Here is a 57,465-nt window from a genome sequence, read left to right as displayed (position 1 = left end):
AGCGGAAGTCGAGCGTTTGTCCGCCTGATCGATGACATCGCCGCCCCTACGCATCCCATGCGGATGTGCTAGTTTCGTTCTCCTTAGCGAATCGAACTGCGAAAGCGTGCGTCATGTCCTCTGTTTCCCTTTCCCAGCAGGCGGCCCCGCGGGCGCCGCGCGCCGACGCTGCGTATCTGGACGGGCTCAACCCCGAACAGCGCGCCGCGGTCGAAGCCATTGACGGCGCGGTGCTGGTGCTGGCGGGCGCGGGCACGGGCAAAACGCGGGTGCTGACCACACGGCTGGCGCACATTCTCGCCACCGGCAAGGCGCAACCGTGGAACATCCTGTCGGTGACCTTTACCAACAAGGCCGCCCGCGAAATGAAGGATCGGGTGGGCAAGATCATCGGCGAACAGGTCGAGGGCCTGCCCTGGCTGGGGACCTTCCACTCGATCGCGGCTCAGATCCTGCGTCGCCATGCCGAGCTGGTGGGCCTGAAATCAAGCTTCACCATTCTCGACACCGACGATCAGCTTCGCCTGCTCAAGCAGATCCTCGAAGCCGAGGGCATTGATACGAAACGCTGGACGCCGCGCCATCTCGCGAGCCTCATTGACGGCTGGAAGAACCGCGCCCAGACGCCCGAGCGCATCCCAGAAGAGGACAAGTGGAGCTTCGCCGACGGCAAGGCGCAAAAGCTCTACCAGCTCTATCAGGACCGGTTGAGCGTTCTGAACGCGTGCGATTTCGGCGATCTCTTGCTGCACAACATCACCATCTTTCAGACCCATGACGATGTGCTGGCGGAGTATCACAAGAAGTTCCGCTATCTTCTGGTCGACGAATACCAGGACACCAATGTCGCCCAGTATCTGTGGCTGCGCCTCTTGGCGCGCGGCTCGGGCAATGTGTGCTGTGTGGGTGATGATGATCAGTCGATCTATGGCTGGCGCGGCGCGGAAGTGGACAACATCCTGCGTTTTGAACAGGACTTTCCCGGCGCGACCGTGATCCGCCTGGAGCGCAATTACCGCTCTACAGGGCATATTCTGGGCGCGGCGGCGGGGCTGATCACCGCCAACAAGGCGCGCCTTGGAAAGACGCTCTGGACCGAGGATGACCCCGGACAGAAAGTTCAGGTGTCCGGTCTGTGGGACGGCGAAGCCGAAGCGCGCTTTGTCGCCGATGAGATCGAAAGCCATGTGCGGGGCGGCGGCCAGCATTCAGACATCGCCGTTCTGGTGCGGGCGTCGTGGCAGATGCGGGCGTTTGAAGACCGCTTCATCATGCTGGGCCTGCCTTACAAGGTGATCGGCGGGCCGCGCTTTTTCGAACGCGCCGAGATCCGCGACGCCCTCGCCTATCTGCGGCTGGTGCGCAGCCTCGATGATGACCTGGCGTTCGAGCGCGTGGTGAACACCCCCAAGCGCGGAGTGGGCGACACCTCGGTTCAGAAGATCGCCATGGCTGCGCGCGGCGCTGAAGTGTCCATGGCCGCCGCCGCGCGCCTGATGACCCAGACCGACGAGATCAGGGGCAAGGGCCGCACCGGGCTCATCGCCTTCTTGCGGGATCTTGATCGCTGGGCCGAGCAGTCAGAGACCATGCGTCATGACGAGCTGGCGGAAATCATCCTGGATGAAAGCGGCTATACCGCCATGTGGCGCGAGGACAAGAGCCCGCAAGCCGCTGGCCGCCTCGACAATCTCAAGGAACTCGTCCGCTCCATGGGCGAGTTTGACAGCCTCGAAGCCTTCCTTGAGCACATCGCCCTCGTCTCTGACGCCGACCGCAGCGAGGATGGCGACGAGGTTTCCATCATGACGCTGCACGCGGCCAAGGGCCTCGAATTTCCACTCGTCTTCCTGCCGGGCTGGGAAGAAACCGTGTTCCCCTCCCAACGTTCCATGGATGAAGGCGGCACGGCGGCCCTCGAGGAAGAACGCCGGCTCGCCTATGTGGGCATTACCCGTGCGCGCCAGCGCGCGGTCATCAGTTTTACCGCCAACCGGATGATTTTTGGCCGCTGGCAATCTGTGCTGCCCTCGCGCTTCATCGACGAACTGCCCCCCAATCACTGCGAGGCGCAATCTGAGACCGGCTATTATGACGCCGGGCCGGGCTTTGAAGGCGTGGCGGAAGCCGCCGATCCCTTCAAATCAAGCTATGAAAGCCCCGGCTGGAAACGCTTTCAGGCCAGCAAGGCCTCGGGCCGCCGCCCGGACCCCGGCGTCATCGAAGGCCAGGCCACCTTGATTGACTCAAGCTCGGTGGGCGGAAGCTCGAAATGGAAGCCCGGCGACCGCGTCTTCCACCAGAAATTCGGCTATGGCACGGTGAAAACCGCCGACGGGGCTAAACTCAGCGTAGCGTTCGACAAGGCCGGCGTGAAGAAGGTGGTGGCGAGCTTTGTGGAAGAGGCGCCTTAGGCGTTTGATTCTGAAGGAGGCCCCGGGTCTTCGCTACGCTCACCCGGGGTTTCACTCTTTATAAGCGCTTGAAACCCCGGCCTTGTGCCGGGGCCTCCCTCAGAACAAAGCACCTAGTTCTTCAACCCAATATGGCGGGATACAGATCTCTCCATTCCGGGTTGGCCTGTTCAATAAGCTTAACCTTCCAGTCGCGTTTCCAGCGCTTCATCCGTCGCTCTTGTTCAGCCGCTGCGGTCACATCCGCAAACCCCGAAAACCAGACCAGACGCTTGCAATTGTATTTGTGCGTAAAGGATGAGCCGCCGCCTTCGCGATGTTCCCATATCCGGCGTCGCAAATCGGCATTGCACATGCCTGTGTAGAGCACGCCACCCGGCCGGTTGCTCAGCATGTAGACCCAGGCGCGTGTCATCAGTTCTCTCAGCTTTCCCGGCTAACCAGAGGGAGACGGGGTCTAAGTCAGAGTATAGCGCCCTATTCTGAAGGAGGCCCCGGGTCTTCGCTACGCTTGCCCGGGGTTTCAGTTGGTTGAAATGTTTATGGGCGCTAGTTTGATCCGAAATCAGAACCGGATACGTTCATGCGCCTCGCCCTCAGCCTCACCGCCGCCCTCCTCCTCACCGCGCCCACGCTGGCGCAAGACCCGCACGCCGACGCCCGCCCGATCAGCTGGCGCGATCTGCTCGACCGCGAACGCCAACCCGCCGACGCCCGCATCGCATACGGACAGGGCGAGGAGCAGTATGGCGAGCTGTGGCTTCCAGAATCCGAGAGTGCGGGCGACGGCCCCTTCCCGCTGGTGATCATGATCCATGGCGGCTGCTGGCAGGCGGCCATTCCGGGCACCATCCTGCAGGACCAGCTCAATGCCGATCTGAAGGCGCGCGGGATCGCGGTGTGGAATCTCACCTATCCGCGCCTCGGCCATGAGACGGGCGGCTATCCCGGCACGTTTGAAAGCGTGGCGATGGCGACCGATTATGTGCGAACGCTGGCAGAGACCTATCCCATCGATCTTGAGCGCACCGTGCTGATGGGCCATTCCGCGGGCGGACATCTGGCGTTGTGGGCCGCCGCACGCGGCCAGCTTTCAGACAGTCCTCTGGCCGTGGACGATCCGTTCCTGCCAAGCGGCGTCATTACCCTCGCGGGCATCAATGATCTGGAGCTCTACCGCAGCGAAGGCCCGGGCCGCTGCGGTGAGCCGGACACGGTCGACGCCCTGATCGCCGGTCATCCCGGCGCCGCGCCCTATGCCGACACCTCACCGGATCAGCTGTTGCCGATGCAGGTGGAGCAGGTGATCATTTCGGGGGAACTCGACCCGATTGTGCCGCCGCAGTTTGGGGCAACCTATGCCGCTGAGGCGCAAGAGGCGGGCGATCCGGTCACTGAAGTGACGCTGGAGGCTGCCGGCCATTTCGAGCTGATCGACCCGACGGCCCCGGCGTGGGCGGTGATACTCGGTGAAGTGGAAAGGCTGCTGGGGGAGTAGGCGCTTCGCTCCCTTTGGTCTGCCCTCTTTTCTCTTTCCCGGCGCAGGCCGGGACCCAGAGATCATCAAACACCGCGCATCCGGCTCTGGGTCCCCGCCTTCGCGGGGAAAGAGGGTGAAAAGAACAGCTCTCTCAATCCTGTCATCCCCCGCTTCATGCGGGGGATCCATGCCGGTGGGTTTAATCACAGGTCACGGCATGGATTCACCGGATAAACCGGTGAATGACAAATATAAAAGCTGAAACCCCGGCCAAGCACAGCGCAGAGCCGGGGCCTCGTGAAAGATATGGCGCTATTCGCGGAGGGAGGTCCCGGGACTTCGCTGCGCTTGCCCGGGAATTCAGGTTTTCACCCGCCAATCAGAGCCAGCCATTCATCCTCGGTCAGGGTCTGAACGCCCAGCTCCTGCGCTTTTTTCAGCTTGGAGCCGGCGCCGGGTCCGGCGACCAGGATGTCGGTCTTGCCCGAGACCGAGCCTGACACTTTCGCCCCCAAAGACTGCGCCCGCGCTTTCGCTTCATCGCGGGTGAAACGTTCCAGCGATCCGGTGAACACCACGGTCTTGCCTGCGACGGGGCTTTCAGCGGCGACCTGTTCGGCGTCCTCCACCGTCACATGCTCCAGAAGCTTATCGAGCGCGTCCTGATTATGGCTTTCGGCGAAAAACTCAGCGAGGGCTTTGACAGCTGTCTCGCCAATGCCGTCAATGTCCATGAAGGCGGCGAAGGCTTCGCCGGGCTCATGGGCGGCCTCAGCCGTTTCGCGCACCGCCGTCCAACTCGTAAAGCTGCGCGCGATCAAACGGGACGTCTCCTCCCCCACATGGCGGATGCCGAGCGCAAAGAGAAAGCGGGCGAGGCCGATCGTGCGACGCTGATCAATCGAGCCGAAAAGGTTCGCCGCCGAGCGCTCGCCCCAGCCCTCGCGGGTCTGTATTGGCGGGGTGATCGCCCCCGCCTCATTGCGCGCCCTCAGTGTGAAGATATCGGCGGGCTGTTTGACGAGGCCCTCGTGAAAGAAGACTTCGATCTGTTTCGCGCCCAGCCCTTCAATGTCGAAGGCTTTCCTTGAGACGAAATGCTTGAGGCGCTCGACCGCCTGGGCGTCACAGATCAGCCCGCCCGTACAGCGACGCACCACCTCGCCCTCCTCGCGCACGGCATGGCTGCCGCAGACGGGACAACTGGTCGGAAACTCAAACGGCTCAGCGCCCTCAGGGCGTTTGCCCGGCACCACCTCGACCACTTGCGGGATCACATCGCCGGCGCGCTGGATCACCACCGTATCGCCCACCCGCACATCCTTGCGCTCGATTTCGTCCTGATTGTGCAAGGTGGCGTTGGACACCACCACGCCGCCCACGGTGACCGGTTCCAGCTTGGCGACGGGCGTCAAAGCGCCTGTGCGCCCCACCTGAATCTCGATGGCGTTGAGCCGCGTCACCGCTTTTTCGGGCGAGAATTTATGCGCAATGGCCCAGCGCGGCGCGCGGGCGACAAAGCCCAGCCGCTCCTGCCAGTCGAGCCGGTCCACCTTGTAGACGACGCCGTCAATGTCATAGCCGAGATCGGCGCGTTTCTCTTCCAGCGCATGGTAATGGGCGATCACCGCCTCAACGCTGTCCACACGCACCATGTCGTCATTGATGACAAAACCCAATGCGTCCAGGCGCTTGACCGCGTCGTACTGGGTGTCGGCTAGCGGCTCGCTCAGCTCGCCCCAGGCATAGGCGAAAAAGCGCAAGGGGCGTTCAGCGGTGATGGTCGGGTCGATCTGGCGCAAAGAACCGGCGGCGGCGTTGCGCGGGTTTTTATAGGCGGGCTTGCCGCGCTCGTTCTGCATGGCGTTGAGCGCCGCGAAATCGGCATGGCTCATATAGACCTCGCCGCGCACTTCCAGCACGTCCGGCACATCGCCGGTCAGCCTGTGGGGAATGTCAGCTATGGTCTTGAGATTGGCGGTGACGTTCTCGCCCGACCGGCCGTCGCCGCGGGTGGCGCCGATGACCAGCTCGCCCTTTTCATAGCGCAGATTGGCGCTCAGCCCGTCAATCTTGGGCTCGGCGGTCAGGACGAGTGTATCGTCCTTGAGGTTCAGAAAGCGGCGGATGCGATCGGTGAAATCGCGCACATCCTGATCTTCAAACGCATTGCCCAGCGACAGCATGGGCACGGCGTGAACCACCTCGCCAAACTGCTCAGACGGTTTCGCGCCCACCCGATCAGACGGGCTATCCTTGCGTTTCAGCTCAGGAAAACGGTTTTCGATCGCTGTGTTGCGCGCGCGCAGAGCGTCATAGGCCGCATCCGAGATCTTCGGTGCGTCCTTTTCGTAATACGCCGCATCATGTTTGGCGATTTCGCGGGCGAGGCGTTCGAGTTCTGTGGCGGCGTCCTCGGAGGTCAGCGCCTCCACATCCTTCAGCGCAGCGTTCATGAGCCCATCAGCTGGTCGGCGGCGGCGCGAGCCGCGTCGGTGATTTCCGCGCCCGACAGCATGCGGGCGATCTCTTCGCGGCGGTCGGCGTCGGCGAGACGACGCACGGTCGTGCGCATGCCGCCTGACTGCTCCGCCTTCTCGATAGAATAGTGCGTACTGGCGCGCGCGGCCACTTGCGGGCTGTGGGTGACCACCAGCGCCTGCCCGGTTTCCGCAAGGCGTTTCAGGCGTGACCCGACCGCGTCGGCCACCGCGCCGCCCACGCCCTGATCCACCTCATCAAACACCATGGTGCGGGCGTCCTCACCCACCAAACACACCTTGAGCGCCAGAGCGAACCGCGACAGCTCGCCGCCCGAGGCGATCTTGTCGAGCGGTCCAAAGGGCGCGCCGGGGTTGGTGGCGACTTCAAAGGCGACTTTGTCCCAGCCCGAAGCGCCCGGCTTGGCTTCATCGGTCTCAACGCGCACACGGAACCGCGCCTTGTCCATTTTCAGCGGCGCGAGTTCAGCTTCGACAGCCTTGGCCAACGCCTCACCCGCACTCAGGCGTTTCGCCGTCAACGCCTTGGCCGCACGGGCATAGTCCGCCTGCGCGGCGTTGAGCGCGCCTTCCGCTTCTTTGAGGCGGTCGTCGGCGTGGTCGATCATGTCGAGCCGACTGACGAGGCGATCGCGCAGATCCGCCAGCGCATCCACTTCGACTGAATGCTTTCTTGCGGCGGCGCGCAGGGCGAACAGACGCTCCTCGACCTCGTTCAAACGTCCCGGCTCCACATCAAAGCGGGCGGCGGCGTCTGACAGCGCGTCCTCGGCCTCGTTAAATTCGATCAAAGCGCGGTCAAGCGCTCCGGCGGCGCGCTCAACAGACGCCTGCGCCTCCGCCGCCGCGCCTTCAGCGCCATCAGCGTCCCCAAGCGCCCCCCGCACCCGCTCGAGTCCGCGCAGCGCGGTGTTCAGGCGGTTGGACAGACCATCGCCCCCCGCCACGGCTTCCATGGCGTCATTGAGCTCGCTCAGTGCGGATTCAGCTTGCTGCAGGAATTTGCGCTCGGCGGCGAGGCTCGCCTCTTCGCCAGCCTGGGGATCCAGCGCCTCCAGCTCTTCAACGCTGCCGCGCAGAAAGGCTTCCTCGCTCGCGGCCTTGTCACGGGCGTCCGTCAACTCCTCCAGGCGAGACCGGGCGTCACTGAGGCTCGTCCAGGCGCTTTTCACCGCCGCCAGTTCGGCGCTGGCGTCCGCATAGGCGTCCAGCAAACCGCGATGGCTTTTGGGATCCATCAAACCCCGACCATCGTGCTGGCCATGGATCTCCACCAGCACCTCGCCCAGGCGCGCCAGCAAGCCAACGCTGGCGGGTTGATCGTTCACATGCGCGCGCGAGCGTCCATCCGCCGTCAGGGTGCGGCGCAGGATCACCGCGTCGCCCGGCTCTACATCCACGCCCGCCTCGTCCAGCAGCGCGTAAACCGGATGGCTCACAGGCGGCTCGAACATGGCGATGGCGACCGCCTTTTCAGCGCCTGCGCGCACCTGGGCGCGTTCGGCGCGCTCGCCGCACGCCAGACCCAATGCGCCCAGAAGAATGGATTTACCCGCGCCGGTCTCACCGGTCAGAGCGGACAGACCGGCGTCAAACATCAGATCGAGCGAGTCGATCAGGACGATGTCACGGATGGAGAGCGAAGCCAGCATTCAGGTTCGCAGTGCTTTGAAATTAGCCGAAGACGCGGTTTAACGCGCGCCGCAGCAAGGACGGATCCCGTTCGAGATCCTCAGAGCCCGGCACAGCGATTCCGCGCGAGGTGAGAAGATCATAGCTGTCTTCATACCATTCAGAGCCGGAGAAGTTATAGCCCAGAACCGCGGCGACCTGCCGGGCCTCTTCATCCACGCCCAGGCTGACATAGGCTTCCACCAGACGGTGTAGCGCTTCAGGGGTGTGGCTGGTGGTCTCGTAGTCGCGAATCACATTCTGGAAGCGGTTGATCGCCGCCAGATGATAGCCATTGCGCAGATACCAGCGTCCGACGCTCATTTCCTTGCCGGCCAAATGGTCGCGCGTCATGTCAATTTTCAGGCGCGCATCCTGAGCGTAGGGCGTGTCAGGATAGCGGCGCACCACTTGCTCAAGCGCCTGCAAGGCCTGCTGGGTGGTGGACTGGTCACGGCCCACATCATAGATGCGTTCATAATAGCTCAGCGCGATCAGATAATACGCATAGGGCGCGCTGGCGTTGCCGGGATGCAGGGCGATAAAGCGCTGCGCGTCGGAGATCGCCTCATCGTATTTGGACTGACGGTAATTGGCGTAGGCCGCCATCAGCATCGAGCGACGCGCCCATTCCGAGAACGGGTGCTGACGCTCCACTTCATCGAAATAGGCCGCGGCTTCGTCATAACGACGGCGCTGCATCTTCTCAAAGGCTTCAGCGTAGAGCGTTTCGACCGGTTGCTCCACATAAGCCAGCTCTTCGCGGTCACGCCCCGCACACGCGGTGAGCGACAAGGCGACGGCGCCCAGAACAGCAATACGCAGAACAGTCTTCATGGACACACGCCCTCAAGCCGACGACCGCCTGCCCTGACCCTCAGGACGCAGCGGACTCTTAGGTATTGAGAATGGTTTAACCCATCGCGGGCGCGGGCAAAAGCGCCCTATCAGGCCTCGAGTGAATTAGGGCGAACTTTTCCGCGTCGATTACGAGTGAACCAGACGTTCGCTCTGCACGGCTGTGTCTGTCATCGACGTCCAGCGCCAGGCGCTTTCATCAGCCAGCAACGCCGCCAAGGCTTTGGCGTTCAGTCCGTGTCCGGGACGATGCGCCTTGTACAATCCGATGATCGGCGCGCCCAGAAGATACAGATCACCCAATGCATCCAGTGCTTTGTGACGCACGAACTCATCAGCAAAGCGCAGGCCTTCAGGGTTTGCGACGCCATCTTCGTCCACGACAACGGCGTTTTCCATGGAGCCGCCACGCGCCAGACCCGCTTTCAGAAGTGCGCTGAAATCGCGGCGGAAGCCAAACGTACGCGCCGGAGCGACCAGATCCTGAAAATTGCTGCGGCTGACTTCAAAGGCGAAGTGCTGACGACCGATGGCGGGATCATCAAAGTCGATCTCGACATCAATGGCCGGACGCAAAGCCGGCAGGAACACCGCATGGCGCGAGCCATCCTCGACCTCGACCGGCTTGAGCACCTGAAGCGCCTTGCGCGGCGCCGGCCGGTGTTTCAGGCCGGCTTGCAAAATCAGATCGACAAACGGCGCGGAAGACCCATCCATGGCCGGCACTTCAGGCCCATCGAGTTCGATCATCAGATCGTCCACGCCAAGCCCCGCCAAGGCCGCCATCAAATGCTCGACCGTCGCGACAGAGGCGCCGTCGTCATTAACCAAGGTCGTGCCCAGATCGGTGGAGCGCACAAACTCGCGGCGCGCCGGAATAAAGCAATCCTCGACATCCAGATCGGTGCGTTCAAAGACGATGCCTGAGCCGAGCGATGCGGGCTTCATGGCCATGCGGACACGGGCCCCGGTGTGCAAACCGATCCCGGCGCAAACCGCCGGCGCCGCCAAAGTTGCGCGTTCAATCATGAAGCAGGCCCAATTCAGTTTGTCGTCAATCCAATAGCCTGCCGCATCCAAGATGCTTAACAGGCTATACCCCTCGCCCTGCACACTACGGGCCGGAATGCATCCCGCAATTAAAGGATTGTTGCACCGTGTTACGAAACCGGGGCTGAAACGGAAAACGCGCCGCCCTGAGTGAACAGAACGGCGCGTTTTCAAGGTGTTGAAGGTTTCGCCTAGTTGGCTTGGCGACGCAGGAAGGCCGGGATTTCCAGCTCGTTCTCGTCGAGATCCTCACCAAACAGGTCGCCGCTGGGCTGGCTGGGACGCGGCGCAGCCTCGACCGGGCGCACCACGCTGGGACGCTCTGGCTGGCTCGGCGCCTTGTGCTCGGCAGGCGCGGACTTGCGGCGACCGAACAGAGACAGACCGCGGCGCGGCTCGCGCGATTTGGCTTCTTCAGCCGGCGCCTGTTGCGCCTGCGGCTGGACCGGAGCCGGAGCCTGATGCGGTTCGGCGGAGGCGGAGATTTCACGCTCCAACCGCTCGCGGGTTTCAACCACGGCGGGCTTGGCGACCGGGTGCACCGGCTCGCCGCCCGTAAAGGAATCCGGCGTATTCACAGCGTCTGACCCGCGCATGGTCACAGAGCCTTGCGCGGCCTGTCCGGCATGACCGGCATGAGCGGTATGCGAGGCCGGCGTCGCCTGCTGAGGGGTTTCGTTCACCGCCACCGCATCAGAGGCGCGACGCACCAGCGGTTCGGTTTGGCGCTGCGGACGGGTCTCGCGCCCCTTCCACATGGCGGAGACCGGCTCGGCGCCCTGGCGGCGGCGCGGGTCGGTCGCTTCGTTCATTTCAGCGTCAATGCCGGTGGCGACCACAGAGACGCGGATGATGCCGTCAAGCTCGGGATCGAAGGTGGAGCCGACAATGATGTTCGCGTCCGGATCGACCTCGTTGCGGATTTCGTTGGCCGCCTCGTCGACTTCGTAAAGCGTCATATCCATGCCGCCGGTGATGTTGATGAGCACGCCCTTGGCGCCTTTCATCGAGACATCGTCCAGCAGCGGGTTGTTGATGGCGTTGTTGGCGGCTTCCACGGCGCGCTTCTCGCCATTGGCTTCACCTGTGCCCATCATCGCCTTGCCCATCTCGTTCATCACGGTGCGCACGTCGGCGAAGTCAAGATTGATCAGGCCCGGCATGACCATCAGGTCGGTAATGCCGCGAACCCCTGAATGCAGCACCTGGTCCGCCATGCCGAACGCTTCCGCGAAGGTCGTCTTTTCGGTGGCGATCCGGAACAGGTTCTGGTTCGGGATGATGATCAGCGTGTCCACATGCTCTTGCAGCCGGTCAATGCCGGACTCCGCCAGACGCATGCGGCGCGTGCCTTCAAAATGGAACGGCTTGGTGACCACGCCGACCGTCAGAATGCCTTGCTCGCGGGCTGCACGCGCGATGACAGGCGCCGCGCCGGTGCCGGTGCCGCCGCCCATGCCGGCGGTGATGAACACCATGTGCGCGCCCTGCAGATGTTCCTGGATCTCGGCCAGGGAGTCTTCGGCCGCCTGCTCACCCACTTCCGGGCGCGCCCCAGCGCCCAGCCCCTCGGTGATCGCAGCGCCCATCTGGATGCGCCGATCGGTCCGCGCGCGCTGCAGCGCCTGCGCGTCGGTATTGGCGACCACAAAGTCCACGCCCTCAAGCTGGGCGTCGATCATGTTGTTAACGGCGTTGCCCCCGGCGCCGCCGACACCGCACACAAGGATGCGAGGTTTCAGTTCGGTGGTTTCCGGCGCGGAAAGGTTCAAGGGCATGGCAGGTCTCCGTGGGGCGGTAGAGTTAACGAATCACCCCGTGACACTGCGCGTTCTAGCTTAATCGAGCGTTAAACCGACCCTTGTCGAACAAACCTTTTTTCGCGAACAATAATAGAACCTTGAGTCTGGATAAGGAGTCTAGAAACTTTCCGCAAACCAGCGCCAGACCGCTTTCATCCCGCCATCGCCTTCGGGGCGTTCGCGAATGCGCACCGGGCCCTGGTCAAACCGTGGCGGCCCAGAGATGGCTTCGGAGGGCCCCTGCACGCAGCGCAGCAGCAATCCCGCCGCTGCCGAGAAGCCCGGACCGCTGACCGCATCCCCCAGCCCGGCCAATGTATCAGGTCGTCCCAGACGCACCTGTTTGCCCAAAACCCGGCCCGCAAGTTGCGCGGCTCCGGGCAATTGCGCCGCGCCGCCCGTGAGCACGACGGACCGCCCTGCCGCGCTGGCTGCGCCCGCGGCGTCGAGCCGGTCGCGCACCATCTCGAAGACTTCTTCCAGACGCGGGCGAATGATGGCGTTCAAAAGCGCCTTGGGTTGCTGGTTCATGGTCACGACGCCCGACCCGGCCACGGGCGGGGTCTCGATCATGATCTGATCGTCATCCGGACTGTCTAGGGCGCACCCATGCAGCGCCTTTATGCGTTCCGCGGCGTTTACGGGCGTGGACAGACCGCGTGCAATGTCGTTGGTCACATGGGCGCCGCCCACCGGCACCCCGTCCACATGCTGCAGCGCGCCTTCATTGAACACTGCGACGGTCGTGGTGTGCGCGCCCATATCAATCAGCATGGCGCCCAGATCACGCTCATCGGGCGCCAGCGCCGCAATCCCCGAAACATAAGGCGTCGCCGCAACGCCTGCGACTGTGAGCTGGCAGCGCTCGACGCAGGAAATCAGGTTCTGCAACGGATCAGCGGCGGCGCTGACCAGATGCAGATCCACCCCCAGGCTTTCGCCGAACATGCCGCGCGGATCCTTGACCCCGCGATGGCCGTCCACCCGCCAGGACAGAGGCAAAGCGTGCAGCAGCACGCGTTTTTGCTCATGATGACGGCGCAAGGCTTCCGCCAGAATGCGGCGCAGATCGCGATCGGTCACTTCACGAGCGGCGAGATCCATTTCAACCGAGATGCGCGCGCTCGACGGCGCGCCGGCGGAGGCGGCCAGATAGACTTCGCTGACGGTGTGGCCCGCCATGCGCTCAGCGTTTTCCACCGCGGCGCGAATGCTCTCCACCGCCAGAGTGACGTCCACCACCTGGCTGGCGCGCACGCCGCGGGTGGATTGATGACCGACCCCGATCACACGCGGGCGCAAACCCGCCAGCGTCTCTTCGGTCTTGGCGATGAAGCAGACAGTCTTGGACGCACCGATATCGAGCGCAGCGAACACGCCCGACTTGCGCGGCGGCGTTGCGGCGCTCGACGCGCCGCCCTGTTTGAAAAAGCCCATAGCCCCCAACGTCACGCCCCTCGCCCTGCACGTTCCGCCGCCCGATCAGGCCAGGGACGCATCACCATTTCACCGGCATTTCTAAGATCAAAAATCTGCGCTTCGTAATCGAGCACGCCGCGCTCCTCATGCATCGCCGCCAACAGCGTCAGGGCGCTCGCAGGATCATCTTCGGGCAGCAAGACATCGCCGCCGCTTTGAAGCCGCAGGCTCCAGCGCCGCTCGCCCACCCGAATGGCGTGGGTGACGCGGTCGCGAATGTCAGGGTGCATCTCAAGAAGCCCAATAACGCTGGGCGCCTCCACATTGGCGTCCTCACCCACGACACGTGGCAAATACGCAAAGTCCAGAGGATTGGCGGCGTTGATGATCGCACCCTCTTCATCAATCACATGATGGGTCTGGTTGATCTGCCACAGCGCAAAGGGCTGGCGTTCCTCGATCAGTACGGCGATCCGGTCCGGCCACAGACGCAGAACTTCAGCCGATTTCACCCAGGACAAGGACTGTATGGACTCCCGTGCGGCGTTCAGATCCACCCGGCTGAGCCCCAGCCCCGGCGCGGCGCCCACCGCCATGGCGATCTCTTCAACGCCGGTGCGATCCGCCCCCGCCACGTCCAGCCAATCCAGGGTGTAGCCCGCCTGTTCCAGCTCGGTCTCGGCCCGCCCCGCCACCATGCCGCCCACATCATCAAGCTGACCGAAGACCAGCAAAATGGCCGCAGTCCCCGCCAGCAAAACGCCAAAGACGGTGAAGATCAGCTTGAAGGCATAGCTCGCCCGGTTACGCGCCGCACGCCATTGCGCGGCCGCCCAGTTGGACAGCTTTCGACCGCCCGCCGCTTTGGGGGCCTGATTCGACTTGCGCCGGGCTTTCGATGAGTCTCGAGCGCCGGCGCCCTTCAGCTTGGACACGCCGCATTCTCCACCATCCACGCTACGAGGTCGGGGAAACCGACGCCGCAGTGCGCCGCCTGTTCGGGCGCAAGGGATGTAGGAGTCATGCCGGGTTGGGTGTTAATTTCGAGTAACCAAACCCCGCCTGTCACCGGATCATATCGGAAATCAGAGCGGGTCAGGCCTTCGCATCCCAGCGCCTGATGGGCGGTCAACGCATCGCGCATGCACTGCTCAAAGACAGCTTGCGGCACATCGGCGGGCAGCTGGTGAACCGAGCCGCCTTCGGCGTATTTCGCGTCGTAATCATAAAAAGCGGTTTTGGGCACGATCTCGGTCACCGTCAGCGCCCGGTCACCCATTACGGCCACGGTCAGCTCACGCCCCGGAATGAAGCGCTCGATCAGCACGTCGTCTTCATAGGGCCAATCCTCAGACCCGAGAATCACGGGTGGCTGGTTTGCGCCTTCAGGCACGATCACCACGCCCACCGAGCTGCCTTGCGCGTTGGGCTTGGCCACATAGGGCGGCGCAATGACATGCGCGCGGGCCGCCTCGAACCGGTTGATCAGCTGGCCTTCAGGGCATTGGATCCCCGCCTCGCGCAGCACCGCCTTGGCGCGCTGCTTGTCCATGGCCAGGGCTGACGCCGCGACGCCGGAATGGGTGTAGGCGAAGCCCAGATAATCAAGCACGCCCTGCACCCGGCCATCCTCGCCCCAATCGCCATGCAAAGCGTTGAAAACCACATCGGGTTTTATGCCGTTCAGCTGGTCGATCCAGTCCGTATCCTGCGGATCAATGGGAGAGACCTGATAGCCCTTGGCTTCCAGCGCCTCGATCACCTTCATGCCCGAGACCAGAGAAACGTCGCGTTCCGGGCTTCGCCCGCCCAAAAGCACTGCGACATGCTTGCTCATTGCGGCTCTCCGATCCGTTTCACTTCCCAGGTCAGCTCGACGCCAAACTGATCTTTCACCGCGGCGCGCACCGTCTCGCCTAAAGTTTCGAGGTCACGGGCGATCGCCGTGCCGTCATTGATCAGGAAATTGCAATGCTGTTCGGAAAAGCGCGCCCCGCCGATAGGCTTGCCGCGCCAGCCCACCGCATCCACCAATTGCCAGGCCGAGCGTCCACCCGACATGTCCGGATCGGGGTTCTTGAACGTCGAGCCGGACGTCTTCTCGCGGATGGGCTGCGTCGTCTCGCGCCGCTCGGTGATGGCGGTCATGCGCGCGGTCACGGCGTCGGGATCGTCCGCCTGCCCTTCAAACACCGCTTCGATGAAGATCCAGTCGTCCGGCGCATCAGAATGGCGATAGGCGTATCCCAGCTCCGAGACTGGCGCGATGATGCGGCGGCCGGTGCGGTCCAGCGCGATCGCCTCGACCAGCACATCCTTGGTTTCCGTCCCGTAGCAGCCCGCATTCATGCGCAGCGCGCCGCCAATGGCGCCGGGCACGCCCACATAGAATTCAAGGCCCGCAATCCCGGCTTTCGCCGCCGCCTTGGCGACCATCTTGTCCAACGCCGCAGCGCCCGCACGGATGCGGTTTCCCTCCTGCGCTTCGACCTTGCCGAAAGCGGGCGTCAGCTTGACCGTCACGCCGGGCAAACCGCCATCACGCACCAGCGTGTTTGAGCCCGCGCCCAGCACCCGAACGTCGATATCGCGCGGCGTCTCAGCCAGAAAACGCGCCAGATCAGCGGCGTCCGCAGGCAGGAACAGTACTTGCGCCGGGCCGCCCACGCGCAGCCAGGTGATATCGGCCAAAGACGCGTTCTCGATCAGCTTGCCGCGGACCTCGGGCAGACGATGCAGGAGAGAGGGCCAGCTCAATCTTGCGCCTCCAGACGCTGGGGCAGCTCCGCCGCCCAGGCGGTGATGTCGCCGGCCCCGAGGCAGACGACCAGATCACCGGGCTCGATGAAGGCCTTGAGGTCGCGCGGCAGGCTTTCGCGTGTGGTGGCGCTGGCGTTGCGGTGACCATGGCGCGCCAGACCGGCGACCAGCGCTTCCTGGCTGGCGCCCTCGATCGGGGCTTCCCCCGCCGCGAAGACCGGCGTCACCAGCACGCTGTCGGCGTCATTGAAGCAGGTGCAGAAATCTTCAAACAGATCATGCAGGCGCGAATAGCGATGGGGCTGAACCACGGCATGGACCCGGCCATCGCCTACTTGCTGACGGGCGGCTTTGAGAACCGCACTGATCTCCACCGGGTGATGGCCGTAATCATCCACCACTGTCACGCCATGGGCTTGCCCGGTGAGCGTGAAGCGGCGTTTGACGCCGGTGAAGCCCGCCAGCGCCGTGCGCGCTTCTTCCTCGCCGCCGCCCAGCGCCTGAACCACCGCCAGCGCGCCGGCCGCGTTCAGCACATTATGCTCGCCCATCATCGGCAGGCTGATCCCCGCCCAGGTCACCGGCTCGGCCCCGCGGGGCTGGAAGGTCAGGTCAAAATGCCCGCCGGTCTCGTCCATGACCAGATTGGACAGGCGCACATCCGCTTGCGGGGAGAAACCATAGGTGATGACGCGGCGGTCCTCGATCTTCGCCGCCAGCGCCTGCACTTCGGGATGGTCGATGCACATGACCGCAAAGCCGTAAAACGGCAGGTTCTCGACGAACTGGGCGAAGGCCGCGCGCAAGGCGTCAAACGAGCCGTAATGCTCCATATGTTCAGGGTCGATATTGGTGATGATCCCCACCGAGCCGCGCAGCTTCAGGAAGGAACCGTCGCTTTCATCGGCTTCGACCACCATCCACTCGCCTTCGCCGATCTTGGCGTTCGAGCCATAGGCGGAAATGATGCCGCCATTGATGACCGTCGGATCAAAGCCCGCAGAATCCATCAGGCACGCCACAAGCGAGGTGGTGGTGGTCTTGCCATGGGTGCCGGCGACCGCCACCGCATGCTTGAGACGCATCAGCTCGGCCAGCATCTCCGCCCGGCGCACCACCGGCGTACGCTTGGCGCGGGCCGCGACCAGTTCGGGATTGTCAGGCTTCACCGCGCTGGAAACCACCAGCGCCCCGGCCCCGTCGACATTGTCCGCCGCATGGCCGATATGGACGGTCGCGCCCTTGGCGCGCAGGCGCTGGACATTGGCGCTGTCCTTGATGTCAGACCCTGTAACCTGATAGCCCAGCGTCAGCATGACTTCGGCGATGCCGCTCATGCCGATGCCGCCTATGCCGACGAAATGAACAGGACCCACGGAGGCGGCGAGATCAATAGGCGGCATCAGGTTTTCGGCTCCGCAGCTTGGACAATCAGATCAGCAAGGCGTTCATGCGCGTCAGGACGACCTTCGGTTCGCGCCAGTCGGGCGCGCGCATCCAGAGCTTCGCCGTCCGACAAAAGGGTTTCAAGCCGCGCCCGCAGATGATCAACGGTGAACTCCGCCTCCGTCATCATGTCCGCCGCGCCAACCTTCACAAGCCCTTGCGCGTTCGCGGTCTGGTGGTCATCCATGGCGATGGCGAGCGGCACGAACAGGGCGGGCCGTCCGATGGCTGATATCTCGGACACCGACGAGGCCCCAGAACGCGAGATTACCAGATGAGTCTCGGCGTACAGACGCCCCATATCGCGAAAGAACGGGCTCAATTCCGCCTGAACGCCCGCATCGGCATAAATCTCGCGCGCGCTGTCGAGGCTTTCCTCACGTGTTTGCTGGACCACTTTCAGACGCAGGCGCAGGTCTTCGGGCAGGGCCGCGATCGCCCGCGGCACGGTTTCAGACAAGATGCGCGCACCCAGCGAGCCGCCCAGCACCAGAAGCCGGATTTCGCCGCCCGGCTGGGGCGGCTGGTACTCCACCTCACGCGCCTGAAGCACCTGGGCGCGCACCGGATTTCCGGTCACCGCATGCACGGCTGAATCCGGCATTTTATCGAGACGGGTGAAGCCCGAGGCGACACTGACCACAGATCCGGCGAACAGGCGGTTCACCCGGCCCAGGACGGCGTTCTGTTCATGGATGACGCGCGGTACAGAGTTCATCCACGCCGCCGTCAGCGCGGGAAAGGCCGGATAACCGCCAAAGCCGGCCACCACGTGCGGCTGATACTCCGCCAGAATGCGGCGCGCCTGGAAGACCCCCGTGGTGAGCTTCAGCGCGGACTGCGCCATCTTGACCGGGTTTTTGGAGAACGGGCTGGACGCTTCGATCTCGGTCACGCCGTCACCGGGGAAATCGCGTGCATGCTTCGCGCCGCGCGCATCGGTGACAAGCTTCACTGACCAGCCGCGCGCAATCAGGGCGTCGGCGGCGGCGCGGGCCGGAAACATATGGCCGCCCGTCCCCCCGGCGGCGATAAGCACTCGTTTCTGGATCACGTGGATAACGCTCCTTGGCGGGGCCGGTGCGCATAGGCGCCGGGACGACGACGGGTCAGCGCCAGCAGCAAGCCGGCGGAGAAACACAAGGCCAGCATGGACGAGCCTCCATAGGAGATGAAGGGCAAGGTCATGCCGGTAGGCGGCGCGATATCGAGATTCACGCCGATATTTACAAGCGCCTGCAGCGCGAAGAGCAGCGCCAGCCCGGAAGTGGCGAGCTGGGCGAACGGATCGGTCAGCCTCAGCGACAGCATCCAGGCCCGCGCGAACAACAGGGCGTACAGCCCGATAATCGCCAGCGAGGCGATCAGGCCATACTCTTCCGCCGCCACCGAGAACACGAAATCGGTATGCGCTTCCGGCAGCAAATGCTTGACCTGGCCTTCGCCGGGCCCCGCGCCCCAGATGCCGCCGCGCGACATGGCGTCGAGCGCGGTTTCAGTCTGGGTCTGCGCGCCGCCGCTCGGGCCGAGAAAGTCCAGAATACGATCACGCACATGGGGCAGCGCCACATACGCGCCGCCGCCGCCAATCACCGCCAGAACGCCCAGGATGGTCGTGTGCAGCCAGGACAGGCCGCCCGCCCAGAGCAGAGCGCCGAACACCAGCGAGATCAACACGGTCTGACCAAAATCAGGCTGCAGCATCAGCAAAAGCACAGACAGGCCGTAAAAACCGAACGCGACCAGACGCCCTAGGATCGGCGCGCCTCGATCTTCCTCGGCGAAGAGCCAGGCGGCGATCACCACGAAGGCAGGTTTGAGAAATTCTGACGGTTGCAGCGAATATGACCCGATACGGATCCAGCGAGTCGCGCCTTTCACATCCGCGCCGACGATCAGCACCAGGACCAGCGCGATCAGGGCCCCGACCAGCGCCAGTCCGGCGAAACGCCGAACGCCCGTCACTGACAGCGCCGACGCAAACGCCAATATGGCCAGTCCCACCCCCGCAAAGAAGAGCTGACGGTAGAGATAATAGAACGGGTCGTCGATCCAGGCGGCGCGCTCGGCCGCCGCGGGGCTGGCGGCGAAGGCCAGCACAATCCCGATCGCCATCAAGAAAATCACGATGACCAAAATCGGACGGTCCAGCCCGCTCCACAATCCGGCCTTGCGACGGGTGCTCATGCGCGTTTCCCAACAGTCATCAGCGCCCGCCGATACAGCGGCCTAGCGAAGCTTCAAAGTGGACAGGCCGATCAAGGCGAGCACAAAGGCGATGATCCAAAAGCGGATCACAATCGTGGGTTCAGCCCAGCCCAGCTTTTCGAAATGGTGGTGGATCGGCGCCATGCGGAAGACGCGCTTTCCGGTGAGCTTGAAACTGGCCACCTGGACCATCACTGACACCGCTTCGAGCACGAACAGGCCGCCGATAATCACCAGGACGATCTCGTGCTTGACCGCCACCGCGATCGTGCCGATCGCGCCCCCCAGCGACAAGGAGCCGGTATCGCCCATGAACACCATGGCGGGCGGCGCATTGTACCACAAAAAGCCCAATCCTGCGCCGATCATGGCCCCGCAGATCACCGACAACTCGCCTGTGCCGGGGGTGAAGTTCAGGAACAGGTATTCTGAATACACAGACGAGCCGACGAAATAGGCGATGAAGCCAAAGCTCGCCGCCGCGATCATCACCGGCACGATAGCAAGACCGTCCAGCCCGTCCGTCAGATTCACGGCGTTAGACGCCCCCACGATCACCACCATGCCAAACAGGTAAAAGGCATAACTCAGCGGGACCAAAAGATCCTTGAAGAACGGTACGGCGACCGACGTGGCGAAATTGTCCGGCGTGTCCGGCGCGGTGTCGAGCAGATACACCATGGCCACCACCGCGATCGCGGCGATGATGAATTGCAAGATCAGCTTGCCCTTGCCCGACAGGCCTTCGGTGGATTTCTGGGTGACCTTGCGCCAATCGTCGATGAAGCCGATGGCGCCAAAGCCTGCGGTGACAAAGATCACCACCCACAGATAGGGGTTGGTGATATCACCCCAGATCAGCGTGCCCGCCAGAATGCCCGCCAGAATGATGAAACCGCCCATGGTGGGGGTGCCCGCCTTGGCGACGATATGGCTTTCAGGTCCATCGGTGCGAATCGGCTGGCTGCCCTTGGTGCGCAGCCAGCCAATGAAAGGATTGCCGATGGCGAGCGCGAGCACAAAGGCGGTCATCATCGCTGCGCCGGTTCGGAAGGTCAGGTAATTGATCAGGTTAAGGGCCTGAAACTGATCAGCGAATGGCGACAGCAAAAGATACAGCATGGTCGAATGGGCCCTTTAGGCGGAGGCGGTGGCGGACGCAGTCTTGTCGCGCAAGGAAGACACAAGTTTATGAACGCCAGATGCGTTTGATCCCTTAACAAGGACCACATCTCCATCCCGCGCCAGTTCGGTCAGGCTTTCAACCACAGTGTCCGCGTTCTCGCACCAGTGCGCACGCAGCGCTGGCGGCAAAGCGTCCATCAAGGCGCGAGCGCCCTCGCCCACTCCGATGACCTGGTCCACCCCCGCTTCGATCAACGGCTCGGCCAGGCTGGCGTGCAAGGCCCGGCTGTCTGGCCCCAGCTCCAGCATCTCGCCAATCACCGCCAGCTTGCGGCCCTCGCCGTGTGGTTTTCTGAGTTTGAGCGCGCTGAACGCAGCGCGCATGGACGCGGGATTGGCGTTATAGCTTTCATCCACCACCTCGATGACGCGACCTTTAGAGAGCTGCGCAAAAAAGGCGACGCCGCGTCCGGCGGTGGGTTTGAGCTCAGACAGCGCATCCAGCGCCAGGTCAGGATCAACGCCAGCGCCCAAGGCCGCCGCCACCACGCCCGCCGCATTCACCGCCTGATGCGCGCCGGGCAAGCGCAGGCGGAAATCCATCGGTTTGCCCATGACATCCATGCGGCCCACGCCTCCATCCGGTCCTTCGTCATAGGACAGAATGCGCACCGCGGCGCCGGGAGTAAGACCGAAATCCAGCATAAATCCGGCGCCCGAACCCTGCACCGCCTGCATCAGGCGCGGGGCGAATTCGTCATCGGCCGGGATCACCGCCACACCGTCTGCTTCAAGCCCTTCAAAGATTTCAGACTTGGCGTCAGCAATGGCCTCCATCGAGCCCAGATTTTCAAGATGGGCGGGCGCGATCTTGGTGATCATCGCCACATGCGGACGCACCATCTGGGTCAGCGTGGAAATCTCGCCCTTATGGTTCATGCCCATTTCAAACACGGCGTGCCGGGTGGCTTCGGGCATGCGCGACAGGGTCAGCGGCACGCCCCAATGATTGTTATAGCTTTTCTCGCTCCAATGGGCAGGGCCGGCCTTGCGAAACACCGCGGCCAGCGCTTCCTTGACGCTGGTCTTGCCCACCGAGCCGGTCACGCCTACGCGCACCGCGTCCGAGCGCCGCCGGGCGCCCTCGCCCAGCTTGATCAGACCGTCCAGCACATCATTGACCACCAGACGCGGACCCGAGCAGACCTCGGGGCGCGAAACCAGCACCGCCGCAGCGCCCTTTTCGAGCGCGGCCTGCGCAAAATCATGGCCGTCGCGACGATCCGTCAGAGCGATGAACAGATCACCGGGCTGAAGCGTGCGCGTGTCGATTGAGACGCCTGTCGCGCTCCAGCCGCCCTCTGTCAGGCGCCCGCCGGACGCCTCGGCGGCTTGCTTGGCGGTCCAGAGCGGTTCGGTCATGTCGTCCCTCCCCGCGCTTGCAGAAGTGTGGCGACGATCTGGGCTTCATCAAATGGAATGATGCGGTCGGCCAGAATCTGTCCCGTCTCATGCCCTTTACCGGCGATCAGAAGGACATCGCCTTTTTGAAGCTGCTCGATCCCGGCGCGGATCGCGGCTTCGCGATCCGGGATTTCCTGCGCATCAGGACACGCGGCCATGATTGCCTTGCGAATGTCGGCGGGATCTTCGGTCCGCGGATTGTCGTCGGTGACGATAGCGATATCGGCCAGCCGCGAGGCGATCTCGCCCATGGGCGCGCGCTTGGTGGCGTCGCGGTCGCCGCCTGCGCCAAACACCAGAACAATCCGGCCCTGGGTGTGCGGCCGCGCCGCGCGCAACAATTTGTCCAGCCCGTCAGGCGTATGCGCGTAATCGAGCAGCACAGGCGCGCCGTCCATAGTGGTCCCCACCGTCTGCAAGCGCCCGGCGACGCCCTGCAACGCGCCCATGGCGTCAAACGCCTGATCGGGCTGCACGCCGCTGGCGATGGCCAGAGCCGCCGCGGCCAGCGCATTGGCGGCCTGGAACTCGCCGATCAAAGGCAGGTCCACCTCGCGCTCCTCGCCTTTCCAGCTGAAGCGCACATGCTGACTGGCGGGATGGGGCGTGATCTCATGCACGGTCAGATCGCGCCCGCGCCAGCCGATTTCGACAGGGCTCAGCCCTGCGGACTGGGCCGCCTGCGCCACACGCGCGGACCAGTCTGAATCCATATTGATCACCGCCGGCGCGCCCATGGGCGCCAGCGTTGAGAACAGCCGCATCTTGGAGGCGAAATAGTCCTCAAAGTCGGGGTGATAATCGAGATGGTCCTGGGTGAGATTGGTGAAGCCCACAAGCGCCAGACGCGCGCCGTCCATGCGGCGTTGCTTGAGCCCGTGCGAGGACGCCTCCATGGCCAGATGGGTGACGCCTTCCTCTGTCAGCTTGTCCAGGCTCTCATGAAGCGCGATGGCGTCAGGCGTCGTATAGCCCACATCCGTTCGGCCTGAGGCGCGGGTCACCCCCAGGGTTCCCAACGCCGCCGCTTCAAGGCCCGCCGCCGCCCATATCTGGCGCAGGAACTCAACGGTCGAGCTTTTGCCATTGGTGCCGGTCACCGCCGCGATGGTTGCGGGCTGACGCGGATAAAACCGCGCCGCAATGGCTGACAAGGCGCCTGCCGGGTCTTCCGTTTCAATCACAGGAACGGACGCGCGCGTTCCCTTCGGCGCCAGCACGCAGGCTGCGCCCTTCTCGATCGCCATGGGGATGAACTGCGTTCCGTTGACCTTTACGCCGGGCAGCGCCGCGAACAGCTCGCCGGGCTTCACCTTGCGACTGTCGAGCGCCAATCCTGTGATTTCAAGGTCCTTCGCTCCCGCCGGGGCGCTCAGGCTCTCAGGCAGCAAATCAACAAGCGTACGGATCATTGCGGGTCCTCGAATGCGGCGTCTTCCAGCGCGACCGGCTCCTCTGACGGGGCGACGATGCGCGGACGGGGAGCGAACAGTTCCGCGACCACCGAGACTTGCGCCTCAGGGTCGGCGTCATGACGGTCGATGTCCAGAACACCGGCCAGTGCGCGGATGATTTCGCCCGCCGCCGGCATAGCCGTCCAGCCTGCCGTGGAGAAGCCGTGGGTTTCAGCGGTGGGCTGGGGCCGGTCCATGGACACCGTCAACACATATTGCGGGTCATCGAACGGAAAGACGGCCACAAATGTATTGAAGGTGCTGCCTTCCACATACTGACCGCCGACGACCCGTTCCGCCGTGCCGGTCTTGCCCGCCACGGCCAAACCTTCCACATCCGCCGACCCTGTTTGGGAGCGCGCCACAAACTCGCGCATCACGCCCAGCACCTGGGCGGCGACGCTGGAGCTCATCACCGGCACGCCCGCCACCGTCTCGCCAGGGGCGACCGGACGCAGGGTGGGCGGGGTGTAGACGCCGCCATTGGCCAGCGCAGAATACGCCGCCGCCAGCGCCAGCGGGCTGACCTGAAAGCCATGCCCGTACGATGCGGTCATGGTCTGGATGCGGCCCCAGCGGCGCGGCAGGCTTGGCCCTGCGGCTTCCAGCAGCTCCACGGGCGGCGCCTCAAACAAGCGCAGATCGGCGTAAAATCCGGTCAGATCGTCCGCGCCAATCGTATCGGCCATGCGTGCAGAGGCGATATTGGAGGAATAGAGCACCATTTCCCGCGCAGTCAGCGGACGGTTCTCGCCGCGATAGTCATGAATGGCGTGACCGCCGATGCGCACCGGGGTCGTGGCGTCATAGACATCGTCCATATGCACGCTGCCGGCTTCGAGACCGGCGGCGAGCGACAAGGGCTTGAATACGGACCCCAGCTCGTAAACGCCCTGCACCGCCTGATTGAACAGCGGGTCGACATCAGAGCTGGGCGCGGTCGCTTCGGCGAACCGGTTTGGGTCATAATCAGGCAAGGAGGCCATGGCGATGATCTCGCCGGTGCCGACCCGCATCAGCACCGCCGATGCGGCCGCCGCCTGATGGGCCGCCATGCGCTCGCGCAAAATGCTTTCAACCCGGTATTGCGCCGTCAGGTCAATGGACAGGCTGACCGGGCGTCCGCCTTCCGCGAGCTCGGCTTCAAACGCCCGCTCGGCGCCCGCTACGCCTTCCATCTGGCCGTCCACATAGCCGACCAGATGGGCGGCGACGCGCTGCTTGGGATAGATGCGCCCCGGCTCGACGCGGAAATTCACGCCCGGCAGCCCCAGAAGGTGGATCGCCTGGCGCACGCGCGGACTCAGCCCGTCTGCGATGGGGACATAGCGCGAATTGGATGACAACCTGCGTGTCAGCCGCTCCACATCCAGATCAGGCAGCACCGTGGCCAGCTGCTGGGCGACCTCTTCGGCGTCCCAGACATAAAGCGGATCGGCGTAGACTGAATGAAAGTCGAGTGTGGCGGCGAGGATTTCACCATCGCGATCCAGGATCGAGGCGCGGCGCACGGGCGCCAGTTCGGCCGCAGACGCCACATTTCGCGCATCGGCCTCGCCGTTAAAGACCGCGATCTCCACCGCCCGGCCCGCCGAAATGACGAAGCCGACGCTTAACACCAGACCGATGACGCTCAGACGCGACCGGCGACGCTCCGCCAGATTGCTGCGATTTTCTATGCGCACACGGCGCATGGCCTGCGCCGGAGCCGTCTCCACCGGCGCAGGCGGGGTGGCGCGTCGGTCATCCTTGACCCGCACCCGCCGTGAAAGCCGCCGGAGGATCTTCATCAGTTCTGTCCGGGATTGGCGTAAGACACCCGCGCCGTGGGCAAGCCCTGTTGCGGGGCGCGCAAACCTTCAGGCGCGCCCTGAGCGCTCAGGCGCGGCAGTTCGGAAAACGCCAACTCCTGCTCGGGGCGCACCGGCTCGAAGCCCAGATAGGCGCGCGCCAGCCGGCGCAGGTTCTCAGGCTCTTCCTGGTGAGCGATTTCTGCATCCAGCGCACTGATCCGGCCGCGCTCGCGCGCCAGCTCAGCCTGCAATTGCGCCAGTTTTTCTGAATCGCTGGCGGTGCCTGATTTGGCCACATACAGCGCGGCGAGCAGGATGGCGGCGACGAGAACGCCGACGATTTCAACGATGCGGATCATTGAACACACTCCTCAAGACGGCGATAGGGCGGCACGCCCGCAAAGCCTTCTTCATCACGGGGCCAGGCCGGATTGTCAGTCCGGATCCCGGCGCGCAGCTTGGCGGACCGCGCGCGAGGATTTTCAGACGCCTCCATGTCGGAAGCGGCCTGCGCTTTCTTGCTGATCACCGAAAAGCTCGGTTCGCGCTCAGGCTGGATTTCCGGCTGGTGTCGCGACCCGCCGCCCATCAGGCCGCCGCGCTCGCGCAGAAAGGTTTTCACGATGCGGTCTTCCAGCGAATGGAAGGTCACCACCACCAGACGCCCGGCGGGCCTGAGCACGCGTTCAGCCGCTTGAAGCCCGCGCACCAGCTCGCCCAGCTCGTCATTGACGTAAATGCGCAAACCCTGAAACGAGCGCGTCGCGGGGTGGATGCGGCCCGGCTTGCCGCCGACCGCCTTGCCGATGATGTCAGCCAGAACCAGCGTGCGGGTGATCGGCTCGATTTCACGGGCGCGAATGATCGCCTGCGCAGCGCGGCGTGCATGACGCTCTTCGCCATAGACTTTGAAGATCGCCGACAGCTCATGGGCTTCAAGATGGTTCACCGCGTCCGCCGCGGTCGGGCCGGACTGGGACATGCGCATGTCGAGCGGGCCGTCTTTCTGGAAGGAAAAACCGCGCTCGGCTTGGTCGAGCTGCATGGAGCTGACGCCCAGATCGAGCACCACGCCGTCCACGCCCGAACTGCCCGCCGCCTCGATAATGGCTTCCATCATCGAGAACGGGCCGAAGCCGAAGGCGAAACGCCCCTTATAGGCCGGCTTCATCAGCTCGGCGGTTTCGCGCGCGCTCGGATCGCGATCAATGCCGAGCACCCGGCAGTCCGCAGCCCCCAGAATGCCGCGCGAATAGCCGCCCGCACCAAAGGTCCCATCCACATACAGACCGCCGTCACGCGGCTGCAGCGCCGTCAAGACCTCATCGAGCATCACCGGGATGTGGGAGGCGTCGTTCATGACTCATCTCCCCGACGGCGGGACGGACGGCGCAGCGCAGACTTGTTGTCGCGCGCAAAGGCCAGATCGTCTTCCGCCTGATCAGCATGCGCGGTCGGATCCCAGATCTCAAAACGCTTGCCCATGCCGATGAACACCGCCTGCTTGGCGAGACCGGCATGGTCAATCAGCTCTTTGGGCAAAGACACGCGGCCGGTGGAGTCAAACGACAATGCCTTGGCGCCGCCAAAGATCACGCGCTCAAACGCGGTGCGGGCGGGGTCGTAAGGGTCCATGTCTTCGATGGCGTCTGAGTAATCCTCCAGCAGGCGCTGTCCCCCGCCTTCCAGAAAGGGGCCGTTGAAGGAACGCCAGACATAAATGCCGGGAAAGCCCTGGCCGGACACGGTCGCGCGAAAATCGGCCGGTACAGACACCCGCCCTTTCGCATCAATCCCGTTGGTCGTCGTGGAGACGAACATGACCGGCTTAGCCCCATACCTCACCCGCACCCCATCATGGCGGGTTAACTATGGGATAACATGGGAAAGCATGGGTTACAATGGTCCTAACCTGTTGCGAACCCCGCTTTACCGCATGAGAACTAAGAATCCCGTGATAAATGGACCCCGAAAACAAGAACAGATTGAGAACAGATTAGCCGAGACGTTAACCTTTGACGGTGCTAACGCTCAAAAAAGCAAGATCAGAGGGCCTATAAGCCGGGTTCTGTCCCATGCCATCCCATTAAGGATGACCGGGGGCGACCATTCCTCTAGGACGCCGCTTGCACGACGCCTCCAGCGACCTACCCGGACCTCGACGCGGAGGCGCGTCTGTCTCGCCGAAGCGAAACGCGGGTCCCTATTCGGTCTTGCTCCAGGCGGGGCTTGCCGTGCCCCCTTCCTTGCGGTCGGGGCGGTGGGCTCTTACCCCACCGTTTCACCCTTACCGCGCCGAAACGCGGCGGTTTGATTTCTGCGGCGCTGTCCCTAAGCCGGAAAACCGGCCCGCCGGGATTTCCCCGGCGCCTTGCCTCCATGGAGCCCGGACTTTCCTCTCCTGCAGGGTTTCCCCTGTCGCAGCAGCGGCCGCCCGGCCCTCTGATCTCCCATCCCATCACGAAAAAGGCCGCCGCGGTCAAGCGCGACGGCCAGTTTTCGACAATGCGAGGGCGTCGAGTTAGCGGATCGACAAGGCGATTTCGGTCTCGCCCTCCGTGATGGTGACGGCCGCATCAGAAAAGCGGGGCGGGCCGAAATTCATGGGCGGATCGTTGGAGATGGTCACCGGCTCCGCCGGAATGCCGAACGCCATGGTCCGCATTTCGCCGTCACCCTCAGGATCGCGCCAAACCTGGATCGCCCAGTCGCCAGCGGGAATATCTTCAAAGACAAACACATCCTCGGCGCTGGCGGCGCGACGCTGGCCGTGCTCGCAGCGACCGCTCAGAAAAGTGTCTTCCGAGCAGATCGAAACATACATGTCGCCTTCAGGGTTCGGCGTGCTGACGCTGACAGAGACAGAGCCCAAGGCGGCGATGAGGGAGAACAACATGGGACAAGCTCCTTTGCTTTGTTGTCCCCAGATTGCCTCGTTCGCGCTCGACGATCAGGTTGCAGGCGTCACCCATTTGAGATGACAGATGTCACATCTCGCCGCAGCCCTTCGATAAGGGCGCAGGTCTGCTCATCCGCTACACCGTTCAGACGCTGCGGGCGGAAGCGACGCTGAAAGGCCAGAACGACCGCTTTCAGCGACTCGTCATAAACGCCAGAAGGCGCGACGCCATAGCCAATCTCAACGAGCGCCTGACGCAAAGTCGTGACGGCTTTTCCCTCATCATCAGGGGCGCAGGGCGAGAGGGCGGAGGCAACAGCCTGCGGCCACAGACCGACTCCCGCCTCGGCGAAGCGCTTCCAGGGAAACTGCTCGCCCGGATCCTGTTTTCTGTCAGGCGCCAGATCGGAATGCCCGATCACATCGCACGCTTTGATCTCATGCCGCGCGAGAATGCCCTGACAGAGCGTCAGCACCGCCTCGATCTGGGTGTCGGGATATTCGGGCAGGCCGAAATCATGACCGCCATTGACGATCTCGATGCCGATCGAGGCGGAGTTGATGTCGCTGCAGCCGCGCCAGACGCCCTTGCCGGCGTGCCAGGAGCGCTTGTCTTCGGCCACCAGTTGGACAATGCGGCCATCCTCCTCGACCACATAATGGGCGCTCACTGAGAACTCCGGATCGCACAGCCGCTCGATCGCGGCCTCGGCGGTCTCCATGCCGGTATAGTGCAACACCAGCATCGACAGCGGCAGGCGGCGATCATTGAAATTGGGCGATGGGCGCTTGATCACGGCCATGCGTCACTCCTGCTAGCGCGGACGCGCCATGGGCGTTGTGGCGTCCACCGTTTTGGCGCGCCGCGCCGCAACCACGCCAACGCCGGCCAGCGCCAACACGCCGCCCACAATCAATTGCCAGGTGACCGGATCGCCCAGCAGCACCACGCCCAGAATGACGCCGATCAGCGGCCCCATCAGAGTCAGAGGGGCAATGAGGGACGCGTCGTAGCGGCGCAGCAGATAGTAGAACGAGCCATGTCCGAAGATATTCACCAACAGGACGGTGAAGGCCAGCGATCCTACAAACCACCAGCCGCCCTCCAGCGACGCGGCGATCTGGTCGCGCTCAAACAACAGCGTCATGGCCAAGAGCGGCGGCCAGGATATCAGCCCGATCCAGGCCTGAAGCGACATGGCGGACATGTCCGCCTTCTTTACCAGGATGGAGCCCGCCGCCGCCGCGAACGCGGCGCCCACACCGGCAAGGAGTCCCGCAGTGAACGAAAACTCGGCCGGTTTGAGCACGACCAGCGCGGCGCCCGCGAAAGCGATCGCCATGCCGCTGCCCCGGATCCAGCGCACCCGTTCTTTGAGGAAGATGATGGAGAGAACTGTTGTGAAGGGCACCGCCAGCTGAACCACAATGGCGATAGCGGAGGGCGAGGCGTAACGCAGCCCGACAAACAACAGCGCGAACTGGATCGCGCCCATGGTCAGCGCTGCGCCAATCACCACGCCCATTTGAGCCGGCACGGGCCTCAGCCACGGCCCCAGCACCGCATAAAGCAGGAAGAAGCGCAGGAAAGCGAAGAAGAAGGGCGGGCTGCCCTCAAAGCCGTCCACCAGAACCGGCGTCCCGGACAGGGACCATTTCGCAACGACGAAATTGAGTCCCCAGACGAGGCAGACACCAAAGAGAAGGGCGAAGTGGCGAAATGACATGACTTCGCTCTAAGCGAGCCCGCCCTCGCCCGCAAGCAGAGTGTCGCTCACGATCAATTTCTGAATGTTAGCCGGGGCGACGCGGGCAGGCGCGCCCTTGAGCTAAGCTAGACGCCGCGTGGCTGGTCTTCGCCGTCCACGGTCCAGCCATGGGGGCCGCGATGCGCGTCGAGCACGGTCCGGTCTGTCTGTTTGCGAGAGCGTTTGACCACTTTGCGATACGCCCAGTAGCCTGCAGCGCCAATCGCGGCGAGTCCTGCAACGACAAAAGCCGCCATGGTGAGAAACGCCGCCAGCACCAGGACCAGACCGATCACCGCCACAGCCGCCAGCCCTGCAATCAGCGCGCGCAATCCACTCATCAGGCCGCGAGCGTCATATGTCTGTTGGTGCGTCATCACGATATCTCCACGGTGAGTCAGTCGTCCCCGCCTTCACTATAGTTTGGGGGTTCAACGCCTCAGGTCAATGCTACAGCCTCAAGCGTGAAAGAATTGTCATTCAGCCGGAGCGCCCAGCCCTTTGACATCACGCTTGCGGGTGATTGCAGCGTAGGCGGCGTTGATCACCGCCATCTTCTCCACAGCGATGCGCTGCATCTCGGCGGGCGCGCCGCGCGCGATAAGCCGGTCGGGATGGTTTTGTGAGGCGACCTTGCGATAGGCGGACTTGACCGCCTGCTCATCGGCGTCCCGGTCAATGCCCAGGATCACATACGGGTCATCTTCAGGCGCGCCCAGATGCGCCACGCGGATCCTGTCATACTCACGCGCGGTGAAGCCGAACACATCCGCCACCCGCGACAGAAAGTCATCTTCATCCTGGGTCACGCGTCCATCGGCCTTGGCGATATGAAACAGGCCGTCCAGAACGTCTTCCAGCACCGCTGGATGGTCCTTGAACCGCCGCGCCAGCCGACGCGCATAACCGTCAAAGCCCAAAGTCGTCTGCTTGGCGAGATCGAAAGCCCGGCGCAGCGAGACTTCAAAACCGGGCGGCGCCTGAAACACCTGCAGGAAGGCGCGCTCTTCATTGCGCGTCACCACGCCGTCAGCTTTCGCCATCTTCGCGCCCAGCCCGATCAGAGCCATGGCGAATTCCGCGTCATCCACCGCACGCCCAGGGGGGCAATCCTCGCCCCGGCACTCAAACGGATCGTTTTGCCCGGTGATCAGGTCGGCCAGCTTGCGCCAAAAGCTCATCCCCCTGCCTCCTTTATCGGAGCGCCGGTCAGGCCGCGTGGAGTTGGAAAGCTACGCTGCATCCGCGAAATAATAGCCAAAAGCGACCGCTGACGCCATGATTTCGCGCATCAGATCAGGGGCGGCGTATGCGGCCACATTCTTGCTCTGTCCGGGCAAGCTGTGCTGTTCATAGCAAAAGGCCGACACACTCGCCGCCAAGGAGTATCGCGTGACCCGATCTGACGCCGCCCAAGCTGAATGGGAAATCTGGATTGATCGCGGCGGCACGTTCACCGATGTGATCGGGCGCTCACCCGACGGCCAACTGCAAGCGCTCAAACTCCTCTCAAATTCAGACGCCTATGAGGACGCCGCCACCGAAGGCGTCCGGCGCTTGCTGGGTGTGTCTGCCGGCGACGCGCTGCCGCAGGGCGCTCTGACTGCGGTGAAAATGGGCACGACCGTGGCCACCAACGCCCTTCTGGAGCTGGACGGCGCGAAAACCCTGTTTCTGGTCACCCGCGGCTTCGGCGACCTGCTGATCATCGGCGACCAGACCCGGCCCGATATCTTCGCCCTCGACATTAAACGGCCCACGCCGCTGCCCGCGCGAACAGTGGAGATTGAGGGCCGCCTCTCAACCCATGGAGACGAGGTGACCGCGCTTGATCTGGACGCCGCCAGGACTGCGCTGGCGCAAGCGCGGGCAGACGGCTTTGACAGCGTCGCCATCGCCTTCATGAACGCCCATGTGAATGACGCCCACGAACAGGCCGTCGCCAAGCTGGCCCAGGAGATCGGGTTTTCCCATGTCACTCGGTCCAGCGAAGCGAGCCCGCTCATCAAGCTCGTGCCGCGCGCCTCGACTGCGGTGATCGACGCCTATCTCGAGCCGGTGCTGCGCGATTATGTGGGCCGGGTGGATACGGGCCTTGAGGGGGCGCCGCTCTATTTCATGCAATCAGGCGGCGGCCTGTCGAGCGCGAAACATTTCAAGGCGCGCAACGCGGTCCTGTCCGGTCCCGCCGGCGGGGTGGTCGGCATGGCGCTCACCGCGAAGTCAGCGGGTTATGACACGGTCATCGGCTTTGACATGGGCGGCACCTCCACCGATGTGTCCCGCTTTGACGGCGAGAGCTATGCGCGCACCGACATGGCCAGCCTTGATGGTCGCGTGCTGCGCGCGCCCATGCTCAGCGTGCACACCGTCGCGGCGGGCGGCGGCTCGGTGCTCGACTTTGATGGCGAACGCGCCCGTGTCGGTCCGCGCAGCGCTGGCGCGGATCCGGGGCCGGCCTGTTATGGCCGGGGCGGCCCGGCGGCGGTGACCGACGCCAATGTGGTGCTGGGCCGCATTCAGCCGGACTGGTTTCCGAAAGTCTTCGGTCCGAACCATGACCAGCCGCTCGATGTGCAAGCGGCGCGCACCGCGCTGGGAGAGCTGGCGGACAAGATGGGGCTCGACAGTCCTGAAGCCGCAGCCGAGGGGTTTTTATCGGTCGCCATCGAAGCCATGGCTGACGCCATCAAACAAATCTCGACCGCCCAGGGCGTCGATCCGCGCGGCTATGCGCTGAACGCCTTTGGCGGCGCGGGCGGCCAGCACGCTTGCAAGGTGGCGGAGGCCTTGGGCATGCGCACAGCGCTCATACACCCCAAGGCGGGCCTGCTGTCCGCTTACGGAATCGGCTTGGCGCCTTTGCGCGACACACGGCAGGCGGGCCTTGAAATCGCTTTTGACGCAGCCGGACTTGAAACCGCAGAACGCACGCTGGAGGCTCTCGAGAGGGAAGCGCTGCAATCACTGAAAGACCAGAGTGCGCGAGATATTTCGGTCGCAAAAGAAGTGCGCATCCGGGTTCAGGGCTCTGACACCGCCCTGCCCGTGGCCTGGTCCGATGAAGCGAGCATGCGCTCAGACTTTGACGCCGCGCACAGCCAGCTCTTCGGCTTCACGCCCGATGACGCCGTGCTGATCCTTGATTCCGCCGCCGCAGATGCGGAAGGCGCCCCCGCGGGCGCGCCGCGCGCCGGAGCCGATCTGCCCCCTCAGAGCGGTGCGCCTTCACCGCGCGCCGAGGCCGCGATGCACAGCATGGGCGAAAGCCTGAGCGTGCCGGTCTTTGAGCTTGAGAATCTGGGCGCCGAGGCGCGCCTGTCAGGGCCGGCGCTGATCATGGACGCCAACCAGACCATCGTGCTCGACCCGGGCTGGCGCGCCGACCGGCTGGCGGACGGTATGCTGGTTTTGACCCACGAGGCCGCAGCCCCGCTTCAGGCGGGCGACACCGCGCTCGATCCGATCCGGCTGGAGCTGTTCAATCGCCGTTTCATGTCCATCGCCGAACAGATGGGCGTGGTGCTCGAACGCACGGCGCATTCGGTGAACATCAAGGAACGCCTCGATTTTTCCTGCGCGGTGTTTGACGCTGAAGGCGGCCTGGTCGCCAACGCGCCGCATATGCCGGTGCATCTGGGCTCGATGTCGGCCAGCGTGCGCGCCGCGGTCGAAGCGCATCCCGATCTCGGCCCCGGCGATGCGGTCGCAGTAAACGCGCCCTATAATGGCGGCACGCACCTGCCCGATGTGACGGTGATCCAGCCGGTCTGCGACGAGACCGGCGCGCGCATGTTCTATGTGGCGTCGCGGGGTCACCATGCCGATATCGGCGGCATTGCGCCGGGCTCCATGCCGCCCTTCTCCAAGACCATCCATGAAGAGGGCGTGATCTTTGACAGCGTCAGGATCCTTCATGACGGCCGGTTCGACGAACAGGCTGTGCGCGAGGTTCTGGCGTCCGGCGCCTATCCCGCCCGCAATCCCGATCAGAACATCGCCGACCTCAAGGCCCAGCTCGCCGCTTGCGCCAAGGGCGCAGCCGAGCTTCGCAAGCTCAATGATCAGGACGGCACATCTGTGGTCCGCGCCTATATGGGCCATGTGCAGGACAACGCCGAACGCGCCGTGCGCCGTGTGATCGAAGCGCTGTCAGATGGCGAAGCAGAGATGCGGCTTGAAGACGGCGCGGTCATTCGTGTGAAGATCAGCGTGGATCAGTCTGACCGCACCGCCGTGATCGACTTCACGGGCACCAGCGACCAGCGCCCCAGCAATTTCAACGCCCCGAGCGCGGTGACGCGCGCGGCGGTGCTCTATGTGCTGCGGTGCCTTGTGGATGACGCCATCCCGCTCAATGAGGGCTGCCTGAAACCCATCACCTTGATCGTACCCGAAGGCAGCCTGCTCAATCCCGTCCCGCCCGCCGCTGTGGTGGCCGGCAATGTAGAGACCAGCCAGCTCGTGGTGGACGCCCTGTTCATGGCGACAGGCCGGATGGCCTGCGCCCAGGGCAGCATGAACAATTTCACTTTTGGTGATGAGACCCGGCAGTATTACGAGACGATCTGCGGCGGCGCAGGCGCAGGCTATGGCGCCAACGGATCCGGGTTTTCCGGAGCCAGCGCCGTACACACGCACATGACCAATTCGCGCCTGACCGATCCTGAAGTGTTGGAAGCGCGCTATCCGGTGCGCCTGCTGGAGCACGCGGTGCGCCACGGCTCCGGCGGCGATGGCGCATTCAAAGGCGGAGACGGATCGGTGCGACGCATACTGTTTCTGGAGCCCATGCAGGCAGCCCTCTTGTCTGGTCGACGGACCGAGCACCCCGCCGGCCTGAACGGCGGGTCACCCGGCGCAACAGGCGCACAGGCCCTGTTGCGCAAGGACGGAACACGCCAAGACCTGGATGCATTGTTCAGGCTCGATGTCGAAGCGGGCGAGAGCCTGGAAATCCTGACGCCGGGCGGCGGTGGAGCCGGAGCCTAAGCCATTCAATTCCCAAGATGTATACGTATAAAACTGCTTATGGTTACACTAAATGCGTTCACCGTGGTGAATTCGGCTTTTTTCACTCGCCGACTTCCATAAGTTCCTAACAAGTTTGAAGGATTCCATCAGGAGACTTGGGTGTTCCGAGTCGCATACCGCAGCATGCTGCGCGCCGATCTCGGCGTAGCGGAAATCGACTCATTGCTCAAAAGCAGCGAGGCGCATAATCGTGATGTGGACGTGACTTCCGCCTTCTTGATGAATGGGAGACGCGTCCTGCATGCGCTCGAAGGCCCGCCCAAGGCTGTCCGATCCATCCTTGAATGCATCTGGGATGATCGGCGCAACGAAGAATTCTCCATTCTGGACATCGCGCATGGCGAAGCGGCTCTGTTCCCAGACTGGCCGCTGAAAGTCATCACGCCTGAAACCCTCAGCGCGGACGCGGGGTTGCGAAACCATCAGGGCGTCACATGGCTCGCCAATCTGGAGGGCGGACTGGATGCGTATTTTGCGCCACTGCCGCCAGAGAGCAGCGCCTAACGCGACGCCCAGCGCCCGCAGCCTCCAGGTTTGTCCCCTCTCGATAAAGATTAAATTGCGTTAAGATTGATCCAGCGCCGCAAGCGCTGCGTAACCATGGGTGTTCCAGCGCGACTGGAATGCCTGTCGGCCAACCGCCCGCAGGTTTGATCCTCACCCCCTTATGGGAGACAGACATGCGTACTTTCACTGCTCTGACCGCCGTCGCTCTGAGCGCCGCCCTCGCCGCCCCGGCCCTGGCGATCGACGCCGGCGCTGCTTCCGCCCCCAAAATGACCAAAGACCATCATGCCAGCCAGCCGTCCATCGTGGCGATCGCCACCAGCGATGACAGCTTCTCCACGCTGGTGACCGCGCTGCAGACCGCCGAGCTGGTCGACGCACTGTCCGGGGACGGCCCTTTCACCGTCTTCGCGCCGACCAATGACGCGTTCGCCGCTGTGGGCTCAGACACCCTCAACGCATTGCTGCAGCCGGAAAACCGCGATCAGCTGACCTCGATCCTGACCTATCACGTGGTTCAGGGTGAATACATGGCCGCCGGCACTGCGCCCGGCGCCTATGACCTGACCACTCTGCAGGGCGACACCGTGAACGTCGTCGTGGCCGCTGACGGCTCTGTCACGGTCGACGGCGCCTCTGTGATCGCTGCAGACGTCGACGCCTCCAATGGCGTCGTACACGTCATCGACAGCGTGATCATGCCGGGTCAGTAACCCGGTCAGCCCTGGCGTTTCGTCCCCCTCCCCCGCGAACGCAAGGGCTTTTTCGTCTGCTAGTCCGCAGCCGCGTTCGGTGCAGCCTTGCCCTTGCGGCGGCGGACTGGCGGACGACGCAATGCGCGCACATGGGATTCGATATGGTCGATGATGATCTCGGCCACGTCCTTACCACTGGACTTCTCGATGCCTTCAATGCCGGGTGACGAATTCACCTCAAGCACTTTCGGGCCTTCATCCGAGCGCAATAGATCCACCCCCGCCACGGACAGACCGAGCGCTCGCGCCGCTTTTACGGCCGCCGAGCGCTCTTCTTTTGAAATGCGCACCCGGCTCGCCTGACCACCCCGGTGCAGGTTGGATCGGAACTCGCCCGGCTGCGCCTCGCGCTTCATGGCCGCCACCACCTTGTTGCCGATGACGAAGCAGCGAATATCGACGCCCGAGGCTTCCTTGACGAAATCCTGAACGATGAAGTTGGCGTCGAGCCCCCGGAAGGCGTCGATCACGGATTCCGCCGCCTTGCCCGTTTCCGCCAGGATCACGCCGCGCCCCTGCGTGCTTTCCAGAAGCTTCACAACCAAAGGGGCGCCGCCCACATGCTCGATCAGGTTCTTGGTGTCTTTCGGCGAGTGCGCAAAGGCGGTCGTCGGCATGCCGATGCCGGCGCTCGCCAGCACCTGATGCGCATAGAGCTTGTCGCGGCTGGCCCCGATAGATTCAGGCGTGTTGAGAATATAGGCGCCGGTCATCGCGAACTGGCGCAGCACCGCCATGCCGTAATTGGTCATCGAAGCGCCAATGCGCGGAATGACCGCGTCATAGCGCGGCAGGCGGCGGCCATCATAATAGATCGCCGGTGACAGCGCATTGATCGCCATGGTGCAACGCGCCGTGTTGATCATCTCCGCCACATGGCCTTGCGCTTCGGCGGCTTCCTTCAGGCGCTGGGAGGAATAGTTTTTCGGCTCGCGCGTCAGGATGGCGATCCGCAAGGGCCGGTGCACCGGCTTGCTGCGCGGCAAGTGCTGATACAGATCATAGCTGAGCTCTTTTTGCGCGCACGACTGAGTGGGGCTGACCACCATGTCGTCAAGAATCGCCGTCCGCCCCAGCAGCATGCGATAGGCCATGTTTTCCCGATTGGTCAGGGTGACCTCGATGGGCCAGGTGCGCTCGCCGATTGTGACATTGGCTTCAATCACCCAGCGCAGCTCTGTCTCGCCGTTTGACGAGGTGACTTCACGCCGGTCCACCGCTGGCGCCGCGCACACCACTTCCAGATCAGGCTGGTCGGGAATGGGATGCATGACAAAGCGAACCTGAGGATTATCGTCAGGTCCAAACGGCTCAATCGCAACGGCATGTAAGGCGCTCGTCTTCGCCCCTGTATCCACTTTGGCTTTAATCGCCGGAAGGGCGAGCCCCGAAAACGAGGCCCATTCTTCCCAGCCCAGGACGAACGGCTCATCAGTCATGCAGCGAGGACCTCCAGTAAGAACGGAAAGGCGATGCGTTACATGGCTCTTAGTGTTTCGTCCATCACGGGGTGACGCAAGCGCTGATTATTCGCGATTTGGAAACGCTGCCTTGTCTGAAACCGCCCTCGTTTTCGATCCAACGGGTCGCCATGTTCTGCACCCAAGCAGATCTGACGCGAGATCAGGCCGACGCGCCAGCTGACACGTCGGATCAGGAATGCAGGGGCGCAACACAGGAGAGAGCCCACCATGGGATTGCTTGTAGACGGCGTGTGGCACGACAAATGGTATGACACCAAATCCACCGGCGGACGGTTCAAACGCTCTGAAGCGATATTTCGCAACTGGGTGACCGCAGATGGCTCAGCCGGCCCAACCGGCGAAGCCGGGTTCAAGGCCGAGCCGGGCCGCTACCATCTTTATGTCTCCCTCGCCTGCCCCTGGGCGCACCGCACCTTGATCTTCCGGCGCCTGAAGGGCCTTGAAGACATGATCGATGTATCAGTCGTGCACTGGCTGATGCGGGAGAATGGCTGGACTTTCAAAGACGGCCCCGGCGTCATTGCCGACCCGATCCATGGCGCCGACTACATGCACCAGGTCTACACCGCCGCCAAATCTGACTATTCAGGTCGCGTCACCGTGCCTGTTTTATGGGACAAGCAAACCAACACCATCGTTTCCAATGAAAGCGCGGACATTATCCGCATGTTCAACTCCGCCTTTGACGATGTCGGCGCCAAGCCGGGCGATTACTACCCGCAAGCGCTGCGTGAAGAGATCGATGCGGTGAACGCCCGCGTCTATGACGAGATCAATAACGGCGTTTACAAATCGGGCTTCGCCACCACCCAGGACGCCTATGAAGAGGCGGTGACGACGCTGTTCGCCGCGCTCGATTGGGTCGAGGACCGGTTGTCAGACGGGCGCGCCTATCTGATGGGAGAGGATGTCACTGAAGCCGACTGGCGGCTCTACACCACGCTGGTGCGGTTTGATCCGGTCTATCACGGCCACTTCAAGACCAATCTCAAGCGCCTGATCGACTATCCGAAGATCAACGCCTATGCCCGCCGCCTGCACACCGGGCACGGGATTGGCGAACTGTTCAATCTCGATCACGCCAAGCGGCACTATTACGAGAGCCACGACATGATCAATCCGACCGGTGTGGTTCCGCGGGGCCCGGACGTTCATGTCGCGGATGGAAACGCCGAGTAAGACGAGGGAAGCGGCGGTTTACTCCGCCGCTTCCGCCGCCGCCACGGCGTCCGCATCGGGCTCATAGCCCAGCACCGGGGCGAGTTCTTTTTCGGCGCGCTTAAGGGTCCAGCCCTTGCGTTCAGCGTAATCCTCGACCTGATCCTTCGCGATCCGGCCTACCGCGAAATAGACGCTGTCAGGATGGGCAAGATAGAGCCCCGACACCGAGGAGGCCGGGCTCATCGCCCAGCTTTCAGTCAGCGTGATGCCGGTGCGCTCAGGCGCTTCGAGCAGTTTGAACAACAGGTCTTTTTCAGTGTGGTCAGGCTGGGCGGGATAGCCCGGAGCCGGGCGGATGCCCGAATAGGCTTCCTTGATCAGCTCTTCATTGGACAGCGTCTCATCAGACGCATAACCCCAGATCGAGCGGCGTACACGCTGGTGCAGGTATTCCGCGAAGGCTTCCGCGAACCGGTCCGAGAGCGATTTGAACAGGATCTCGGAATAATCGTCATTTTGCGCCTTGAAGCGGTCAATGATGGCCTGCTCACCCTCACCGGCCGTCACGGCGAAACCGCCGATCCAGTCGTCCTGCGTGGCCGAAACGAAATCCGTGATGGAGAAGTTAGGCTTGTCGCCGTCTTTCTTCGATTGCTGGCGCAGACCAAAGAAACGGCCCGCCTCAGCGCTGCGATCCTCATCGGAAAAGACGATCACGTCATCTCCGTCACGCCTTGCGGGCCACAAGCCCACAACGCCGCGTGGCTTGAGCCAGTCTTCGGCGACCATGGTCTTGAGCATGGCCTGCGCGTCCTCAAACAGATTGCGCGCCGCCTCGCCGCGGTTCGGGTCGTCCAGGATGGCGGGATAGCTGCCCTTGAGCTCCCAGGAGAAGAAGAACGGCGTCCAGTCGATATAGTCGACCAGATCCGCCAAACGCACATCGTCAATCGTGGTCAGCCCTGTCTTTTGCGGCGCGACGGGCTGATACCCGCTCGCATCCGCGTCAAAGCTGTTGGCGCGGGCGGCGTCCAGGCTGACGCGTTCACGGCTTCCCTGGGTGCGCGCCCGGGTCTCGCGGATCTTGGCGTAGCGGGCGGACACTTCATCCCAAAGCGGCTGACGCTCCTCCTGGGACAACAGGCGCGAGACAATCCCCACCGCCCGACTGGCGTCGGTGGCGTGGATGATCGGCGCCTTTGAATACGCAGGCTCAATCTTCACCGCTGTATGGGCGGGCGAGGTCGTGGCGCCGCCGATCATCAACGGCAGGTCAAAGCCCTGGCGCTGCATCTCGGAGGCCACATGCACCATTTCGTCCAATGACGGCGTGATCAGACCGGACAGGCCGATAATATCCGCCTTCTCTTCGCGCGCCGTTTCGAGGATCTTTTCGGCCGGCACCATCACGCCCAGATCCACGACGTCATAGCCATTACATTGCAGCACGACGCCCACGATATTCTTGCCGATATCGTGCACATCGCCCTTCACGGTGGCCATGATGATCTTGCCGGCGGCCTCTTCCTCTGCGCCGCTGGCGAGCCGCTCCTCCTCCATGAACGGGAAGAGATAGGCGACGGCCTTTTTCATCACACGGGCGGATTTCACGACCTGGGGCAGGAACATCTTGCCCTCGCCGAACAGGTCGCCCACCACATTCATGCCCGCCATCAGCGGGCCTTCAATCACATGCAGCGGACGTTCAGCGGCCTGGCGGGCTTCTTCGGTGTCTTCCACCACATAAGCGTCGATGCCCTTGACGAGCGCATGCTTGAGGCGCTCCTCCACCGGGGCGCTGCGCCAGGCTTCATCTTCCTTCTGCGCCGCTTCGCCTGTGCCCTTATAGCGCTCGGCGGCGTCCAGAAGCCGCTCGGTCGCGTCGTCGCGGCGGTTGAGGATGACATCCTCGACCAGCTCGCGCAGCTCGGCGTCAATCGCGTCATAAATGTCGAGCTGGCCTGCGTTGACGATCCCCATATCCATCCCCGCCTTGATGGCGTGATAGAGGAAGACCGAGTGCATGGCCCGGCGCACAGGTTCGTTGCCGCGGAAGGAAAAAGAGACGTTCGATAATCCGCCCGAAACGTGACAGCCGGGCAGGTTCTGGCGGATCCACCGGGTGGCTTCAATGAAGTCCACCGCGTAATTATTGTGCTCCTCAATCCCTGTGGCCACCGCGAAAATATTGGGATCAAAGATGATGTCGTTGGGATCAAAGCCGACCTGATCGACCAGCGTCCTGTAGGCGCGGTCACAGATTTCGATCTTGCGTTCGGCGGTGTCGGCCTGGCCCTCTTCATCAAACGCCATCACGACGACAGCGGCGCCATAATCCTTGCACGCCTGAGCATGCTTGAGGAACTCGGCCTCGCCTTCTTTCAGGGAGATCGAGTTGACGATGGCCTTGCCCTGCACGCATTTCAGGCCCGCCTCGATCACCTCCCACTTGGAGCTGTCGATCATGATCGGCACGCGAGCGATGTCAGGCTCCGCCGCGATCAGATTGAGGAAGGTCGTCATGGCCTGCTTTGAATCCAGCAAGCCCTCATCCATGTTCACGTCAATGACCTGGGCGCCCGCGTCCACCTGCTGACGCGCCACATCAAGCGCGGCGGCGTAATCCCCCGCCTTGATCAGCTTGCGGAATTTCGCCGAGCCGGTGACGTTTGTGCGTTCGCCCACATTGACGAAAATCGCGCGCGAGGGTGAGCCGTCAGTCATTTACACTCCTCAGGCCAGCTCAAACGGTTCAAGACCCGACAGGCGCATCGCCCCTTTATGGTCGCTGCGGGTGCGAGGCTGACCGGTTTTGGCGTCGCGCGCAATTGCGGCGATATGATCCGGCGTGGTGCCGCAGCAGCCGCCCGCAATATTGATCAGGCCGGATTGCGCCCAGTCCCCGATAAAGGCTGCGGTCTCGTCCGGCGTCTCGTCATATTCGCCAAAGGCGTTGGGCAGGCCCGCATTGGGATAAGCCAGCACAAGGCATTCCGCCACACGCGCCAGTTCCGCCACATAGGGCCGCAATTGTTTGCCGCCCAGCGCACAGTTCAGTCCCACCGCCCAGGGATTGGCGTGACGGATGGAGTTGTAAAACGCTTCGGTGGTCTGGCCCGACAGGGTGCGCCCCGAGGCATCCGTAATCGTCCCCGACAGGATGATCGGCAGGTCCGCATCGATCCGGCCCTCATTGCGCAGATCGAGGATCGCCTTGATCGCCGCCTTGGCGTTCAGCGTGTCAAAAATCGTCTCGATCAGGAAGAAGTCCACATGCTCGGCCATGGCCAGAACCTGCTCGGCATAGGCGTCGCGGACCTGATCAAAAGTCACTTCGCGAAAGCCGGGATCTTCCACATTGGGAGACAGCGACAAGGTTTTGTTGGTCGGCCCGATCGCGCCCAGCACCGCCTTGGGCGAGCCGGTTTCAGCTTCGGCTTCATCCGCCGCTTCTCGCGCCAGACGCGCGCCCTCGCGCGCGATCTCTGCGGCGAGACCTTCCATTTTGTAGTCCGCTTGGGCGATCGAGGTGGCGGAGAAGGTATTGGTCTCCACCATGTCGGCGCCTGCATCGAAATACTGTTTGTGGATCGCGCGCACGGCGTCCGGCATGGACAGGTTAAGGATGTCGTTATTGCCCTGGATCGGGCAGGACCAGTCGGCAAACCGCTCGCCGCGATAGCCCGCCTCGTCCAGTTTCAGCGTCTGGATCTGGGTGCCCATGGCGCCGTCCAGGATCAGAATGCGGTTCAGCGCCAGCGCGTCCAGCGCAGCGCGGCGTTCAGCTTTGGTCATGGCGTTCGGTTCCGTTAAGCGGCTTTGACGTCTTGAGGCGGCTTCACACCCAACAGCGCACAGGTGGACAATGACAGTTCAGCCCGGTTCAGCGTGTAGAAGTGAAATGTGTCCACACCGCCCTCGCACAGCGTTTCGCACATTTCAGCCGCCAGATGCGCGGTCACCAGCTCCCGCGTGCCGGCGTCGTCTTCCAACCCGTCATAAACGGCATGGACCCGGTCCGGGATATGCGCGCCGCACATCTCGGCCATGCGCACCAGGCCTTTGAAATTGGGCTGCAGCATCACCCCGGGTACAATGGGAATATCGATCCCGGCTTTGCGAACGCGCTCGAGATAGCGAAAGAACGTGTCGGCGTCGAAAAAGAACTGCGTGATGGCGCGCGTCGCGCCCGCATCGATCTTCGCCTTCAGCATGTCCAGATCCGCGTCCCAGTCAGCGCTGTCGGGATGCTTTTCAGGATAACACCCCACCGACACCTCGAAATCGCCAATGGCCTTGATGCCGGCGGTCAGGTCGGCGGAATTGCTGTAGCCGTTGGGGAAAGGCGTATACGCTTGACCCAGCCCTTCGGGCGGATCACCGCGCAGCGCCACGATATGACGGACCCCCGCCGCCCAGTAATCGCGGATGACGTCATCCACCTGATCTCGGGTCGCGGACACGCAGGTCAGATGGGCCGCCGGCGCCATCTCGGTCTCAGACACGATGCGGCGCACCGTGCGGTGGGTGCGGTCTCGCGTCGAGCCGCCCGCGCCATAGGTGACAGAGACAAAGTCCGGAGCGAGCGGCGATAGCCGCGCAATGGACGACCACAATTTCTCCTCGGCTTCCTCGCTTTTCGGCGGGAAGAACTCAAAGGACACTTTCGGTCCTCGCGCAGAGGAGCGGCCAGTCACGGTCATCACCAGTCCAGTCACGGTTTTACATCACCGGAAACCGGCGACACATCCACATAAAGATATCTTTATGCGATTATTGCGCTGCAGGCAAGATGGAACTGCCCGCTGAGCGGCACGTTATGGATTTCCCTGACTTGATATCCCCACCTCAAACCCGACATTGTGCCCACTGACACGTCGATCTTAAGGACCCTTCATGCGTATCGCCGCTCTGACCTCTCAAGCCGCAGTCCTGCTGGCTGCTCTCAGCCTGACCGCCTGCGCTTCACGAGAGATGGCGCAAGAGACCGGCGATCCGTTCGAACCCACGAACCGCGCCATATTCGCCGTCAACCAAACGCTGGACGACGCTGTGATCGGTCCGGGCGCGCGCGCGTACGACGCCGTGACCCCCGAGCCGGTGCAAAGCGGGGTGCGTAATTTCATGACCAATCTCAACCAGCCTGTGGTGTTTGCGAATGCGCTTTTGCAAGGCGATGTGCATGCCGCCGGCGACACGATCGGCCGCTTTGTCATGAACACGACCATCGGCGTGGCGGGGATTTTTGACGTCGCCAGCCAGGAAGGCGTGCCCCAGCATCGCCGCGACTTTGGCCAGACCCTCGCGGTCTGGGGCGTTGGCGACGGCCCCTATCTGGTGCTGCCTCTGCTTGGCCCGTCCAATCTGCGCGACGCGACCGGACGGTTTGTTGATCGCTATCCGCATCCGCTGAACTGGAGCGAAGAGGAATCGGGCGAGGCCTGGGCCTGGGGCGTGCGGGGCCTGAATGGCACACAGATCCGGGCGGACCTCGATGACACGATCGACAGCCTCAATCGCACCGCAATTGATCCCTATGTTCAGGCGCGTTCAGCCTGGCGCCAGTCGCGCTCAACCTTCATCGAGACCGGAAGTCGAGCCGATCCTGACTATCAAGATCTGCCAGAGTTTGAATAAGCACGCCGAATTGGCGGCAGGAGACCTCCCCATGATCAAACACTTTCTCACCGCCTTCGCCCTGACGCTCCTGGCGCCGCTGGCTCTGGCGCAGTCCACAACGGCTGATGACGCAGAGGCGTTCGTCCAGACCCAGGCCAATCAGGTCATCGAAACCCTGACCGCACTCAACGCCGGGCAAACCGATCTGCCAACGGTGCAAGCCGAATTTCGCCAGCGGATCGATGCGCTGGCCGATGTGGACCGCATCTCCAATTTCGTGTTGGGCCGGTATCGCCGCAGCGCGTCTGAAGACGAGCTCGACGCCTTTCGCAGCGCTTTCCGCACCTATGCGATCAGCGTTTACGAAAGCGAGCTGAGCGCCTATGCCGGCCAGCAGCTGGACGTCACCGGCTCCGTCACCCGCAATCCCGGCGATTACATCGTGCAGTCGCGCGTCTATGGCGGCCCCAATGGCGAAGAGTTCGACGTCAACTGGCGCATTCTGGAAACCGACGGCCAGCTCAAGGCCGTGGATGTGGAAGTGCTCGGCGTCTGGCTGGCCCAGACCCAGCGCGAACAGATCCTCGCGGTGATCGGCAATAATCGCGGCGATGTTAGCGCCGCCACGTCCATGCTGCGCAATCGCGCGCCGGGCGAGGACGCCTGACAAACCCGCCTCTGGCCCCTCAGCCAGAAGAGTTGAAACGCCCGCCGGGGCGCGCTACCAGCAGCGCGCTCCGGCGGTTTCGTTTCCGGCTCGCGGTTCTAGCGCACGCCCGGTCACAGACCCCGGCCAGAAAGGCGCGCCATGACACCTTCATACTCCCCCGAACTCATCGCGCCGATCGACGCGCCGTTTGAACGCGGCCCGCAATTGCGCTGGTTTGACGCCCTGGACGATCCGCGGCTGAACATCACCGCCGAGCTGACCGCGCCCGATTTCGTCAGCCTGGCGAAAGCGCGCGGCCTGCCGCCCTTCGCCGTTCTGTTTCACGCTATCTCGGGCGCAAGCCTTGATGTGGACGCGTTGCGCTGGCGGCTGACCGACCAGGGCGAGCCCTACCGGGTCAATGCGCTGTTGCCCAGCTACACCGTGCGCAACACCCACGGCCATGTGAACTTCTCCTATGTGCCGTTCACCGAAGACCTCGACGCCTTCATCGCCGCCTATCATTCAGACAAGCACGAGGCGGAGACCGCCACCGAGATGCGCACCCATGTCAAGGCGGCGCCCGAGTGCGGCCAGCTCTATTGCACGGGCCTGCCTTTTCTGCGCTTCACCTCGATTGAGCATCCCCGCTCAGGCGGCGGCGGCCTGGCCGCCACGCCCAATATCGCGGCGGGCCAGTGGCGGCGCGAAGCGGAGGGCCAGCTCAGCCTGCCGCTGTCCGTCCAGACCCATCACGGGCTCGTGGACGGGGTGCATGTGGCGGCGTATTTCGACGCGGTGCGGGACAGGCTTGAGCGGTTCGCCAACAGCTAGTCTCACAGACTTCCAACAAAAAAGGGCGCGCCGGTTGGCGCGCCCTTTTTGTTTTGATCGTCAAAAGACCTAGCGTTCGAACTTCTGGAATTTGACACGCTTGGGCACCAGGGCGTCATCACCCAGGCGGCGCTTCTTGTCGGCCAGATAGTCGGTGAACGAGCCTTCAAACCATTCCACATGACTATCGCCTTCAAAGGCGAGGATGTGGGTGGCGATCCGGTCAAGGAAGAAACGGTCGTGCGAGATGACCACGGCGCAGCCGGGGAAATCTTCCAGCGCCGCTTCCAGAGCCGACAGCGTCTCGACATCGAGATCGTTGGTCGGTTCGTCAAGCAGGAGCAGGTTGCCGCCTTCCTTCAGCATTTTGGCGAGGTGGACACGGTTGCGCTCACCGCCCGACAGCACGCCGACTTTCTTCTGCTGGTCGCCGCCCTTGAAGTTGAACGCGCCCACATAGGCCCGGCTCGCCACTTCCTGATCGCCCAGCATGATCATGTCATTGCCGTCAGAGATCTCTTCCCAGACATTCTTGTTGGGATCGAGCGCATCGCGCGACTGGTTCACATACCCAAGCTTCACGGTCTCGCCGAGGGTGACAGAGCCGCTATCGGGCTTTTCCTCGCCGACGATCATCTTGAACAGGGTGGTCTTACCCGCGCCGTTCGGACCGATCACGCCCACAACACCGCCCGGCGGCAGTTTGAAGTCGAGATCATTGATCAAGAGGCGATCATCAAAGCCTTTCGACACATGGTCGAAATCCACCACATTGCCGCCAAGCCGCGGGCCCGGCGGAATGCGGATGACAGCGGTCGAGATCTTTTCCTTCTCCGCCGCGTCGCGCTTTTCCTCATAGGATTTGATACGGGCCTTGGATTTCGCCTGACGCGCTTTCGGCGCGGCGCGGATCCAGTCGAGCTCGCGCAGCAGGGCGCGCTGCTTGGCGCTCTCTTCGCGCGATTCCTGCTCGAGGCGCTTGGCCTTTTGCTCCAGCCAGTCTGAATACCCGCCTTTATAAGGCACGCCCTGACCGCGATCGAGCTCCAGCGTCCAGGTGGTGATCGCATCCAGGAAGTAACGGTCGTGGGTGACGATCAGCACAGCGCCGGGATAATTCTCCAGATGGTTCTGAAGCCAGGCTACGCTTTCCGCGTCAAGGTGGTTGGTCGGTTCGTCAAGCAGCAGCACATGGGGTTTCGACAGCAGCAGCTGACAGATCGCCACCCGTCTGCGTTCACCGCCCGACAGGTTCGTCACATCCGCGTCCGGCGCCGGGCAGCGCAGGGCGTCCATGGCCATCTCGATCTTGGAATCAATGTCCCACGCATCGCGTGCGTCGACCTGCTCTTGCAGCTCGGTCATCTTCTCCATCAGCTCGTCGGAATAATCCTCGGCGAGCTCCATGGCGATCTTGTTGTAGGCGTCATAGATCTGCTTGTCCTCAGACCCTTCAATGACGTTTTCCCAGACGGTCTTGCTCTCGTCGAGCTTGGGCTCCTGGGGCAGATAGCCCACGCGCACGCCCTTCTCCGCCCAGGCTTCGCCTGTGAAGTCGGTGTCCTGTCCGGCCATGATGCGCAACAGCGAGGATTTACCTGCGCCGTTGACGCCCACGACGCCGATCTTGGCGTCCGGCAGGAAGTGCAGCGAGATGCCGGAGAAGACCTGTTTCCCGCCGGGATAGGTCTTCGCCAGATTGTCCATGTGATAGACGTATTGATACGCGGCCATAGGCGTGCGCGCTCCATTAGCTGGGGGCTTTGTTCTAGCGCCACGCTATAGCGGGTTTGGGGGGGATGACGCAATGCAGCGTGACGCGAACCCCTAATCCGGCCGCACAACATTCTCGCAGGCATACTCTGCGATATGGCCGGAGATGGAGTTGGGGTCGATCGGGTCGAGCATGTAATTGCGGTCATCCGCGTTCATCTCGTCCACCGTGCGCCCCTGTCCCAGATAGCGCACAAGGCCCGCTCGGCAGTCGATTTCGCGCTGTACGAAGGTCTCGCCCCGGCGCCCGACCCGGCGGGTGACGATCTCAAGCTTGCCGCCCCGTGTGGGCACCAGCATCAGAACGTCATAGCGCGCCGCTGGGTCATTGGGTATGTCGATGACGGGAAAGCGCTGGTTTTGCGCGCTCGCCAGCATGCTGGCCGTCACAGCGATCAGGGTCAGCCCCGGCATGAACCTCTCCCGGTCCGGTCAAAACACGTTATCCATAAGCCTCTCAAAAGAATGCTTATGATCAGTTACGACGCCAGCGCAGCGTTTACCCCAGAGCCCGCACCCATTAGCGTCGCGCCCAAACAGATTTGAGAAGGGGAGCTCTCATGCGCCACGCCTTGTTCACCTGCGCCGGCCTTCTGACCCTGGCCGCCTGCGCGCCGTCGGCCGAGACCGCACAAACACCGCCGCCCGCCCCAGCAGATCCGGCGGCGCTGAGCATTGACGACGTGTTCGGCTCGGTCAGCCTGACGGGCGCGACGCCGCGCGGCCTGCGCTTTTCTCCCGATGGCGAGCGGGTGACCTTCCTGCGGCCCAAGGCGGACGACCGCACGGTGACCGATCTCTGGGCGATGAATCTCAGCGACGGGCAAGCCTATATGCTGGTGGATTCCGCAGTTCTGGCGCCGGATGAACGCGAATTGTCCGAAGCCGAGATTCAATATCGCGAGCGCGCGCGCATCTCGACCTCGGGCGTTGTCAGCTATGACTGGGATGAGACGGGCGACGCGATCCTGGTGCCGCTTGATGGCGATGTCTTTTATGTGAATGTGGATACCGGCGAGGCCGAGCGCCTGATGCAGACCGAAGCGTTTGAAACCGACGCCCGCGTCAGCCCGGACGGCCAATATGTGAGCTTCATCCGCGATCAGAATCTGTGGGTGCATAATCTTGAGAGCGGCGAGGAGCGCGCCCTGACGACCGAAGGCGCCGGTGCGATCAGCTGGGGCGTCGCCGAGTTCGTCGCCCAGGAAGAGATGCAGCGATACACCGGGTATTGGTGGAGCCCCGATGGCCGCTATGTGGCTGCCGCGCGCATTGACGAGACGCCGGTCGAGATCGTCCCCCGCTTCGGCATCAACGCCGAGGGCGTCACCGTCACCGATCAGCGCTATCCCCGCGCCGGCACGGACAATGCGCTGATCGAGCTGCATGTGATCGACGTAGCGACCGGCCAACGCACCCAGGTTGATCTGGGCGCAGAAACCGACATCTACCTGGCGCGGGTGAACTGGAGCGCGGACAGCACCACGCTTTACGCCCAGCGCCAGAACCGCGCCCAGACCGTGCTCGACATTCTGGCCGCCGATCCGATGACGGGCGAGACCGAAACCGTCCTCACCGAACAGTCAGGCGCCTGGATCAATCTCACCAATGACTTCACCGCGCTCGAAGAGGGCGGCTTTCTGTGGACGTCCGAACGCACCGGGTTTCGCCATGTCTATCATGTGAACCCAGACGGCGAGACGCGTGCGCTGACTTCTGGCGAGTGGGTAGTGGATGAGCTTGCGGGCCTGTCTGAAGACGGCGGGACCGTTTATTTTGAAGGCTGGATGGCGAGCCCCTTGGAGCGTCATCTCTACGCCGTGCCGTTTGACGGCGGCGAGCCGGTGCAAATCACGCAAGGTGAAGGCCGCTGGAGCGCCAGCCTGGGACAGGGCGGCACGGGCTTTATCGGCAGCTATTCCGATCCCGACACCCTGCCTCAAACCGCATTGTATGACATCTCCGGCGAACGCGTGGCCTGGATCGAGGAAAACGCCATTGGCGAAGACCATCCCTATGCGCCCTTCCTTGAGAGCCATCTGGTTCCCGAGTACGGCACGGTGCTCGCTGATGACGGGGTGACCGAGCTCTACTGGTCCATGCTCAAGCCCGAGTATTGCTCGGCGGCCAATCCCTGCCCCGCCATCGTGCAGGTTTATGGCGGCCCGCATGTGCAGACCGTTTCGAAAGGCTGGGTTGGCGCCCGCGATCAGCTGTTCGCCGACGAAGGCTATATCCTCTTCAAGCTGGATAATCGCGGCAGCTGGAATCGCGGCCATGCCTTTGAAGCGGCGCTGCATGACCGGATGGGCGGCGTGGAAGTGCGCGACCAGCTGACCGGGCTTGATTATCTGGAAGGCCTTGAGTTCGTGGATAGCGACCGGATCGGACTGTGGGGCTGGTCCTATGGCGGCTATATGGCCCTGATGACCACGCTGCAGGCGCCGGGCCGATTTGACGCCGCGGTGTCTGGCGCGCCGGTGACCGACTGGGCGCTTTACGACACCCATTACACCGAGCGGTATATGGACACGCCGCAAAACAATGAGAGCGGCTATTTCGAAGGCTCGGCCTTCGCCCATCTCGACGGCTATGAAACCCCGACCCTGCTGATCCACGGCATGGCCGATGACAATGTCACGTTTGATCATTCCACCCGGCTCTATGCCGAGCTGCAGGAGCGCGGAGAACTGTTCGAGATGATGACCTATCCCGGCCAGCGCCACGGCGTGCGGCCGCCCGCGCTGCAACGCCATCTGTGGACCACGATCTTCGACTTCTTCGATCGCGAGCTGAGCGAAGACGACGCTGAGTAGGGTTCAGGTCAGGCTGAACACGAAAACCCCGGAGCCACGCTCCGGGGTTTTTTGTTGTGTCGGCGCTGAACCCCCGCGCAGCGCAGAGCCGGGGGCTCGTGCTGGAAAAGGCGTTACTCGCAGAGAAAGGTCCCGAGTCTTCGCGAGGCTCGCCCGGGATTTCAGCTCTTTTATAATTAACTCTTTCCCGGCGAAGGCCGGGACCCAGAGCCGGATATACGACGACCCTGGATGACCGGGACACACAGCGACGTTTGTGAGCGTCCCTCTCCCATCTCTGAGGGGAGAGGACAGGTGAGGGGTGAGCGGCGCCTGATCCTTCAAGACTGTTGCGAGCTGAAGCGCACCCCCTCACCCGACCTCTCCCCCTTCTCCAAGGGGGAGAGGGGAAACACCCATAGCCCCGCGCGCAAACGCAGGGGGAGAGCTCATGACGGGTCGCGCGGGAGCGGGCCGTTAAAGTGAATATGGATCGTCTAGGAAGCCACCCGGCTCCCGCGCTTGAGATGTTTTGTCGGGATCACCGCACGGAGACTTCTGCGCTGTCGCGCCGCCGGTGCAGTCAGTGTCTCATCAGACGCCGCTGCCCTGGACCGTACGATGATGATCCGCCTTTTCGGCCAGAGCGTGCGTTAAACGCTCTGTCCTCGGGACATCCCGCCCCTCCCAGCCTGAACGCGCCGGCCGCCCGCCCTGGAAGGAACGGGACGCAGTATGGCTCACGCGGGAGAGGGGGCGGATAAGTTCGCACTAACCCCCAAACTGAAACCCCGGCCAAGCGCAGCGTCGAGCCGGGGCCTCCCTCAAGGTGAGGCGCTTTTCGCGGAGGGAGGTCCCGGGTCTTCGCTTTTGCTCGCCCGGGAATTCATGTGCTCTTTCTCCCCTAGCCCGCACGCTCTTCCAGCCAGAGGTCAAACCGGTCCTGGCCCCAATACCTGTTAGGGCCGTCGATCAGGAAGGGCACGCCGAACACGCCGTCTTCTGCGATCTTGGCGCGCTGATCCTTGATCACTTGCGCCAGGCTGGCGTCCGCGCTGATCGCGTCCGCGTCAAAGCCGGTCCAGTCAGCCGTCTTCGCAGCTTCGGCAAGGACATCCGCGTCTGAAATCGTCTTCCCCGCCCCCCAGCGCGCATCGGACACGGCAAGCGCGAAGGCGAGGCCCTTGCCGGCGTTCTGGGCGGCGATGAAGCTGAGATTGGCGAGGCGATAATCGGGGTCAAACGGATCGGGCAAAGCGAGGGGCAGGTGCATCCGCATGGTCATGCGAAACACGTCCTGCTGGTAATAGGCGAGCTTGTACTTGTTGCGCGTCGGATCGGCGAACTCAGCATCCTCGGGCGGTCCGGTGAACACGATGAGATTACCGTCAAACCCGGCGCGCGCCAGCTTGTGCAGGCCCAGGCGTGAATACGGGCTGCGGAACGCGAAATAACAGCGCAGCCCGGTCTTGGTCTCGGTGTCAGTCGTGTCGTTCATGTCGCAATATCCGGGGGTTCAGGAGAAATGTCTGGCTACGAGCTTAACAGCCACATCTGAGAGCGCTAACGTTCTATTAACGTCTGAGCACATGAACGCCATTCACATATGCATGAGGCTTAGGCGGCGTGGCCTGAGGGGGCTGAAGCGAGGGGAAACGGCGATGACGTCAGAGGTCATGATCATGAACCGGCAGGCGGTCGTGCTGGCGGCGGACAGCGCGGTCACCTATGGCGGCGGGCCGGGCTCGGTTGTCACGCTGGAAGCTGAAAAAATCCTGCAGCTCGGGCCGAACATGGCGCTGATGGTGTATTCGCGCGGTGATGTGCTCGGTCGCTCCTGGTCACATATCGCCCACGCTTTCAAACGCGCCCATGGCGATCATGACTTTGACAGCGTTCAGGCCTGCGCCGACGCGTTTTTCGCTTTCATCGACCAGAACCGCGCGCTTTTCCCCGAGAAGGAAGAGGTGGATGAGCTCGAAAGCCTGATGCGGGCGGCCATGCTGACCGTACTCAACCATGCGCGCACCCTGCGCCATCATGCACCCAGCGAGTATGGCGACGACGCCGCCGCCTTTGAAGGCGCGCTGGATCTGTATCGGGCGCACCTCCTGCAAGATGACGGAGGAGCGGAGCGAGCCAATCTGGATGTCTTCGCTGAACTGGACCGCGACCGCTTTTACGAGCGGTACGCCGCCATGCTCGACAGCCTGATCTCGGACGCGCTCGGCCCGTTCGGCATGCAGGAAGGGATCCGCAACAAGCTGTTTGATTTCGCCTATCTGATCGTCACCAAGCCCGCTTTCCTGGAGCCCTATGCCGGGCTGGTGTTCGCAGGCTTTGGGGAAAGCGACGTCTTCCCGGTCTACAGCCATTACTACGCCTCGATCTTGGTGGACGGCGTGATGAAGCGCGCTCATGACGAAACCACTCAAGTCGGCGTCGAGAACGGCCCGAACGCGTTCTTGCGCACTTTCGCCCAGGCGGAAATGACCCACGCCTTCCTGCGCGGGGTTCACCCCTATTTGTTTGACGTCATGGCGTCGATGAACATGGTGACCAATGAAGCCGCCAGCGAGGTTGCGCTTCGCAAAGCCGGGCTCGACGACGCCGCAGTGGACGCTGTGATGAGCGAATTGCGCGATTCTGAATTGCTGTCCCTGTCCGCGGAATTCATCCATACGGCGCGCACCATCTCGCAGGAAGAATTTATCGACCCGTTCATCGCCGTGGTGGCGGCCTCGGGTAAAAAACAGATGGGGGAAACCGCCAAGGCCTTGGTGGAGCTCAATATTCTCAAAAGCGATCTGCACCAGACCCAGACCGGAGTCGGCGGCGAAGTCGACGTCGCGATGATCTCGCGCACCGGGGGGTTTGAGTGGTATGCTAAGAAATCGTAAACTCCTTCACCCTCGCAAACCCCTCAGGAGGCGATGATGAGTGCAGACCCCACCCGTTTGAACATCGAACGCGCTCGTGAAGCCCTGGCCCGCGCCCGCCTGGATGATGTGGCGTCGGCGGTTCGTGCGCCGCGTCCGGCCGATCTCTCCCGTCTTGAGGAACACCAGGCCCGCGCCGAAACGCTCAGCGAGCGCGCCGAAGACTTTCGCGCTTCGGTTCGGACCCGGCTGGGTCTGGGCGAAGCCTCTGGCGCTTCCATGAGCTACGCCCATAGCGCCAGCAGCGCCCACGGCATGGACGCCGCCTTGTGCGACGCCGAGGTTTGCGCGCCGGCGCCGCCGCGTCTGGGCGACGCACCGCAGCCCGCCAGCCCGAAGGCGACAGACATTAAGCCGGCGGCCCCGGTCACACCGGCCGTGAAAGCGGAGCCCGGCGAACCCCGCCGTCGCAAATTCCTGGGATTGTTCTAGGCGGTCAGAAGCAGTTTGCAGATAGCCTCAAGACCGGTCTGGTCGTCCGCATCAAAGGCGTCGAGCTCGGCGGAGTCCACATCTAGGACCGCCGCCAGCTGTCCGTTTGAGTCATACACCGGAACAACGATCTCTGATTTGGATCGGCTGTCGCAGGCGATGTGGTTCGGGAAAGCCTCCACATCCGGCACCAGCTGGGTCTCGCCTGTCGCCGCCGCCGCGCCGCAGACGCCGCGCCCAAACGGAATGCGCAAACAGCCCAGCGTGCCTTGATACGGGCCTACAACCAGCTGGTCAGGTTTGAGCGGATCGACCACGTAAAACCCGGTCCAGAAAAACCGCGGGCCGAAATTATGCGCCAGCAGGCACGCCGCCGTGGCGTAGCGGGCGGTGTGACTGGTCTCGCCTGCGACAATGGCGGCGATTTCCTTGCCGATGCGGATATAGGCTTCAGCCTTGGTCTCGCCTTCAACGGCGGTGCTCATTTCTTCAGCCATGCCCGGCTCCTGCGCTGTCACAGAGTGTTGCTGGCGCACATCTAGTCACAGAAGCCTTTCGGCGCCAGCGCCGCGTCTGCAAACTAACACTATCACGCGCGGCTCACGGCTTCGTGCAAGCCTGTGTAGAGCGGTATGGGACGACTTCGTCTAAGCCTTGGCTCAACGACACTCATGTCGATGACAGAGGAGCAAGATCATGCGCAACGCACTTCTTCTGGCCGGTATGCTGGCCTTCACCGGCGCCGCCCTTCCGGCCGCGTCAGCCTGGGCGGAAGACGCGGTCTATACGGGCCGGTTCAGCAATACCGCTGTGGGCGGGTATGACGCCGTCGCCTATCACACCGAAGGCGAAGCCCTGCGCGGCGAGCGCGCCTATACGACCACCTGGAATGGCGCGGACTGGCGCTTCGCCAGCCAGGCCAATCTCGATCTGTTCGTCGCGGACCCCGAACGCTACGCCCCCGCCTATGGCGGGTATTGCGCCTGGGCGGTGTCTGAGGGCTACACCGCCAAAGGCGATCCCAATCATTGGAATATCGTCGATGGCGTTTTGTATCTGAACTATAATCGCGAGATCAAAGAGCGCTGGACCCAGGACATTCTTGGCCATATCGCGCGGGCGGACGCCAATTTCCCCGCCCTTGTGAGCGAATAGGAGGGGCGTATGCCGAAGATCAATCTTCGCAAACTGGCCGCCTATGGGTTCGGGATCTGGATTTCGGCGATCTTTCTAGATTCCCTGCGCTTTAAATTCACCGGGCATGAAACGCCCCAGCATATCTTTGAAACCCTGCGCGACTGGTCGGGGATCGGGCTGTTTTATCCCGCCGGCCCCTGGATCATCGGCCTGGCCGAGCTGACGGCTGCGCTTTTAGTGCTCGGCGTGCCTCTGGCGGTGATGCTGACCACGCGCCAATCCGGCCACGCCGCGCTGGGCCAGAGCCTGGGCGGCTTGCTGGCGATGGGTGTGATGAGCGGGGCGATCATCTTTCACCTCTTCACCCCCTTGGGCCTTGAAACCCCGACGGTCTGGTCGGACGGTCAGCCGACCGAATGGAGCCCGGCGCTGTTCATCGCCGCATGCATCACCTGGGTTGCGGGGCTGGGTATGGTGCTGTTGCGCGGCGCGGAGGCGCTCAGGCTCATCCGCCGCCCGGCCGCGTCCCCCACCTGACAGCAAATTTAATTGAGGTTTGCCGCTCCGCCCCTAAATTGTGCCGTGATGTTATAACGCTTAACACAGCTATTGGGGAAAGTATGAAACAGTCTCTTCGCCTTGGTGCTGCAGCCTCGGCTCTGCTGCTCACCCTCGCCACGGGCGCGCACGCGCAACCTGCGCTTTCGTCGCTGACAGTGCTGAGCGCCGGCCTGATGCAATCACAATCCAATCCCCTTCTGGCGGACTGGACCACGCCTTATGGCGCCCCCCCGCTGGACCAGATCGAGGAAGCGCATTTCCGGCCTGCGTTCGATGAGGCCTTTATGCGCCACGCTGCCGAGATTGAAGCCATCGCCAACAATCCCGAAGCGCCAACGTTTGAGAACACCATGCTGGCCATGGAGATGTCGGGGCAGCAACTGAGCCGGATTGCGAGTGTCTTTTTCAATCTCACCAGCTCGGCCTCCAATGACGAAATCCGGGCGATCCAGCGCGAGATGAGCCCGCGTCTGGCCGCGCATAGCGCATCCATCACGCTGAACCCGGCTTTGTTTGCGCGCATCGATGCGCTGTATCAAAACCGCGACTCCCTGGACCTGACGGCTCAGCAAGCGCGTCTTCTGGAAACCACGCATGAAGATTTCATTCGCGCGGGCGCCCAGCTTGATGAGGCGCAACGGGCGCGGTTTGCGGAACTGCGCTCTGAACTGGCCGGGCTTTACACCCAGTTTTCTCAGAACGAACAAGGGGACCGCGAGGCCTGGACCCTGGCCCTCAGTGAAGACGATCTGGAGGGCTTGCCGGCCTATGTGGTCTCTGCGGCCGCGGGCGCTGCGGCGGATCGCGACATGGACGGCCATGTGATCACGCTGGCCCGATCCAGCGTTGAGCCGTTCTTGCAAACCTCGCCGAACCGGGATCAGCGCGAAACGGCTTGGCGCGCCTGGACCCAGCGCGGCGATAATGACAACGCCAACGACAATAAAGACACGATCCGTCAGATCCTGGCGGCGCGTCTTGAACTGGCCAATCTGCTCGGCTTTGAAACCTTTGCCCATTACCGCACCGCTGGCACCATGGCCGGGACGCCGGACGCCGCGCTGGCGCTGATGGACCAGGTCTGGTGGCCGGCGCGCGAACGCGCTTTGGAAGAAGCTGCGGATATCGAAGCGCGCATCGCGGCAGCCGGGCTCGATCATGAGCTCGAGCCCTGGGACTGGCGCTATTACACTCAACAAGTGCGCGCCGAGCGCTTTGACATCGACGAGACAGAGGTCAAATCCTACCTCCAGCTCGACAATATGATCGACGCAATGTTCTACGTCGCAGGTGAGCTTTTCGACGTCAGTTTCCGCGAGCGCACGGATATTCCGACCTATCACGAGGATGTGCGCGTTTGGGAAATGCTCGACGCTGATGGCGAGGTTGCGGGTCTGTTTTACGGGGACTTCTTTGCACGTCCCGGCAAGCGTGGCGGCGCCTGGATGTCCAGCTTCCGCGCTCAGAACGGACAAACCGGACAGATCCCGCTGATCCTGAACAACTGCAACTATAACAAGCCGGCAGAGGGCGAGCCTGCCTTGCTGTCCTTCACGGACGCAGTGACCTTGTTCCACGAGTTTGGCCACGGCCTGCACGGTCTGCTGTCCAACACGGAATACGCCTCGCTTGCAGGCACTTCGGTGGATCGCGATTTCGTCGAATTCCCCGCCCAGCTTTATGAGCACTGGCT

Annotated in this window: 50 protein-coding genes and 1 other RNA gene (2 of these 51 cut by a window edge); 16 read left to right on the top strand and 35 right to left on the bottom strand. The window is 63.1% G+C overall.

Features of this window, described 5'->3' with window-relative positions; genetic code table 11:
• Positions 1 to 28, top strand: the 3' end of a protein-coding gene (locus ACP154_RS09280) for a HigA family addiction module antitoxin (RefSeq protein WP_421859711.1). The gene continues 287 nt to the left of window position 1, outside the view; 28 of the gene's 315 nt are visible here — the last part of the coding sequence; its start codon lies off the left edge, out of view; its stop codon occupies positions 26 to 28.
• 85 nt (positions 29 to 113) lie between these two features.
• The gene (locus ACP154_RS09275; RefSeq protein WP_421859713.1) at positions 114 to 2,414 is read left to right on the top strand and encodes an ATP-dependent helicase; all 2,301 of its coding nucleotides are present in this window, start codon (positions 114 to 116) and stop codon (positions 2,412 to 2,414) included.
• Between the two features lie 121 nt (positions 2,415 to 2,535).
• On the opposite strand, the gene ACP154_RS09270 is transcribed toward ACP154_RS09275, so the two are convergent.
• Positions 2,536 to 2,829: a GIY-YIG nuclease family protein gene (locus ACP154_RS09270; protein WP_421859715.1), complete on the bottom strand. Its 294-nt coding sequence runs from the start codon at positions 2,827 to 2,829 to the stop codon at positions 2,536 to 2,538.
• A 168-nt stretch (positions 2,830 to 2,997) separates the two neighbouring features.
• Between ACP154_RS09270 and ACP154_RS09265 the strand changes: the two genes are divergently transcribed.
• Positions 2,998 to 3,912 (top strand): alpha/beta hydrolase, encoded by a 915-nt coding sequence (locus tag ACP154_RS09265; protein ID WP_421859716.1) that lies wholly within the window; start codon positions 2,998 to 3,000, stop codon positions 3,910 to 3,912.
• 350 nt (positions 3,913 to 4,262) lie between these two features.
• On the opposite strand, the gene ligA is transcribed toward ACP154_RS09265, so the two are convergent.
• The 26 genes from ligA to ACP154_RS09135 all read right to left on the bottom strand — a co-directional run bounded on the left by ligA (position 4,263) and on the right by ACP154_RS09135 (position 31,462).
• Positions 4,263 to 6,350, bottom strand: a complete 2,088-nt coding sequence (ligA, locus tag ACP154_RS09260; protein WP_421859718.1) for an NAD-dependent DNA ligase LigA — start codon at positions 6,348 to 6,350, stop codon at positions 4,263 to 4,265.
• Positions 6,347 to 8,047, bottom strand: a complete 1,701-nt coding sequence (gene recN / locus ACP154_RS09255; RefSeq protein WP_421859720.1) for a DNA repair protein RecN — start codon at positions 8,045 to 8,047, stop codon at positions 6,347 to 6,349. Before recN ends, ligA begins: the two co-directional genes overlap by 4 nt.
• A gap of 22 nt (positions 8,048 to 8,069) precedes the next feature.
• On the bottom strand, positions 8,070 to 8,903 hold the full coding sequence (locus ACP154_RS09250) for an outer membrane protein assembly factor BamD (RefSeq protein WP_107712711.1): 834 nt from the start codon (positions 8,901 to 8,903) through the stop codon (positions 8,070 to 8,072).
• 150 nt (positions 8,904 to 9,053) lie between these two features.
• Complete coding sequence (gene lpxC / locus ACP154_RS09245) at positions 9,054 to 9,953, bottom strand: UDP-3-O-acyl-N-acetylglucosamine deacetylase (protein ID WP_421859721.1); 900 nt, start codon at positions 9,951 to 9,953, stop codon at positions 9,054 to 9,056.
• Between the two features lie 212 nt (positions 9,954 to 10,165).
• On the bottom strand, positions 10,166 to 11,752 hold the full coding sequence (gene ftsZ, locus ACP154_RS09240) for a cell division protein FtsZ (RefSeq protein WP_421859723.1): 1,587 nt from the start codon (positions 11,750 to 11,752) through the stop codon (positions 10,166 to 10,168).
• Between the two features lie 141 nt (positions 11,753 to 11,893).
• Entirely contained in the window at positions 11,894 to 13,228 is a 1,335-nt protein-coding gene (gene ftsA, locus ACP154_RS09235; RefSeq protein ID WP_421859724.1) for a cell division protein FtsA, read from the bottom strand.
• The gene (locus tag ACP154_RS09230) at positions 13,225 to 14,130 is read right to left on the bottom strand and encodes a cell division protein FtsQ/DivIB (RefSeq protein WP_421859726.1); all 906 of its coding nucleotides are present in this window, start codon (positions 14,128 to 14,130) and stop codon (positions 13,225 to 13,227) included. Before ACP154_RS09230 ends, ftsA begins: the two co-directional genes overlap by 4 nt.
• Complete coding sequence (locus ACP154_RS09225) at positions 14,118 to 15,032, bottom strand: D-alanine--D-alanine ligase (protein ID WP_421859728.1); 915 nt, start codon at positions 15,030 to 15,032, stop codon at positions 14,118 to 14,120. Before ACP154_RS09225 ends, ACP154_RS09230 begins: the two co-directional genes overlap by 13 nt.
• Complete coding sequence (gene murB / locus ACP154_RS09220; RefSeq protein ID WP_421859729.1) at positions 15,029 to 15,952, bottom strand: UDP-N-acetylmuramate dehydrogenase; 924 nt, start codon at positions 15,950 to 15,952, stop codon at positions 15,029 to 15,031. The genes ACP154_RS09225 and murB overlap by 4 nt, the downstream gene beginning before the upstream one ends.
• A complete protein-coding gene (gene murC / locus ACP154_RS09215; RefSeq protein ID WP_107712705.1) occupies positions 15,949 to 17,358 on the bottom strand; it encodes a UDP-N-acetylmuramate--L-alanine ligase in 1,410 nt (469 codons plus the stop codon). Before murC ends, murB begins: the two co-directional genes overlap by 4 nt.
• On the bottom strand, positions 17,358 to 18,455 hold the full coding sequence (gene murG / locus ACP154_RS09210) for an undecaprenyldiphospho-muramoylpentapeptide beta-N-acetylglucosaminyltransferase (protein ID WP_421859730.1): 1,098 nt from the start codon (positions 18,453 to 18,455) through the stop codon (positions 17,358 to 17,360). Before murG ends, murC begins: the two co-directional genes overlap by 1 nt.
• Positions 18,452 to 19,588, bottom strand: a complete 1,137-nt coding sequence (locus ACP154_RS09205; protein WP_421859732.1) for an FtsW/RodA/SpoVE family cell cycle protein — start codon at positions 19,586 to 19,588, stop codon at positions 18,452 to 18,454. The genes murG and ACP154_RS09205 overlap by 4 nt, the downstream gene beginning before the upstream one ends.
• A gap of 42 nt (positions 19,589 to 19,630) precedes the next feature.
• Entirely contained in the window at positions 19,631 to 20,731 is a 1,101-nt protein-coding gene (mraY, locus tag ACP154_RS09200; protein WP_107712702.1) for a phospho-N-acetylmuramoyl-pentapeptide-transferase, read from the bottom strand.
• Between the two features lie 15 nt (positions 20,732 to 20,746).
• Complete coding sequence (locus ACP154_RS09195) at positions 20,747 to 22,156, bottom strand: UDP-N-acetylmuramoyl-tripeptide--D-alanyl-D-alanine ligase (protein WP_424993780.1); 1,410 nt, start codon at positions 22,154 to 22,156, stop codon at positions 20,747 to 20,749.
• A complete protein-coding gene (locus ACP154_RS09190; protein ID WP_421859735.1) occupies positions 22,153 to 23,610 on the bottom strand; it encodes a UDP-N-acetylmuramoyl-L-alanyl-D-glutamate--2,6-diaminopimelate ligase in 1,458 nt (485 codons plus the stop codon). Before ACP154_RS09190 ends, ACP154_RS09195 begins: the two co-directional genes overlap by 4 nt.
• A complete protein-coding gene (locus ACP154_RS09185; protein WP_421859737.1) occupies positions 23,607 to 25,442 on the bottom strand; it encodes a peptidoglycan D,D-transpeptidase FtsI family protein in 1,836 nt (611 codons plus the stop codon). The genes ACP154_RS09190 and ACP154_RS09185 overlap by 4 nt, the downstream gene beginning before the upstream one ends.
• Positions 25,442 to 25,804 (bottom strand): cell division protein FtsL, encoded by a 363-nt coding sequence (gene ftsL / locus ACP154_RS09180; protein WP_421859739.1) that lies wholly within the window; start codon positions 25,802 to 25,804, stop codon positions 25,442 to 25,444. Before ftsL ends, ACP154_RS09185 begins: the two co-directional genes overlap by 1 nt.
• Positions 25,801 to 26,805 (bottom strand): 16S rRNA (cytosine(1402)-N(4))-methyltransferase RsmH, encoded by a 1,005-nt coding sequence (gene rsmH / locus ACP154_RS09175; protein ID WP_421859740.1) that lies wholly within the window; start codon positions 26,803 to 26,805, stop codon positions 25,801 to 25,803. Before rsmH ends, ftsL begins: the two co-directional genes overlap by 4 nt.
• Complete coding sequence (locus tag ACP154_RS09170; protein WP_028284499.1) at positions 26,802 to 27,266, bottom strand: division/cell wall cluster transcriptional repressor MraZ; 465 nt, start codon at positions 27,264 to 27,266, stop codon at positions 26,802 to 26,804. Before ACP154_RS09170 ends, rsmH begins: the two co-directional genes overlap by 4 nt.
• Positions 27,267 to 27,486: 220 nt before the next feature.
• Positions 27,487 to 27,891: RNase P RNA component class A (gene rnpB, locus ACP154_RS09165), an RNA gene on the bottom strand.
• Between the two features lie 75 nt (positions 27,892 to 27,966).
• The gene (locus ACP154_RS09160; RefSeq protein ID WP_133725156.1) at positions 27,967 to 28,341 is read right to left on the bottom strand and encodes a DUF2141 domain-containing protein; all 375 of its coding nucleotides are present in this window, start codon (positions 28,339 to 28,341) and stop codon (positions 27,967 to 27,969) included.
• 68 nt (positions 28,342 to 28,409) lie between these two features.
• Positions 28,410 to 29,147: an N-acetylmuramoyl-L-alanine amidase gene (locus ACP154_RS09155; RefSeq protein WP_421859742.1), complete on the bottom strand. Its 738-nt coding sequence runs from the start codon at positions 29,145 to 29,147 to the stop codon at positions 28,410 to 28,412.
• A 12-nt stretch (positions 29,148 to 29,159) separates the two neighbouring features.
• Positions 29,160 to 30,071: an EamA family transporter gene (locus tag ACP154_RS09150; protein ID WP_133725154.1), complete on the bottom strand. Its 912-nt coding sequence runs from the start codon at positions 30,069 to 30,071 to the stop codon at positions 29,160 to 29,162.
• 107 nt (positions 30,072 to 30,178) lie between these two features.
• Positions 30,179 to 30,469, bottom strand: coding sequence for a hypothetical protein (locus ACP154_RS09145; protein WP_421859744.1), 291 nt, complete (start codon positions 30,467 to 30,469; stop codon positions 30,179 to 30,181).
• A gap of 99 nt (positions 30,470 to 30,568) precedes the next feature.
• Positions 30,569 to 31,273 carry a molecular chaperone DjiA gene (locus ACP154_RS09140; protein ID WP_107712691.1) on the bottom strand — a complete coding sequence of 235 codons (705 nt, stop codon included), beginning with the start codon at positions 31,271 to 31,273 and terminating at the stop codon, positions 30,569 to 30,571.
• 51 nt (positions 31,274 to 31,324) lie between these two features.
• Positions 31,325 to 31,462, bottom strand: a complete 138-nt coding sequence (locus ACP154_RS09135) for a hypothetical protein (RefSeq protein WP_421859746.1) — start codon at positions 31,460 to 31,462, stop codon at positions 31,325 to 31,327.
• Positions 31,463 to 31,484: 22 nt separating this feature from the next.
• Between ACP154_RS09135 and ACP154_RS09130 the strand changes: the two genes are divergently transcribed.
• The 3 genes from ACP154_RS09130 (at position 31,485) to ACP154_RS09120 (ending at position 36,346) form a co-directional block, all read left to right on the top strand.
• Positions 31,485 to 35,084 carry a hydantoinase B/oxoprolinase family protein gene (locus ACP154_RS09130; protein ID WP_421859748.1) on the top strand — a complete coding sequence of 1,200 codons (3,600 nt, stop codon included), beginning with the start codon at positions 31,485 to 31,487 and terminating at the stop codon, positions 35,082 to 35,084.
• A gap of 141 nt (positions 35,085 to 35,225) precedes the next feature.
• Entirely contained in the window at positions 35,226 to 35,630 is a 405-nt protein-coding gene (locus ACP154_RS09125) for a BLUF domain-containing protein (protein ID WP_133725151.1), read from the top strand.
• A 176-nt stretch (positions 35,631 to 35,806) separates the two neighbouring features.
• A complete protein-coding gene (locus ACP154_RS09120; RefSeq protein ID WP_133725150.1) occupies positions 35,807 to 36,346 on the top strand; it encodes a fasciclin domain-containing protein in 540 nt (179 codons plus the stop codon).
• Between the two features lie 59 nt (positions 36,347 to 36,405).
• Here ACP154_RS09120 and rimK read toward each other — a convergent pair whose 3' ends face one another.
• Positions 36,406 to 37,827 (bottom strand): 30S ribosomal protein S6--L-glutamate ligase, encoded by a 1,422-nt coding sequence (gene rimK / locus ACP154_RS09115; protein ID WP_107712687.1) that lies wholly within the window; start codon positions 37,825 to 37,827, stop codon positions 36,406 to 36,408.
• Between the two features lie 252 nt (positions 37,828 to 38,079).
• Between rimK and ACP154_RS09110 the strand changes: the two genes are divergently transcribed.
• Positions 38,080 to 39,051, top strand: a complete 972-nt coding sequence (locus ACP154_RS09110) for a glutathione S-transferase family protein (protein ID WP_421859750.1) — start codon at positions 38,080 to 38,082, stop codon at positions 39,049 to 39,051.
• Between the two features lie 18 nt (positions 39,052 to 39,069).
• Here the strand turns inward: ACP154_RS09110 and metH are convergent, their stop codons facing one another.
• Genes metH through metF form a run of 3 tightly spaced genes read right to left on the bottom strand, consistent with a single transcriptional unit; the run spans position 39,070 to position 43,736 of the window.
• Positions 39,070 to 41,757: a methionine synthase gene (metH, locus tag ACP154_RS09105; RefSeq protein ID WP_421859751.1), complete on the bottom strand. Its 2,688-nt coding sequence runs from the start codon at positions 41,755 to 41,757 to the stop codon at positions 39,070 to 39,072.
• A gap of 9 nt (positions 41,758 to 41,766) precedes the next feature.
• On the bottom strand, positions 41,767 to 42,828 hold the full coding sequence (locus tag ACP154_RS09100; RefSeq protein WP_107712684.1) for a homocysteine S-methyltransferase family protein: 1,062 nt from the start codon (positions 42,826 to 42,828) through the stop codon (positions 41,767 to 41,769).
• Between the two features lie 14 nt (positions 42,829 to 42,842).
• A complete protein-coding gene (gene metF / locus ACP154_RS09095; RefSeq protein ID WP_421859754.1) occupies positions 42,843 to 43,736 on the bottom strand; it encodes a methylenetetrahydrofolate reductase [NAD(P)H] in 894 nt (297 codons plus the stop codon).
• Between the two features lie 193 nt (positions 43,737 to 43,929).
• Here metF and ACP154_RS09090 point away from each other — a divergent pair, with 193 nt between their 5' ends.
• The 3 genes from ACP154_RS09090 (at position 43,930) to ACP154_RS09080 (ending at position 46,135) form a co-directional block, all read left to right on the top strand.
• Entirely contained in the window at positions 43,930 to 44,670 is a 741-nt protein-coding gene (locus tag ACP154_RS09090) for an MlaA family lipoprotein (protein ID WP_421859756.1), read from the top strand.
• Positions 44,671 to 44,701: 31 nt separating this feature from the next.
• On the top strand, positions 44,702 to 45,319 hold the full coding sequence (locus ACP154_RS09085) for an ABC transporter substrate-binding protein (protein WP_107712681.1): 618 nt from the start codon (positions 44,702 to 44,704) through the stop codon (positions 45,317 to 45,319).
• A gap of 141 nt (positions 45,320 to 45,460) precedes the next feature.
• The gene (locus tag ACP154_RS09080) at positions 45,461 to 46,135 is read left to right on the top strand and encodes a CatA-like O-acetyltransferase (protein WP_421859757.1); all 675 of its coding nucleotides are present in this window, start codon (positions 45,461 to 45,463) and stop codon (positions 46,133 to 46,135) included.
• 69 nt (positions 46,136 to 46,204) lie between these two features.
• Here the strand turns inward: ACP154_RS09080 and ettA are convergent, their stop codons facing one another.
• Both ettA and ACP154_RS09070 read right to left on the bottom strand, forming a co-directional pair.
• On the bottom strand, positions 46,205 to 47,869 hold the full coding sequence (gene ettA / locus ACP154_RS09075) for an energy-dependent translational throttle protein EttA (RefSeq protein WP_133725143.1): 1,665 nt from the start codon (positions 47,867 to 47,869) through the stop codon (positions 46,205 to 46,207).
• Between the two features lie 93 nt (positions 47,870 to 47,962).
• Positions 47,963 to 48,322 carry a hypothetical protein gene (locus ACP154_RS09070; protein WP_421859759.1) on the bottom strand — a complete coding sequence of 120 codons (360 nt, stop codon included), beginning with the start codon at positions 48,320 to 48,322 and terminating at the stop codon, positions 47,963 to 47,965.
• A 146-nt stretch (positions 48,323 to 48,468) separates the two neighbouring features.
• On the opposite strand from ACP154_RS09070, the gene ACP154_RS09065 reads away from it, so the two are divergent.
• Positions 48,469 to 50,724 (top strand): S9 family peptidase, encoded by a 2,256-nt coding sequence (locus ACP154_RS09065; RefSeq protein ID WP_421859760.1) that lies wholly within the window; start codon positions 48,469 to 48,471, stop codon positions 50,722 to 50,724.
• Positions 50,725 to 51,607: 883 nt separating this feature from the next.
• Here ACP154_RS09065 and ACP154_RS09060 read toward each other — a convergent pair.
• Positions 51,608 to 52,201 (bottom strand): DsbA family protein, encoded by a 594-nt coding sequence (locus ACP154_RS09060; RefSeq protein WP_421859762.1) that lies wholly within the window; start codon positions 52,199 to 52,201, stop codon positions 51,608 to 51,610.
• 163 nt (positions 52,202 to 52,364) lie between these two features.
• Between ACP154_RS09060 and ACP154_RS09055 the strand changes: the two genes are divergently transcribed.
• Both ACP154_RS09055 and ACP154_RS09050 read left to right on the top strand, forming a co-directional pair.
• Positions 52,365 to 53,603 carry a hypothetical protein gene (locus tag ACP154_RS09055; RefSeq protein WP_421859764.1) on the top strand — a complete coding sequence of 413 codons (1,239 nt, stop codon included), beginning with the start codon at positions 52,365 to 52,367 and terminating at the stop codon, positions 53,601 to 53,603.
• A gap of 36 nt (positions 53,604 to 53,639) precedes the next feature.
• Positions 53,640 to 54,074, top strand: a complete 435-nt coding sequence (locus ACP154_RS09050; protein WP_421859766.1) for a hypothetical protein — start codon at positions 53,640 to 53,642, stop codon at positions 54,072 to 54,074.
• Here ACP154_RS09050 and ACP154_RS09045 read toward each other — a convergent pair.
• Positions 54,071 to 54,571, bottom strand: a complete 501-nt coding sequence (locus tag ACP154_RS09045) for a GAF domain-containing protein (RefSeq protein ID WP_421859768.1) — start codon at positions 54,569 to 54,571, stop codon at positions 54,071 to 54,073. The genes ACP154_RS09050 and ACP154_RS09045 overlap by 4 nt on opposite strands.
• Before the next feature lie 199 nt (positions 54,572 to 54,770).
• Here ACP154_RS09045 and ACP154_RS09040 point away from each other — a divergent pair, with 199 nt between their 5' ends.
• The 3 genes from ACP154_RS09040 to ACP154_RS09030 all read left to right on the top strand — a co-directional run.
• Positions 54,771 to 55,229, top strand: coding sequence for a YHS domain-containing (seleno)protein (locus ACP154_RS09040; protein WP_421859769.1), 459 nt, complete (start codon positions 54,771 to 54,773; stop codon positions 55,227 to 55,229).
• Between the two features lie 9 nt (positions 55,230 to 55,238).
• On the top strand, positions 55,239 to 55,748 hold the full coding sequence (locus tag ACP154_RS09035) for a hypothetical protein (RefSeq protein ID WP_421859771.1): 510 nt from the start codon (positions 55,239 to 55,241) through the stop codon (positions 55,746 to 55,748).
• A gap of 83 nt (positions 55,749 to 55,831) precedes the next feature.
• Positions 55,832 to 57,465, top strand: the 5' portion of a protein-coding gene (locus ACP154_RS09030; RefSeq protein ID WP_421859773.1) for a M3 family metallopeptidase. It continues 529 nt past the right edge of the window; the window shows 1,634 of its 2,163 coding nt (coding positions 1-1,634); it begins with the start codon at positions 55,832 to 55,834; its stop codon lies beyond the right edge, outside the window.

The organism is Oceanicaulis sp. (assembly GCF_965249665.1).
Classification (GTDB): domain Bacteria; phylum Pseudomonadota; class Alphaproteobacteria; order Caulobacterales; family Maricaulaceae; genus Oceanicaulis.
The sequence above is the reverse complement of the archived record's forward strand: the minus strand, read 5'-3'. Positions and strand labels throughout refer to the sequence as shown.

Bases quoted from the DNA above. Each gene is read 5' to 3' on its own strand.
- ACP154_RS09275 (WP_421859713.1), top strand. From the start codon at position 114: ATGTCCTCTGTTTCCCTTTCCCAGCAGGCGGCCCCGCGGGCGCCGCGC.
- ACP154_RS09270 (WP_421859715.1), bottom strand. From the start codon at position 2,829: ATGACACGCGCCTGGGTCTACATGCTGAGCAACCGGCCGGGTGGCGTG.
- ACP154_RS09265 (WP_421859716.1), top strand. From the start codon at position 2,998: ATGCGCCTCGCCCTCAGCCTCACCGCCGCCCTCCTCCTCACCGCGCCC.
- ligA (WP_421859718.1), bottom strand. From the start codon at position 6,350: ATGAACGCTGCGCTGAAGGATGTGGAGGCGCTGACCTCCGAGGACGCC.
- recN (WP_421859720.1), bottom strand. From the start codon at position 8,047: ATGCTGGCTTCGCTCTCCATCCGTGACATCGTCCTGATCGACTCGCTC.
- ACP154_RS09250 (WP_107712711.1), bottom strand. From the start codon at position 8,903: ATGAAGACTGTTCTGCGTATTGCTGTTCTGGGCGCCGTCGCCTTGTCG.
- lpxC (WP_421859721.1), bottom strand. From the start codon at position 9,953: ATGATTGAACGCGCAACTTTGGCGGCGCCGGCGGTTTGCGCCGGGATC.
- ftsZ (WP_421859723.1), bottom strand. From the start codon at position 11,752: ATGCCCTTGAACCTTTCCGCGCCGGAAACCACCGAACTGAAACCTCGC.
- ACP154_RS09225 (WP_421859728.1), bottom strand. From the start codon at position 15,032: ATGAGCAAGCATGTCGCAGTGCTTTTGGGCGGGCGAAGCCCGGAACGC.
- murC (WP_107712705.1), bottom strand. From the start codon at position 17,358: ATGCCGCCTATTGATCTCGCCGCCTCCGTGGGTCCTGTTCATTTCGTC.
- ACP154_RS09205 (WP_421859732.1), bottom strand. From the start codon at position 19,588: ATGAGCACCCGTCGCAAGGCCGGATTGTGGAGCGGGCTGGACCGTCCG.
- mraY (WP_107712702.1), bottom strand. From the start codon at position 20,731: ATGCTGTATCTTTTGCTGTCGCCATTCGCTGATCAGTTTCAGGCCCTT.
- ACP154_RS09195 (WP_424993780.1), bottom strand. From the start codon at position 22,156: ATGACCGAACCGCTCTGGACCGCCAAGCAAGCCGCCGAGGCGTCCGGC.
- ACP154_RS09190 (WP_421859735.1), bottom strand. From the start codon at position 23,610: ATGATCCGTACGCTTGTTGATTTGCTGCCTGAGAGCCTGAGCGCCCCG.
- ACP154_RS09185 (WP_421859737.1), bottom strand. From the start codon at position 25,442: ATGAAGATCCTCCGGCGGCTTTCACGGCGGGTGCGGGTCAAGGATGAC.
- ftsL (WP_421859739.1), bottom strand. From the start codon at position 25,804: ATGATCCGCATCGTTGAAATCGTCGGCGTTCTCGTCGCCGCCATCCTG.
- rsmH (WP_421859740.1), bottom strand. From the start codon at position 26,805: ATGAACGACGCCTCCCACATCCCGGTGATGCTCGATGAGGTCTTGACG.
- ACP154_RS09170 (WP_028284499.1), bottom strand. From the start codon at position 27,266: ATGTTCGTCTCCACGACGACCAACGGGATTGATGCGAAAGGGCGGGTG.
- ACP154_RS09160 (WP_133725156.1), bottom strand. From the start codon at position 28,341: ATGTTGTTCTCCCTCATCGCCGCCTTGGGCTCTGTCTCTGTCAGCGTC.
- ACP154_RS09155 (WP_421859742.1), bottom strand. From the start codon at position 29,147: ATGGCCGTGATCAAGCGCCCATCGCCCAATTTCAATGATCGCCGCCTG.
- ACP154_RS09150 (WP_133725154.1), bottom strand. From the start codon at position 30,071: ATGTCATTTCGCCACTTCGCCCTTCTCTTTGGTGTCTGCCTCGTCTGG.
- ACP154_RS09145 (WP_421859744.1), bottom strand. From the start codon at position 30,469: ATGACGCACCAACAGACATATGACGCTCGCGGCCTGATGAGTGGATTG.
- ACP154_RS09140 (WP_107712691.1), bottom strand. From the start codon at position 31,273: ATGAGCTTTTGGCGCAAGCTGGCCGACCTGATCACCGGGCAAAACGAT.
- ACP154_RS09120 (WP_133725150.1), top strand. From the start codon at position 35,807: ATGCGTACTTTCACTGCTCTGACCGCCGTCGCTCTGAGCGCCGCCCTC.
- rimK (WP_107712687.1), bottom strand. From the start codon at position 37,827: ATGACTGATGAGCCGTTCGTCCTGGGCTGGGAAGAATGGGCCTCGTTT.
- ACP154_RS09110 (WP_421859750.1), top strand. From the start codon at position 38,080: ATGGGATTGCTTGTAGACGGCGTGTGGCACGACAAATGGTATGACACC.
- metH (WP_421859751.1), bottom strand. From the start codon at position 41,757: ATGACTGACGGCTCACCCTCGCGCGCGATTTTCGTCAATGTGGGCGAA.
- ACP154_RS09100 (WP_107712684.1), bottom strand. From the start codon at position 42,828: ATGACCAAAGCTGAACGCCGCGCTGCGCTGGACGCGCTGGCGCTGAAC.
- metF (WP_421859754.1), bottom strand. From the start codon at position 43,736: ATGACCGTGACTGGCCGCTCCTCTGCGCGAGGACCGAAAGTGTCCTTT.
- ACP154_RS09090 (WP_421859756.1), top strand. From the start codon at position 43,930: ATGCGTATCGCCGCTCTGACCTCTCAAGCCGCAGTCCTGCTGGCTGCT.
- ACP154_RS09085 (WP_107712681.1), top strand. From the start codon at position 44,702: ATGATCAAACACTTTCTCACCGCCTTCGCCCTGACGCTCCTGGCGCCG.
- ACP154_RS09080 (WP_421859757.1), top strand. From the start codon at position 45,461: ATGACACCTTCATACTCCCCCGAACTCATCGCGCCGATCGACGCGCCG.
- ettA (WP_133725143.1), bottom strand. From the start codon at position 47,869: ATGGCCGCGTATCAATACGTCTATCACATGGACAATCTGGCGAAGACC.
- ACP154_RS09070 (WP_421859759.1), bottom strand. From the start codon at position 48,322: ATGCCGGGGCTGACCCTGATCGCTGTGACGGCCAGCATGCTGGCGAGC.
- ACP154_RS09065 (WP_421859760.1), top strand. From the start codon at position 48,469: ATGCGCCACGCCTTGTTCACCTGCGCCGGCCTTCTGACCCTGGCCGCC.
- ACP154_RS09060 (WP_421859762.1), bottom strand. From the start codon at position 52,201: ATGAACGACACGACTGACACCGAGACCAAGACCGGGCTGCGCTGTTAT.
- ACP154_RS09055 (WP_421859764.1), top strand. From the start codon at position 52,365: ATGACGTCAGAGGTCATGATCATGAACCGGCAGGCGGTCGTGCTGGCG.
- ACP154_RS09050 (WP_421859766.1), top strand. From the start codon at position 53,640: ATGAGTGCAGACCCCACCCGTTTGAACATCGAACGCGCTCGTGAAGCC.
- ACP154_RS09045 (WP_421859768.1), bottom strand. From the start codon at position 54,571: ATGGCTGAAGAAATGAGCACCGCCGTTGAAGGCGAGACCAAGGCTGAA.
- ACP154_RS09040 (WP_421859769.1), top strand. From the start codon at position 54,771: ATGCGCAACGCACTTCTTCTGGCCGGTATGCTGGCCTTCACCGGCGCC.
- ACP154_RS09035 (WP_421859771.1), top strand. From the start codon at position 55,239: ATGCCGAAGATCAATCTTCGCAAACTGGCCGCCTATGGGTTCGGGATC.